This window comes from Kamptonema animale CS-326, from assembly GCF_028330895.1.
GTDB lineage: Bacteria > Cyanobacteriota > Cyanobacteriia > Cyanobacteriales > Microcoleaceae > Kamptonema > Kamptonema formosum.
The window spans coordinates 1-57,671 of sequence record NZ_JAQMUA010000275.1; the positions used below are offsets into that span (position 1 = coordinate 1).

At 42.8% G+C, this 57,671-nt stretch carries 48 protein-coding genes and 2 riboswitches; of the genes, 24 read left to right on the top strand and 24 right to left on the bottom strand.

From position 1 onward, the window contains the following. Positions 1 to 94 precede the first annotated feature (94 nt). Positions 95 to 460 (bottom strand): Mo-dependent nitrogenase C-terminal domain-containing protein, encoded by a 366-nt coding sequence (locus tag PN499_RS15825; RefSeq protein WP_272032990.1) that lies wholly within the window; start codon positions 458 to 460, stop codon positions 95 to 97. A gap of 407 nt (positions 461 to 867) precedes the next feature. Between PN499_RS15825 and PN499_RS15830 the strand changes: the two genes are divergently transcribed. The 6 genes from PN499_RS15830 (at position 868) to rpsU (ending at position 4,691) form a co-directional block, all read left to right on the top strand. Next, the gene (locus PN499_RS15830; RefSeq protein ID WP_272032991.1) at positions 868 to 2,553 is read left to right on the top strand and encodes a tetratricopeptide repeat protein; all 1,686 of its coding nucleotides are present in this window, start codon (positions 868 to 870) and stop codon (positions 2,551 to 2,553) included. Further along, entirely contained in the window at positions 2,540 to 2,698 is a 159-nt protein-coding gene (locus PN499_RS15835; protein WP_272032992.1) for a hypothetical protein, read from the top strand. The genes PN499_RS15830 and PN499_RS15835 overlap by 14 nt, the downstream gene beginning before the upstream one ends. A 14-nt stretch (positions 2,699 to 2,712) precedes the next feature. Continuing rightward, positions 2,713 to 2,943 (top strand): hypothetical protein, encoded by a 231-nt coding sequence (locus tag PN499_RS15840; protein ID WP_272032993.1) that lies wholly within the window; start codon positions 2,713 to 2,715, stop codon positions 2,941 to 2,943. A 41-nt stretch (positions 2,944 to 2,984) separates the two neighbouring features. Then, a complete protein-coding gene (locus tag PN499_RS15845; RefSeq protein ID WP_272032994.1) occupies positions 2,985 to 3,830 on the top strand; it encodes a hypothetical protein in 846 nt (281 codons plus the stop codon). A gap of 221 nt (positions 3,831 to 4,051) precedes the next feature. Further along, positions 4,052 to 4,357, top strand: coding sequence for an RNA recognition motif domain-containing protein (locus PN499_RS15850; RefSeq protein ID WP_007353850.1), 306 nt, complete (start codon positions 4,052 to 4,054; stop codon positions 4,355 to 4,357). 145 nt (positions 4,358 to 4,502) lie between these two features. After that, positions 4,503 to 4,691, top strand: a complete 189-nt coding sequence (rpsU, locus tag PN499_RS15855; protein WP_007353851.1) for a 30S ribosomal protein S21 — start codon at positions 4,503 to 4,505, stop codon at positions 4,689 to 4,691. 115 nt (positions 4,692 to 4,806) lie between these two features. Here rpsU and PN499_RS15860 read toward each other — a convergent pair whose 3' ends face one another. The 8 genes from PN499_RS15860 to PN499_RS15895 form a co-directional block, all read right to left on the bottom strand. Further along, positions 4,807 to 6,186 (bottom strand): AtzE family amidohydrolase, encoded by a 1,380-nt coding sequence (locus tag PN499_RS15860; RefSeq protein WP_272032996.1) that lies wholly within the window; start codon positions 6,184 to 6,186, stop codon positions 4,807 to 4,809. A gap of 27 nt (positions 6,187 to 6,213) precedes the next feature. Then, the gene (locus tag PN499_RS15865) at positions 6,214 to 6,390 is read right to left on the bottom strand and encodes a DUF4089 domain-containing protein (RefSeq protein WP_007353853.1); all 177 of its coding nucleotides are present in this window, start codon (positions 6,388 to 6,390) and stop codon (positions 6,214 to 6,216) included. Positions 6,391 to 6,736: 346 nt separating this feature from the next. Beyond that, complete coding sequence (locus PN499_RS15870) at positions 6,737 to 8,215, bottom strand: cobyrinate a,c-diamide synthase (protein ID WP_272032998.1); 1,479 nt, start codon at positions 8,213 to 8,215, stop codon at positions 6,737 to 6,739. Between the two features lie 41 nt (positions 8,216 to 8,256). Beyond that, complete coding sequence (locus PN499_RS15875) at positions 8,257 to 9,069, bottom strand: MOSC domain-containing protein (protein ID WP_272033000.1); 813 nt, start codon at positions 9,067 to 9,069, stop codon at positions 8,257 to 8,259. 45 nt (positions 9,070 to 9,114) lie between these two features. Further along, positions 9,115 to 10,059 (bottom strand): FTR1 family iron permease, encoded by a 945-nt coding sequence (locus tag PN499_RS15880; RefSeq protein ID WP_272033001.1) that lies wholly within the window; start codon positions 10,057 to 10,059, stop codon positions 9,115 to 9,117. Positions 10,060 to 10,193: 134 nt separating this feature from the next. After that, positions 10,194 to 10,628 (bottom strand): ferritin-like domain-containing protein, encoded by a 435-nt coding sequence (locus PN499_RS15885; RefSeq protein ID WP_272033002.1) that lies wholly within the window; start codon positions 10,626 to 10,628, stop codon positions 10,194 to 10,196. Positions 10,629 to 11,006: 378 nt separating this feature from the next. Then, positions 11,007 to 11,309, bottom strand: coding sequence for a UPF0175 family protein (locus PN499_RS15890; RefSeq protein ID WP_272033004.1), 303 nt, complete (start codon positions 11,307 to 11,309; stop codon positions 11,007 to 11,009). A gap of 75 nt (positions 11,310 to 11,384) precedes the next feature. After that, entirely contained in the window at positions 11,385 to 11,615 is a 231-nt protein-coding gene (locus tag PN499_RS15895) for a hypothetical protein (protein WP_272033005.1), read from the bottom strand. Positions 11,616 to 11,767: 152 nt separating this feature from the next. Between PN499_RS15895 and PN499_RS15900 the strand changes: the two genes are divergently transcribed. Next, entirely contained in the window at positions 11,768 to 12,775 is a 1,008-nt protein-coding gene (locus PN499_RS15900) for a 2-hydroxyacid dehydrogenase (protein ID WP_272033006.1), read from the top strand. A 337-nt stretch (positions 12,776 to 13,112) separates the two neighbouring features. Then, a complete protein-coding gene (locus tag PN499_RS15905; protein WP_272033007.1) occupies positions 13,113 to 13,544 on the top strand; it encodes a CAAD domain-containing protein in 432 nt (143 codons plus the stop codon). A 134-nt stretch (positions 13,545 to 13,678) separates the two neighbouring features. On the opposite strand, the gene aroA is transcribed toward PN499_RS15905, so the two are convergent. Further along, positions 13,679 to 15,037, bottom strand: coding sequence for a 3-phosphoshikimate 1-carboxyvinyltransferase (gene aroA, locus PN499_RS15910; RefSeq protein WP_272033008.1), 1,359 nt, complete (start codon positions 15,035 to 15,037; stop codon positions 13,679 to 13,681). A 223-nt stretch (positions 15,038 to 15,260) separates the two neighbouring features. Here aroA and PN499_RS15915 point away from each other — a divergent pair, with 223 nt between their 5' ends. Beyond that, the gene (locus PN499_RS15915; RefSeq protein ID WP_007353867.1) at positions 15,261 to 15,755 is read left to right on the top strand and encodes a hypothetical protein; all 495 of its coding nucleotides are present in this window, start codon (positions 15,261 to 15,263) and stop codon (positions 15,753 to 15,755) included. 367 nt (positions 15,756 to 16,122) lie between these two features. On the opposite strand, the gene PN499_RS15920 is transcribed toward PN499_RS15915, so the two are convergent. Next, positions 16,123 to 16,596: a hypothetical protein gene (locus tag PN499_RS15920; protein WP_272033009.1), complete on the bottom strand. Its 474-nt coding sequence runs from the start codon at positions 16,594 to 16,596 to the stop codon at positions 16,123 to 16,125. A 67-nt stretch (positions 16,597 to 16,663) separates the two neighbouring features. Between PN499_RS15920 and PN499_RS15925 the strand changes: the two genes are divergently transcribed. Then, on the top strand, positions 16,664 to 17,419 hold the full coding sequence (locus tag PN499_RS15925) for a hypothetical protein (protein ID WP_272033011.1): 756 nt from the start codon (positions 16,664 to 16,666) through the stop codon (positions 17,417 to 17,419). Between the two features lie 161 nt (positions 17,420 to 17,580). On the opposite strand, the gene PN499_RS15930 is transcribed toward PN499_RS15925, so the two are convergent. The 3 genes from PN499_RS15930 to PN499_RS15940 all read right to left on the bottom strand — a co-directional run bounded on the left by PN499_RS15930 (position 17,581) and on the right by PN499_RS15940 (position 21,600). Then, the gene (locus PN499_RS15930) at positions 17,581 to 18,510 is read right to left on the bottom strand and encodes a polysaccharide deacetylase family protein (RefSeq protein ID WP_272033012.1); all 930 of its coding nucleotides are present in this window, start codon (positions 18,508 to 18,510) and stop codon (positions 17,581 to 17,583) included. A gap of 229 nt (positions 18,511 to 18,739) precedes the next feature. Next, positions 18,740 to 20,311: a bifunctional pantoate--beta-alanine ligase/(d)CMP kinase gene (locus PN499_RS15935; protein WP_272033013.1), complete on the bottom strand. Its 1,572-nt coding sequence runs from the start codon at positions 20,309 to 20,311 to the stop codon at positions 18,740 to 18,742. 215 nt (positions 20,312 to 20,526) lie between these two features. After that, the gene (locus PN499_RS15940) at positions 20,527 to 21,600 is read right to left on the bottom strand and encodes a septal ring lytic transglycosylase RlpA family protein (protein WP_272033014.1); all 1,074 of its coding nucleotides are present in this window, start codon (positions 21,598 to 21,600) and stop codon (positions 20,527 to 20,529) included. Positions 21,601 to 22,216: 616 nt separating this feature from the next. On the opposite strand from PN499_RS15940, the gene purM reads away from it, so the two are divergent. Further along, positions 22,217 to 23,242, top strand: a complete 1,026-nt coding sequence (gene purM / locus PN499_RS15945; protein WP_272033015.1) for a phosphoribosylformylglycinamidine cyclo-ligase — start codon at positions 22,217 to 22,219, stop codon at positions 23,240 to 23,242. Between the two features lie 167 nt (positions 23,243 to 23,409). Here the strand turns inward: purM and PN499_RS15950 are convergent, their stop codons facing one another. Next, complete coding sequence (locus PN499_RS15950; RefSeq protein ID WP_272033016.1) at positions 23,410 to 24,627, bottom strand: sensor histidine kinase; 1,218 nt, start codon at positions 24,625 to 24,627, stop codon at positions 23,410 to 23,412. Positions 24,628 to 24,844: 217 nt separating this feature from the next. After that, positions 24,845 to 25,070: riboswitch (cyclic di-AMP (ydaO/yuaA leader) on the top strand. A gap of 102 nt (positions 25,071 to 25,172) precedes the next feature. Here PN499_RS15950 and ntrB point away from each other — a divergent pair. The 4 genes from ntrB (at position 25,173) to PN499_RS15970 (ending at position 29,840) form a co-directional block, all read left to right on the top strand. Further along, positions 25,173 to 26,012, top strand: coding sequence for a nitrate ABC transporter permease (gene ntrB / locus PN499_RS15955; RefSeq protein ID WP_272033017.1), 840 nt, complete (start codon positions 25,173 to 25,175; stop codon positions 26,010 to 26,012). A 213-nt stretch (positions 26,013 to 26,225) separates the two neighbouring features. Further along, complete coding sequence (locus PN499_RS15960; RefSeq protein ID WP_272033018.1) at positions 26,226 to 27,641, top strand: ABC transporter substrate-binding protein; 1,416 nt, start codon at positions 26,226 to 26,228, stop codon at positions 27,639 to 27,641. Between the two features lie 91 nt (positions 27,642 to 27,732). Beyond that, positions 27,733 to 28,572: an ABC transporter ATP-binding protein gene (locus PN499_RS15965; RefSeq protein WP_272033019.1), complete on the top strand. Its 840-nt coding sequence runs from the start codon at positions 27,733 to 27,735 to the stop codon at positions 28,570 to 28,572. Positions 28,573 to 28,729: 157 nt separating this feature from the next. Further along, positions 28,730 to 28,927: riboswitch (cyclic di-AMP (ydaO/yuaA leader) on the top strand. Positions 28,928 to 29,075: 148 nt separating this feature from the next. Further along, positions 29,076 to 29,840: a universal stress protein gene (locus PN499_RS15970; RefSeq protein WP_272033020.1), complete on the top strand. Its 765-nt coding sequence runs from the start codon at positions 29,076 to 29,078 to the stop codon at positions 29,838 to 29,840. 109 nt (positions 29,841 to 29,949) lie between these two features. Here PN499_RS15970 and PN499_RS15975 read toward each other — a convergent pair whose 3' ends face one another. Next, a complete protein-coding gene (locus PN499_RS15975) occupies positions 29,950 to 30,168 on the bottom strand; it encodes a hypothetical protein (protein WP_272033022.1) in 219 nt (72 codons plus the stop codon). A gap of 484 nt (positions 30,169 to 30,652) precedes the next feature. Between PN499_RS15975 and PN499_RS15980 the strand changes: the two genes are divergently transcribed. After that, on the top strand, positions 30,653 to 31,141 hold the full coding sequence (locus PN499_RS15980) for a hypothetical protein (RefSeq protein ID WP_272033023.1): 489 nt from the start codon (positions 30,653 to 30,655) through the stop codon (positions 31,139 to 31,141). A gap of 246 nt (positions 31,142 to 31,387) precedes the next feature. Continuing rightward, positions 31,388 to 31,708, top strand: coding sequence for a translation initiation factor (locus PN499_RS15985; RefSeq protein WP_272033025.1), 321 nt, complete (start codon positions 31,388 to 31,390; stop codon positions 31,706 to 31,708). A 415-nt stretch (positions 31,709 to 32,123) separates the two neighbouring features. On the opposite strand, the gene PN499_RS15990 is transcribed toward PN499_RS15985, so the two are convergent. Together PN499_RS15990 and PN499_RS15995 are read right to left on the bottom strand one after the other, a co-directional pair. Beyond that, positions 32,124 to 33,332 (bottom strand): AI-2E family transporter, encoded by a 1,209-nt coding sequence (locus PN499_RS15990; RefSeq protein ID WP_272033026.1) that lies wholly within the window; start codon positions 33,330 to 33,332, stop codon positions 32,124 to 32,126. Next, positions 33,290 to 33,466: a hypothetical protein gene (locus tag PN499_RS15995; RefSeq protein WP_272033027.1), complete on the bottom strand. Its 177-nt coding sequence runs from the start codon at positions 33,464 to 33,466 to the stop codon at positions 33,290 to 33,292. The genes PN499_RS15990 and PN499_RS15995 overlap by 43 nt, the downstream gene beginning before the upstream one ends. A gap of 170 nt (positions 33,467 to 33,636) precedes the next feature. Between PN499_RS15995 and PN499_RS16000 the strand changes: the two genes are divergently transcribed. Next, positions 33,637 to 33,933, top strand: coding sequence for a DUF3288 family protein (locus tag PN499_RS16000; RefSeq protein ID WP_007356996.1), 297 nt, complete (start codon positions 33,637 to 33,639; stop codon positions 33,931 to 33,933). A 56-nt stretch (positions 33,934 to 33,989) separates the two neighbouring features. Here PN499_RS16000 and PN499_RS16005 read toward each other — a convergent pair whose 3' ends face one another. The 6 genes from PN499_RS16005 to PN499_RS16030 all read right to left on the bottom strand — a co-directional run bounded on the left by PN499_RS16005 (position 33,990) and on the right by PN499_RS16030 (position 47,355). Continuing rightward, positions 33,990 to 40,565, bottom strand: coding sequence for an O-linked N-acetylglucosamine transferase family protein (locus PN499_RS16005; RefSeq protein ID WP_272033028.1), 6,576 nt, complete (start codon positions 40,563 to 40,565; stop codon positions 33,990 to 33,992). 30 nt (positions 40,566 to 40,595) lie between these two features. Further along, complete coding sequence (locus tag PN499_RS16010; protein ID WP_272033030.1) at positions 40,596 to 41,468, bottom strand: GDP-mannose 4,6-dehydratase; 873 nt, start codon at positions 41,466 to 41,468, stop codon at positions 40,596 to 40,598. Continuing rightward, positions 41,465 to 44,962, bottom strand: coding sequence for a methyltransferase domain-containing protein (locus PN499_RS16015; protein WP_272033031.1), 3,498 nt, complete (start codon positions 44,960 to 44,962; stop codon positions 41,465 to 41,467). Before PN499_RS16015 ends, PN499_RS16010 begins: the two co-directional genes overlap by 4 nt. 36 nt (positions 44,963 to 44,998) lie before the next feature. After that, on the bottom strand, positions 44,999 to 46,258 hold the full coding sequence (locus PN499_RS16020; protein ID WP_272033032.1) for a class I SAM-dependent methyltransferase: 1,260 nt from the start codon (positions 46,256 to 46,258) through the stop codon (positions 44,999 to 45,001). Between the two features lie 107 nt (positions 46,259 to 46,365). Then, positions 46,366 to 46,830, bottom strand: a complete 465-nt coding sequence (locus PN499_RS16025) for a hypothetical protein (RefSeq protein ID WP_272033033.1) — start codon at positions 46,828 to 46,830, stop codon at positions 46,366 to 46,368. A 372-nt stretch (positions 46,831 to 47,202) separates the two neighbouring features. Continuing rightward, entirely contained in the window at positions 47,203 to 47,355 is a 153-nt protein-coding gene (locus PN499_RS16030; RefSeq protein ID WP_272033035.1) for a hypothetical protein, read from the bottom strand. 286 nt (positions 47,356 to 47,641) lie between these two features. On the opposite strand from PN499_RS16030, the gene ftsH3 reads away from it, so the two are divergent. From ftsH3 to clpB, 6 genes are all read left to right on the top strand, one after another. After that, positions 47,642 to 49,480 carry an ATP-dependent zinc metalloprotease FtsH3 gene (gene ftsH3, locus PN499_RS16035; RefSeq protein WP_007356988.1) on the top strand — a complete coding sequence of 613 codons (1,839 nt, stop codon included), beginning with the start codon at positions 47,642 to 47,644 and terminating at the stop codon, positions 49,478 to 49,480. 333 nt (positions 49,481 to 49,813) lie between these two features. Next, positions 49,814 to 50,386, top strand: coding sequence for a thermonuclease family protein (locus PN499_RS16040; RefSeq protein ID WP_272033036.1), 573 nt, complete (start codon positions 49,814 to 49,816; stop codon positions 50,384 to 50,386). Positions 50,387 to 50,485: 99 nt separating this feature from the next. Then, the gene (locus PN499_RS16045) at positions 50,486 to 51,007 is read left to right on the top strand and encodes a hypothetical protein (RefSeq protein ID WP_007356986.1); all 522 of its coding nucleotides are present in this window, start codon (positions 50,486 to 50,488) and stop codon (positions 51,005 to 51,007) included. A gap of 69 nt (positions 51,008 to 51,076) precedes the next feature. After that, positions 51,077 to 52,861 carry an O-linked N-acetylglucosamine transferase family protein gene (locus PN499_RS16050; RefSeq protein WP_272033037.1) on the top strand — a complete coding sequence of 595 codons (1,785 nt, stop codon included), beginning with the start codon at positions 51,077 to 51,079 and terminating at the stop codon, positions 52,859 to 52,861. A 211-nt stretch (positions 52,862 to 53,072) separates the two neighbouring features. Beyond that, on the top strand, positions 53,073 to 54,896 hold the full coding sequence (locus tag PN499_RS16055) for a sensor histidine kinase (RefSeq protein WP_334311692.1): 1,824 nt from the start codon (positions 53,073 to 53,075) through the stop codon (positions 54,894 to 54,896). Positions 54,897 to 55,009: 113 nt separating this feature from the next. Continuing rightward, positions 55,010 to 57,622, top strand: coding sequence for an ATP-dependent chaperone ClpB (gene clpB / locus PN499_RS16060; protein WP_272033038.1), 2,613 nt, complete (start codon positions 55,010 to 55,012; stop codon positions 57,620 to 57,622). The last annotated feature ends 49 nt before the right edge of the window (positions 57,623 to 57,671 follow it).

Below are 57,671 nucleotides of genomic sequence, written 5' to 3' on the forward strand. Positions count from 1 at the left end.
CTTATAGCTATAGATAGTTGCGGCGAGCGCCCACCTTACAGTTAACAATTAACAGTTAACAATTAACAGTTAACAGTTAACAGTTAACAGGTATTTAGCAATAGCGCGTCACATCTTCGCCGCAACCATCCGCCAAGTAGCACAAAGCTCGAAAACGCAGAGCAACCAATTCATTGTAAAGCGGGTTGAGCTTGCATAAGGGGGGGATGTGAAACAGTGTACGACCGAAAAGCTTGACAGTGCGCTCAAATGGACACTGCGCTGGAATTAGCTTGCACAGTCTGTGAGCCAATTTGGGGCTTTTAACTTCTATGCTGTCAAGCCATTGACGCAGGGGGCGCAGAGGATCGCAGGGTTGCGGTTGGGCAGTTGTGGGGAGATTAACAGCGCTTTCCTCTTTAGGAATCCATACCGGTATTGCTACAATTCGGTCAGATATGGTATATTCGGACACATTCATACTTCTCTTTTTCCTTTCTTGCAACGAGGTGCAAAGCACTCTGTGTTGAGTATCTACAGGGTGTCGCTTAGCGATACCGGATTTGTAGTGTCTCGATTGAATTGACTTGTCTTGGAATGGGTACTTGAGTTTTAAGCTCAGGTATGGTTTTTTGTCGTACTTTATTGTGCACCTCTAAGATTCTGACGCAGATTACCCTAAATGTTCCATAGTGAAACTACGGAATTTTAGAAGAAAGACATAAAGTTTCTAAATAGATGAGAGTTCTTAGGGCTGTAGTTTGCTGTAGAATTGGGCTGGAGCCAATAATTAAATTAAAAATTAAAAATTAAAAATTAAAGAATAAAGAATAAAAATTAAAGAATAAAAATTAAAAATTAAAAAAGTTGTAAATTCTGGGTTGTAATATGACATCGCCAACTTCTCCCACTGATAGCCCATCTAGTCCTAAATCTCCTCCTATGTCGCTGTCTGGAGCTTTGAGCATTTTTACAGCGTTCCCAGAGTACAGCCAAGGTAATCGGCTCTATGGTTTGGGAAGGTATGAAGCGGCGGTGCATCATTACGAGAAAGCGGTTGAAGTTAAACCGGACTGGTGTCAGGCTTGGTTGCAGCTAGCTACGGTGCTGAGGAAATTACACCGGTATGATGTTGTTGTTGTTTGCTGCGATCGCGCCATTGGTATTAAACCAGAGAGCTATAAGGCTTGGGTGTTGCGAGGGAGCGCTTTGTTGAGCTTGCACCAATATCAAGAAGCTCTGGTTTCTTTCGAGCAAGCAACTCAAATTCAACCGCAAAATTATGAAGCGTGGCACTACCGGGGACGAGCTCTAGAGGAATTGCATCAGTACCAAACAGCGGCTGCTTGCTATAGAAAAGCGATCGAAATCAAGCCAAATTTACCTGCAATCTGGTATCGCCAAGGCTGTACGCTGCTGCACGGCGATCGCTATGCTGAGGCTGTGGCTGCTTTTGAGCGGGTAGTTAAACTCCAGCCGGGTAACGCTGAAGCTTGGTTTTACAGAGGTCTGGCGTTAATGAAAGCGCTGCGGTACGCTGAGTCTGTGAGTTCTTACGATAGAGCGGTGCAACTGCAACCAGAAAATTATCAAGCTTGGTTTAATCGCGGCATTGCTTTGGAGAAATTGCACCGATACGCAGAAGCGGTGAATTCTTACGATCGCGTGATTCAATTGCAGCCGGGAGACAGCGAAGCCTGGTTTTATAAAGGTATGGCGCTTAAGCACTTGCGACCGGATGCGGCGATCGCGACTTTAAATCAGGCGATTAAAATTAATCCCAATTTTCCCGAATTGTGGATCGGTTTCGGTCAAGTTCTATCGGAGGCGGGACACTGGGAAGGAGCGATCGCTTCCTTTGATAAGGCAACTCAACTCAATCCGAATTTCCCGGAAGCTTGGCTGGGAAGAGGTTTAGCTTTAGCAGGAATGGAACATTACAGAGAAGCGATTATTGCTTATAGTAATGCCCTGCAACTGAAAGGCGATTTCTTAGAAGCTTGGAACTACAGGGGTGAGGCTTTGGAAAAGTTGCACCGCTACGAAGAAGCGATCGCCTGTTTTGATAAAGTGATTGCCATGACTTCAGAGTTGGATATTTCTTCTAAGGTAGGGTTTCAGCGGGGTGCGGCCTTAGAAAAGTTAGAACGTTATGCAGAAGCGATCGCTGCTTATGACCAGGTACTTCTCCTTCAGCCAGATAATTTTGAAGCTTGGTTGAAGCGGGGAAATGCCTTAGCCTTAATGCAACGTTATGAAGATGCTTTGATTGCTTACAACCAAGGAATTGCAATCTGGCCGGATAACTATCAAGTCTGGTTGCAGCGCGGTAAGAATTTGGCAAAATTGGAAAGATGTCAAGAGGCGATCGCTGCTTTTGATAAAGTAATTCAACTCAAACCGGACAACTGCGAAGCTTGGTTAAAACGGGGTGATGTTCTGCAAAAATTGCAGCGGTTTCAAGATGCGATTAGTTCTTATGGTGTGGCTTTAGAAATTCAGCCTGATTATTATGAAGCGCTAGTAAGTAGAGAGGAATTAAGGGTTAAGGGTGTAATTAGTGGGAAGTTTTGAGTCTTCTGAAAAGTCTTTATTTCGTTTACTTAAGAGATGGCGATTGCGATCGGTGGAATCAGTAAAAATCTCCGATGCTGGGATTGCCAGTCTGCGATCGCTTTCTATTTCTATAGGCCAAGCTTGGGTCGATCGCTTTGGCTAAGGATTTAGCAAAAAATGTCAGCATTTCGCGTAGAGTTTCCATATTTTGGTCGCTCCAATGCTCAGTTAGCTCTAGATTTGCTAGGGATAGCGTTGATGGATTATATCATTTTTTATCAAATTATTGGAGAAAATCTTAATGTTTTCCGACTAATTAATGACGATCGTAATTTGGAAACTATTTTCAGCAAAAATTGTGCTAAACGAGAGCTATCGTTTTTGATTATAAGTGGGAAAGCTCGCTAAACTGGAGATAAGAATACTTCCGTTATCTCTTGATTGATAAAATGGCACTACCTGGTATTTCGACTGGTTCGCCACTGCCAAATCCGATTTTAGTACAGGATGCCTTGTCTGCGATCGCGGAGTTTGAGAAGTCAAAAGTCCCTGGGGTTTGGCCGGGATTAAACCAGCGGCAAATTATTGCTGAAATGCGATCGCGCCTTAGCAATCCTTTCAATGTTAACCAAGGCGCTCAACCTTTTTGCGGCCCAGCAGCAATTGTCTTTGAGTTGATTCGCAGAAACCCTGTCTACTACGTCCAAATTTGCCGTAACCTTTTCCAACTCGGCGGTTTTCATACTCAGTCCAAGAGATGGATTTCACCCTCACCTCGTTTGCGGGAAAGTACGGGCCAATTGCAAATGCCTCAAGCTGATTGGATGATGTTATCTACTCTGCGAGAATCGGAAAACTTGATTTTTGCAGTGGAACCCGACTCTCCCCAAATTATTCGCAACATTAGCGGGATGACAAAATCTTGGGAAATGATGGGTTGGGTGCGAGAAATTCTGGGGTATCGGGATGTTAAATACCACAACGCCTATCTAATGTGGGATGTTAGTGCTTTACGGCGGGCGGCTGAGGCCATTAATGCTGGTGGGGTGGCTTTTGCTTTGATTACTGCTGAGGGAATGCTTACCAATCAGCCACCGGTGTTGGCTTATCCGAGTCACTGGGTGGCGATCTTAGGGGATATGATCGTTCAAGAAGCGAATTTTAGCCAGGGCGATCGCGGCCATATCGGTTTCGATATCTACACTTGGGCTAAAAAAATGCGTGTCGATCTCGCCCAAAAACCCTTTGAGACTTATTTTTGGGGTACGGTAGTGGGAAGTACAATTAAAAATTAAAAATTAAAAATTAAAATTTGGGAGAAAAAAATTTACTTGTGAGAAAAAAGCTTAATATTAATTAATGGAATTTAATGATTTAGACCTAGTTCATTTCAATTTTTTTGTGTTATAGTCGTAGTCTAAGGATTGAGTTCGGTTGCGTAGTGTGTTTGTATTTATGTACAGGCGTCTCTCCGAATCTAAATCTCTACAACCTCTGATTCTGGAGAAGTTCATCAATGTCTATTTACGTAGGTAATCTTTCCTACCAAGTCACGTCAGAAGACCTGACCGAGGTATTTGCCGAGTACGGTACCGTAAGTCGCGTGCAGTTGCCCGTAGACCGGGAAACTGGACGGATGCGTGGTTTCGGATTCGTGGAAATGGCCAGCGAAGCGGAAGAAGCGGCTGCGATCGCAGCTCTTGATGGCGCTGAGTGGATGGGTCGCGACTTGAAGGTGAACAAGGCTAAGCCTCGCGAAGACCGCCGTTCCTCTGGCGGTGGTGGCTGGGGTAACAATAATCGCTCTTCTCGCCGCTTCTAAGATTGGGGACTGAGATTTTCAGTCTATCTAAGTTAGTTAAAGAGGACAGATGTGGGGTCTGTCCTCTTTCACGCGCGATCGCAACTGTTTAATGAAGCCAATTTAGCGTAAATTAATAATTGAGTCAGTGTATTGAGGATATAGAATGACACAAGTTGTAATAGGCGAAAATGAAGGGATTGAGTCAGCCCTCCGTCGATTTAAGCGGCAAGTTTCCAAAGCGGGCATTTTTCCAGACATGAGAAAACACCGTCACTTTGAGACTCCCCTGGAAAAGCGCAAGCGTAAAGCGATCGCCAGACGGCCTAAGAGACGTTTTCAGCGTTCCAACTAATTCTAGAACTCGCTGGATGGCAAAAAAGCATAGAGGCTAAAAGCCATAAAAGCCATAGAATTCTGTTCCCAGGTAGAACCTGGGAACCAGATAGTTATTAATTTGAGAAGCTGGTTTAATTTTTACTGCTGACTATTCCTTGAGATTCTAAGATCGCAGCGACTCGCAGGATAAGAGCTTCATTGTAAGGCGCGGCAATAATCTGGACTCCTAATGGCAAAGCATTAGGCCGCTGGATGGGTACTGAGGCGATCGGCAAACCAATAAATGAGAGGGGTTGAGTAAATATACCCAAATTGGGGCGAATTACCACTTCTTCACCTGCTATTGTCATCTTTTCAAGGCCGATGGGTGGAGCGCAAATGGGGGTTGCTGGCGCTAAAATGATGTCAACATTTTGGAAGATTTCACTGACGCGATCGCGATACCATTGTCTGAAACGCTGTGCTTGAATGTACCAAGTGGCAGGGATGAGTGCGCCTGCGAGGAAGCGATCGCGAGTGGCGGGATCGAAGTCTTGGGGGCGCGATCGCAAATTCGCTAAATGCAAATTTGCCCCTTCACAGGCCGTAATCACAAATGCCGCAGCCCTAGCCCGGTGAGCTTCTGGTATAGTCACAGTAGCCGTACAATTTAAAGCACGGGCAACGGTTTCAACGGCTGCTAAGGCCTCTGGTTCTGCACCTTGGGCAAAATAGCCATCAGCAACAGCAATTCTTAAGCCTTCAATTCCCTGGCTTAATTGGGGCAAGCATAATTCTGGGGGGCGGTTGGTACAAACGGGATCTGCCGGATCGCTGCCTTGTAATATATCATAAACCGCAGCAATATCTCTAACCGATCGCGCAAAAGGCCCGACATGATCTAAACTTCCCACAAAGGGGTACGCACCGGCCCTTGACAAACGGCCATAAGTAGGCTTCAACCCAAAGATACCACAGAGAGCAGAGGGTACGCGGATGGAACCGTTGGTATCTGAACCCAGACTGAGGGGTACTAAACCGCCAGCGACGGCGGCGGCGGAACCACCACTGGAACCGCCAGCGACGCGGGTGGTATCGTGGGGGTTGCGGGTGGGGCCATAGTGGCTGTTTTCGGTGACGAAGCCGTAGGCGTACTCGTCCATATTTTGAGCGCCTACCAGTATCGCGCCTGCTTGTTTGAGTCTGGTAACAAGGGTTGCGTCGCTGGTGGCTGGAGGGTTTTCCTGGTTAATTTTAGCGCCGGCGAGGGTGGTGACTCCGGCGATATCGAACAGGTTTTTAACGGCGAAGGGTACGCCTGCTAAGGGGCCAGGGTTTTGATGGAGTGCGATCGCTTTATCGATTTTATCGGCATCAGCTAAGGCTGTATCAGCGGTGACAGTAGTAAAACAGTTGAGGGTTTTATCCTTAGCGGCAATGCGTTCTAAAGTGGCTGTTACGACTGCTTTAGCTGTGATTTTACCAGTTTTAATGGCTTCTGCTGTAGCGACGGCATCATCTGGGTTTGACATAATCTGGGCTCATTTGCGGTTAAAAAATCAAGGCTCAAACACTGGTGCAGATTCTATTTCCTCTGGCAAGCTAAATTCTGTAACAATTTGTGCGATCGCGGTTATTCTTTCAAAATTAGCGATCGTACCGGGACGGTGTTCGGGGTTTAATGGTAGTTGGATTAGTTCGGCTGTGCGATCGACGTATTCTTCTATATTATTCATAGTTTAGTTATCCTCTTTCAAGTTTTTGTTACTTAATTTTTTGTATTCCTGGGATTGCCTAATTTCATCCAATTCATCTAATATGGATAGAGATTCATCTGGCTTGTCTGGGCAAAATTCTAAATTAACTTCAATAACATTCACTTTACCATAACAACACTAGCAGTTTTTTTCCACTTAGTCAATGAAGTTAGGACTTACACTCAGGGCTCCAGAAACCGGGTTTTTGAGAGCATCTGTGGATAAGGGCGAAGTATTTTCGTCAAAAAACCCGGTTTCTTTGGTTCCGTGTGTAAGTTCTGTGAAGTATAAAACCAGTACGACTTCAAACGATTTTTATCCTAGTTTACACAATATTGAAATTAGCACAATGAGATAAAAAACGCTTTGGAATATCTATATTTCCTCCCCAATGTAGGTGAAGATAAGAAGCGTGGACGTTATAAATTTGCCATCCTTCAGCCACCGCTGCACTTTCTCCAAACTTACCGTAACGCCACATTTGATAAAGAGGCGTACTAGGTTCTATAGTTAAAGACGATCTATGGAACTCATGGCCGCAAACTTTCATCACTTTAGATAACAGCGGACTTTCTTGTAACGTAACCGCTTCGTGATATCCCAATGTTAATCTTTTACCCATTACTGCTGATGTTGGCAAAATGCCAGCCATTGGCCAAGAATTACCGTCAAAATCTACAATAGAATTGCACAAATACATTAATCCGCCGCACTCGGCATAAGTTGGCATTCCAGCAACAATAACAGCTTTAATTGACTCGCGGATTTTGAAATTATTGCTCAATTCTTGGGCAAAAACTTCGGGAAATCCGCCGCCAAAATATAACCCTTGAATGTTGTCAGGAAGTTGACTATCTGCAAGTGGACTCCAGAACACTAATTCAGCACCAAGTTCTTGTAATAAATCTAAATTGTCCTGATAATAGAAGCTAAAAGCGCGATCGCGGGCCACAGCAATTCGCACTAATTTTTTTTGCTTTTCCCCCTTGACAAATTGTGGCAAAGCAGTTAGATTAGATGTAGGTAAATTATCATTGTCTAAACTTTGCTCAAGCTGCTTACCCTCTAAATTTATTCGTGCAGCTAATAGGGGCAAAAGTTGCTCCCAATCAAAGCAAACCGCAGCCAAATCAGCCATTTTTTCAATCAAAGAATTAAAATTGCTCAATTCCGCAGTCGGGACTAAACCCAAATGCCGATCGGGGATAGTAATATTGTCCTGACGGCGTAAAACGCCTAAAACTGGTAAATTTAGCGGTTCTAGAGCATCTTTGAGTAGTTCTAAATGGCGATCGCTACCAACTCGATTTAATACAACGCCAGCGAACTTCAGTTTTGGATCGAAACTGCGATATCCGTGCGCGATCGCAGCCACAGAACTAGACAAGCTGCTACAATCTATAACTAATAATACTGGCAAATCTAGCAGTCGTGCAACGTGAGCTGTTGAACCAATAGAAATCAGATCCTCTCGTTCTTGTTCTTCCTTCTTCCTTCTTCCTTCTTCCTTCTTCCTTCGAGGAACCCCATCAAATAATCCCATCACTCCTTCAACTAAGGCAAATTCTGCGTCTTGACTGTGACGGGTAAAGCATTGTCGCACGTAAGATTCAGAAGTAATTACTGGGTCTAAATTGCGACAAGGACGGCCTGTAATCGACGAGTGAAACATGGGATCGATATAATCCGGGCCAACCTTAAAAGATTGAACTTTTAAACTACGACGGACTAAAAATGCTAAAATGGCGATCGCGATCGTTGTCTTCCCTGTACCGCTGCGTTCTCCCGCAATTACTAATGCCATTTTTATTTATTTAATAATAGTTAACGGTTAACAGTTAACAGTTAACCGTTAACACTTAACATATCACCAATAGCAACATTGCCACTGCTAATAATTTTTGCTAAAACTCCAGTTTGTGCGTGACCAAACTGCTGTTGTAACAAAGATAAAAGAGGTAAATCGCGATTTCCCGTATCAGGATCGACTTCAATATTAGGACAACGACCAATTTTAGCACTTACTAAAACTCGCGCAGATCCTAATTGAAATTGCTTACCCATCCAGTTAAATTCTTCCCAAGCTGGAACCCCATCGATAACAATATTAGGGCGAAAGCGACGAACATCAACAAAATTTCCTGCAATTTCGCTTAAATTATCTAGAGTTGCTTGACTTAATATGGAAATATGCACGGGTTCGCGATCTGGGTAGCGGGTTTCACCGCTGCTATCGCCTACTAAAAGTAAAGGCGATCGTGTTGGATGACGCGCTTCTTTAGTTGGTTCAAGCGTGCTAATATATTCAGTGAAAAAGCTGCCAATACGATCGCGCCCATTTGTTTTTTTTGTTTCTGCTTCCAACACTGTAACGCCTTCCCGTTTTACTGTCAAAATCCCTGTTTCGGGCTGATAGTGACATTTTAATGCTGCTAAAAGAGGCCAGTCATTTTGAACAGCAAAATGTTTCTTACTCATCCAAGGAATATTTTCTAGTACAGGCATTTCACCTGCCTTAAGACTATCTGTAAACATCAAAGCAAAAGCTCGATCGCCCTTAATACCATGTCCCTCAGTCAACAATATGCGATCGCACTCATAGGGTGTTAACCCCTTAATAGGATGAGAAAATAATTGTTTGACGGTTATGGATGTCATTTGTCTACTTGCAGCTAGAGTGATTAGATTTGTCTTACAAATGAGCTAACTTTGGGCTTTAGGTAACTGCGTCTTATTGGCTGATGCTACAGCTAAGTTTTGCAAATAAAAACCACCGACACCGAGCAAAAATAAGACATAACTCACTGCTTGTACGAGATAGAGTTTATCTTTATATCCAAACAGAGTTTTCAATAGGATACCAGGAAATTGAGTATCAGGCAAGATATTAGTTGCATTCCAAACCATCGGGCCTAAAATACAGGAGTGTGTTTGAGCCATCCGATCTGAATAGAAACATAGTGTTTGAGAATTATGCTCAATCTCGGCATAAGCATTAACAGCTTTGTCTAAATGTCCTACCATTGATACTACCAAACCTGCTACAATCAAGAGTAAGAAAATTCCCATAACTTGGAAAAACTGGCGGAGATTAATTTTAACTCCTAATTTAAACAAGAGTACGCCTATAACTACAGCCATCACTAAACCTGCTAAAGCGCCAAAAGCTGGAACTAAGCCTTGTTGAAATTTAGCAGTTATAAACAAAACAGTTTCAAAACCTTCGCGGAGGACGGCAATAAAAATTAAAGTAAATACTCCCCAACCAGCATTACTATCTTGTTTTAAAGCTGTTGTTACTGCGCCTTCGACTTCAGCTTTCAGAAATCGTGCTTGTTGAGTCATCCAAATTAGCATCCAACTCAGCATCGCGATCGCAATTACACCAAAGCTAGCTTCTAGCAGTTGTTTCATCACAGGAGTGTAAGGTCGATCGGAGTTAGAGACTGCTTGTAATAATGAACTGAATAATACACCTACTAAACCGCTGGCAGCAATTCCCACTCCCACACCGCTATATACCCAAGAATTCAGATAACTTTGCTGAGCTTTTTGCAAGCAAGCAAGTACAATTCCTACTACTAAGGCTGCTTCAACACCTTCACGTAGGGTAATTAAAAATGTTGGTAAGGCTGCACTAAAATCCATTTTTTTTTAGTAGTTCGTTGTTGGTTGTTGGTCATTAGTGGCTAGTTGTTGGTTATTATTGGTCGTTACTTGTAGTTGTATTGTATTTTAATAACCACTAACCACTAACACGGTTAACAGTTAACTGTTAACTGTTAACTAAAATCCCGCAACATCTTTTTAAGTTCAACCTGATGCAGTTCTTCTTGACCAATTAGAGTCCGGGTAAATTCTTCCAAATAAACGCTGGCATCTTGTACAACTTCGAGCAAATCTTTGTAAATACTCAGCGCTTTTTTCTCGTGGTTTAGACTCTCCTCTAAAAGGTCTCTAATCGAGTGCTTATAGGTTTCTTCAATGGGAGCAATTTTCTGGCTAGGATGCCCCTCTAAGCCGGTAAGAATTTCTCCTACCTGTTGAGCGTGGAGCAAAGATTCAGTTGCTTGTCCCTGAAAAAACTGTACAATGGGAATGCGGTTGGGCCCTGTTACCATCAGTGCATAGTGAGTATAGCGAACGACACCAGCTAGTTCACACTCCATAATGGAAATTAGCAGTTCAATGGTTTTCTTTTGGTCAAGTTCTCTCATTTGTTGTACTTGGTATTAGAACGTAACGAAAGTGAAAAATTGGAGAGCGGGAGTTTCGATTGAAGAGCAATCGTTATTTTGTCCCTGTTTTCCCTCCTAACTATATCAACTATTAAGTCATTAATAATTATTTAGTAATTTTTTACTGATTGTTTTAATAATAGCCCCGCTTTGTCACTGATTGGTGATAATTTTGAACATATTTCTCAATTATCTTAATCGGGAATGTGACTAGATCGGTAGCGATCGCACTGTTAGCCGAACTCTACATTAAGCTTTTAGTCAGTATGACCCATGACACACTAATCCCAGTGCTAGAGGTTGCGAATTCGTGTTTTGAACTCATCGGAAAAGAGAAGCTGGATTTGGGGTGTCTCGTCAGTCATCAATGCCGTCCCACAGTTCGGAAATAGGATGTAATTTGCCTTCTTTAATTTGTTGGAGGGAGGTACGGAGGCTGGCTAGGACAAGTTCGGCGGACTCGTCATCGGGATCTGCGAGTGGGGTGACAATATGGCGGTAGATTAATAACTGGTAGAAGTCGTCCACAGACATTACAGCGAGTTGAGCGGCTCGATCTAGATGGAGGTTGTGCTGCTGATAAAGTAAGATCGCGAGTTCTCTCCGCACATCGGCTTCAGTCAGGGGCAAGTTATCGGGAAGGTCGATCGTAATTTGCATGATTTATGGTACTTTTTAATTTCAATTGTCTCTTAAGTGCGCTCGCAAAACATAACTGACAAATATATATAAATTCTAGATAAAGCGACCTCCTGTTGGAATAAACATCTCAATAGCTGTGCGCCGCACTTCAGAAATATCAACTTTTTTCGCATCTTTAGTCCGTGACAAAACCTTGACTACTGGATAGTTTAGTTCTGGCAATGTACCCAGCCAAATCCGTGCTTTGCGGTATCTACTCAGATTAAGAACAATTAATTTACCTGTTGACTCCCCAAGCGTTACGCCAGTTGTGATTAAACTCATCGGGAAAAGCCTCTATTACTTCTGGACGATCAATTCGGTTTTTATCCCTCGATTTAATGCTACAATCAAACAGCCTTACCCTTAAAAAAAAAGATAAGGGAAAAGAACCCTTTTTAAGGGGATTGGAGACTCTTTATCCACAGCCAACCGCAATGAAGGTCGCCGTATTCAGCACGAAATCCTACGATCGCCAGTTTCTCTCCGCCGCCAACGAGAAACATGGACACGAGTTAGTATTTCTAGAACCGCGCATAAACTTGGAAACTAGCGTCTTAGCTGCTGGATTTCCCGTCATCTGCATTTTTGTCAACGATTTTCTCGATGCGACAATCTTAGCAGCGATCGCCAGCCAAGGAACTCGCTTAATCGCCCTCCGCTCTGCCGGATTCAATCATGTAGACTTGAGCGCAGCGCAGGAACTAGGACTTACCGTCGTGCGAGTACCCGCTTATTCTCCTTACGCCGTTGCTGAACACGCAGTTGGCATGATGTTGGCACTCAACCGTAAAATTCACCGCGCCTACAACCGCGTTCGCGAAGGCAACTTCGCCCTTGATGGCCTTTTGGGTTTTGACCTACACGGACGAACGGCCGGCATCGTCGGTACTGGTAAAATTGGCGCACTGACAGCCAAAATTCTCAGCGGATTTGGCATGAAACTGCTAGGATATGACGTTTTCCAAAGCCCTGAATGCCTAAATTTAGGTATGGAATACGTTTCCTTATCCGAACTCTTTGCTCGTTCTGACATTATCAGCCTTCACTGTCCCCTGACCCACGAAACTTACCACCTGATCGACGATGAAGCTCTTGCTCAGATGAAAGATGGGGTAATGGTAATCAATACCAGTCGCGGCGCTTTAATTGACGCTGAAGCCGCGACAAAAGCACTAAAATCCGGTAAAATCGGCTATCTCGGCTTAGATGTTTACGAGCAAGAGAGCGATCTGTTCTTTGAAAATTTGTCTGAATACGTGATTCAGGACGATGTGTTTCAACGCCTGCTCACGTTCCCCAACGTGCTAATCACGGGTCATCAAGCTTTCTTCACCGAGGAAGCTTTGCGGAATATTGCCGAGACCACTCTGGCCAATATCACGGACTTTGAGCAAGATCGCCCTTGTGCTAATGAAGTCAGCGTTGAGCGGTTGCGGAAATAAATCAAAGCTGCAACTACATTCGCTACAATATCATCGATCGACTTGGCTGCAATCGAGCAGCCAAGATCGTCACAAAGGTAGAGACACAGCTAGGGATTAATCCCCGCCTTGGCTTGTAGGAGAGCGCTCTCTCTCCCAAGACAGATTAATGTTTTAATCTGGTTAAAACCCGATTGAAAACCTCTGTTTATAATCTCCCTTTCCTTAAACCAGGTATGTTAAGTTAGATAATTAACAACAGTTTGGCAGTGTTGTTGCTCTCATGCTAATTTTCAGAAAATTAGATTGCTAGCAATTCTTATTTTTTCAATCCACGTCGCAAGTGAGGAAGTATAAAATGACTCAAGCCAACCCTTCTGATGAAACTGAACTGAAAACTGCAACGGCTCAAGTAGAGATTAACCTCGAAAAACCCGGTGCTATAGCTGCACTGCCTCCCGCAAAGGACTCAACAGCTCAGTTGCAGCAGATCAAAGACCAAGTTCTATCTGTTTTGTCTGAACTGCCGGCTTATGTATCCAATTTTTTTCAAGAATACCAAAAAGCGCTTATTACTATTGGTTTGATTGCGGCAGGCGGCATCACGATTAAAGTAACTCTAGCAGTGTTGGATTCGCTTAACGATATTCCTCTACTATCGACAACCTTTGAGTTAGTTGGTATGGGATATACTGGTTGGTTTGTTTACCGCTACTTGCTCCGCGCTTCTAACCGTCAAGAATTGTCTGCGGAAATTGAATCTTTCAAAGAACAAGTTCTCGGCAAGTAATTAATTTTGAGTTTTGAGTTGGGAGTTTTAAATTTTGAATTAAAGACAATTGCCAACTCACTCGCCGTAATTGCGGTTTTTAGCCATGAGTTTTGCATAATTTATAACTCAAAACTCAAAACTCCCAAGGCGGCTCAAAACTCAAAACTGTCTGTAAGTTGTTTGAGAGTAGCAGTGAAGTCTGGGTAAGAGATAGAGGCGGCTTCGGCGCGGTGGATGGCGGTAGTACCTGAAGCATTGAGGGCCGCGATCGCGAGACTCATGGCAATCCGATGATCGGTGTGACTGTCAAGGTCTGTACCCGTCAAAGCTGTCCCCCCAGCAATCTCTAAACCATCGGGTAATTCTGTAATCTGAGCTCCCATGCGGTTGAGCTGGCTTGCCATCACAGCTAAGCGATCGCTCTCTTTGACCCGCAACTCCGCTGCATCCCGAATTGTTGTAGTCCCTTCGGCAAATATCGCCGCTACTGCTAAAATCGGGATTTCGTCAATCAAGCGAGGGATTAAGTCACCTGAAATGGTACAACCCCTAAGTTTTCCACTATTGCGGACAACAATATCGGCGACGGGTTCTCCAGCTACTAACCGCTGATTTTGTAGCTCAATGTCAGCTCCCATCATCGCCAAAGCTTCTAAAATGCCAGTACGAGTAGGATTAACCCCAACATTCTCAATAGTTAGCTCAGAATCGGGGACAATAGCTCCCGCTACCAGCCAAAAGGCTGCGGAACTGATGTCACCAGGGACAATTACGGCTTGACCTTGCAGTTTCGCCGGGCCCGTAACTGTCACGCTGCAAGTATCGGGATCGACACTAACTTTAGCTCCAAAAGCTTGTAGCATCCTTTCGCTATGATCCCGCGACAGAGCCGGTTCTGTCACCGTTGTTTCTCCCTCTGCCATTAAACCAGCCAACAAAATGCAGGATTTGACTTGAGCTGAAGCAATGGGAGAATGGTAGTGAATGGGTTTTAGCCGCTGTCCGAGTACGGCTAGGGGAGCCAGAGAGTTGCTTTCTCTACCCCAAATTTGAGCCCCCATTTGTTGCAGAGGTTTAACAACGCGGGACATAGGACGCGATCGTATGGAATTATCCCCCGTTACCGTAAAAAATCGTCCGGGGTGAGAAGCTAAAATTCCCATCATTAGCCGCATTGTAGTACCGGAGTTACCAGTGTCTAAGATATCCTTCGGTTCCCGTAACTCGCCGAGTCCAAAGCCTTTAACCCGCACTAATTCGGCATTCAGTTTAGAAATTTCCGCTCCCATCGAGGCGAAACATTTAGCAGTGCTGCGGGGGTCTTCCCCTAAGAGCAGTCCCTCGATAGTAGTTTCTCCAGAAGCGATCGCTCCTAACATTAAAGCTCGATGAGAAATAGATTTATCCCCCGGAATTCGGATGCGGCCTTGTAGCGACAGACCCAATGGGGGTTTTTGAATTATTAAAGTTTCATTTTCAGTGGTTTTCGCAGTGACGATGACTGGTGGCATTGAGATAAACTGGTGTGGGACTGCGTTAGCTATCGTACCGCTTTCCCAGTCATTAAAGTGCGATCGCTACTCAGTTGTGAGTCCTGATTGAAAAATCAAGGCTTAGAACTCAAGACTCAGGCTTCAGAGTTCAGGACTTACAACTCACATCACAACTCAGGACTTAGGACTCAGGACTCAGGACTACTGAATGACTAATTACCCCCAAGAACGCTCAAATTTTATGCTGACCCATCACCGCAAGCCTGTAAGTCTTTCGCTAGTATCTACAGACTTACCACTATGGTCAGTCGTTGAAACCGCTGCCACACTCTATCAAAAAGACCGCGATCGATTCCACTTGCTGTTACACGAACCAGCAATTATTGACAAGGAACCTCAAGGTTTCACCTCAGAGGACATTGCTACTTTACCACCCGTCACAAAACCCCGACTTCTGTGGCTAGAAGTTTCGCCTTTCCGAGTGATTATGACGATGCAAGGAAATGGAAATTACAGTTACCGCCACCTCTGGGAGCGAGAAATGTACGGTCTTAGTCGCTATTGGCTCCAGAGCGACTCATTCATAACTCCCGGACAATTGCGGCTCCGTAATTTCACCCGCAAGTTGATTTTAACAGGACGACCTTTACCAGAACATCTGCGGTTAGAATATGAGCTATGGTCGGAAAAAATTCAATTGGGACACTATGTTTTAAATTTAGAAATTCATCATTGAATTGGTAATTGTTAGTTGTTAGTTGTTAGTTGTTAGTTGTTGGTTGTTGGTTGTTCGTTGTTCGTTGTTAACGTTAGGTATTCGTGGTCATTGCGAGCGTAGCGAAGCAATCGCAATAGGTCGATATCGCTTTGAGGTGCTAATGGCTAAGAATGATATACTCTTTCTCCGATAGATGAGGTATGTAGTTGGGCTTTAGCCCTCCGATCGTGGTTATATAGAATATTATATGGCTAGCGACTCCTATATCTTGCGATTGCTTCACAAAGTCAAGCGCTACGCGCAGGCTACGCCAACACAATGACAATGAACAACTAACAACCAACAATCAACAACTAACAACTAACAACTAACAACCAACAATTACCTATTTACTACAGTAAACCGCAAGTTCACCAGTCAAGTTATCTTGATTTTTAGCAGCTTTATTGGCAGCTTGACCTGCTTTAGTTACATCCTTCTTAGCCTTTTCGATCTGCTCTCGACCCTCTGAGGTAGTCGGGGCATTTTTCCCCCTATCGAGAGCTTTAGCCATGTCGCTAAGTGATTTGCCGAGTTCTCTAAATTCTGCGCTCAATCGAGTCTGAAACCCTTTGAGATTTGTTTCCGTCAATTCTAAAGTGTCTAAGTCTTTTGCCGTTTGATTGAGAGCATTAGCAAGATTTTTGATACTTCCTACATCGCTGTTATCTTTTTTAGAATCAATGAGAGCATTTCCTTTATTAACTACTTGAATGAGTTTGTTACATTGGACAAATTTACTCTCACCGCACCCAGTCAAGAGCGAATAGCAAGCAGCTATTGCTATAATCATGCTAGCCTGTTTGCGAACAACCTTCATAAAGTCTCTCCTGGAAAAAGGTTATAGAAGAAAGAACAAGGATTTAATATAAGTTGAATTAGAAACTATGGTCAAAAACAGCAGCAATATAGAGAATAGCAGAATTTTGGGATATCTCACTGTGATTATCCCTATTTCCTTCGGCGTGGTTGCTACTCTAGAATCCTGGCGTTTCTTGCTGGCGATCGCAGTTATGGGCGGAGTTGGCTGGGCCTGGAGACGCTATCAGCGACAGCAGCAGCACAAACTAGCTCATTTGGATGCGGTTTTTTATCGGTTAATTCAAGAAAATCAAGGGCGAGTTACTGCTTTAGATTTGGCAATGAATGCTAAGTTTTCAGGTACACAGGTTCAGCGGTATTTAGATGAACGAGCTAAAGAATTTGCGGCTGAATTTGAAGTTACTGAGCAAGGGGGAATAATATATTACTTTCAAACTGCCCAATCTTTGAACACAACTGAAGATCATGATTTGGTGGATGATTTACCTCTTACAGTGAATCCGCCATTACCAGATACTCTGAATCGTTCAGATGAGGCTATTATCAAAAATTTGTCTATAACTCCTGTGGAAGTTAGAAGTCAGCAGGAAGAGAAGCGTAAAAGCCCTCAATTATTCCCACTTTCCCCAGGTAAGGAAGTTGAAAAATCCCAAATTTTATTAACTCAGGTAGAACTTGCTAATCGGTTAAATGTCCATCCTACTACTGTTAGTAAGTGGAAGGTTAAGGCTGAGTTTTCTGAATGGAGTTGTCAGAGAGATCCAGAGGCGATTGCTTGGCAATATTGTATGGAAAATAAGCGTTTTTTTCCCAGGAGTTAGAGTAGCAGGAGGCAGGAGGCAGGAGGAAAATGCAATCAGAAAAAGGGTTTGGGCGATCTGGAATGTTAGGACTTACGCAAAACTATCCGTAACGCCGCCATCCTGGCGGTAAGAATACCTCCTAGAAGGCGGCGTTACGTATGACTTTTAAAAGTTGCTTGCTAATCTATAGTAGTATGCGCTATTTCCTGCTTCTTACTCTCCTCATCCTGCATCTGCAATAACTCAGGAACAGTAACAAACTTATAGCCCTGTTTCCTCAATTCAGCAATAATATTCGGCAAAGCCTGCACAGTCTTAGAGCGATTTCCACCACCATCGTGCATGAGTACAATTCCCCCGGAACTTGCCTGACGCAACACATTATCTTTAAGCGACTGCATCGAATTACGCCAATCTAAAGAATCAGCAGACCACATCACCACTGTATACTTTTTTTGCTGAGCATAAGCAGCCAATCCATTAGTGAGAATCCCGCCTGGAGGACGAAACATCGAAACATCAATACCAGTCGCCTCCTCAATCAAAGATGATGTACGGTCAATCTCCTTAGCAGCAGCATCCTGACTGTATTTAACGTATTTATGATTCCAAGTATGATTGCCGATCGCATGACCGGCAACAGCTACTCTCTTCCCAAGTTCTGGAAAAGCCTTTAAATATCTCCCTACCCAGAAAAAAGTAGCTTTAATATCGTTTTTATTGAGAATATCTAAGATTTGAACTGTTGTTTCCGGCCAAGGGCCATCATCAAAAGTCAGTGCGATCGCTTTTTGCTTAGAACCCAGTTTCGCCTGAGTTACAGTAGTTCCTTGAAACTGAGAGGGAATCAAAAAACTAAACTGCTTCTCCTCCAAAAGCGCGATCGCTTTTTGGGCCTCCTCAACTCGTTTCTCTACCGCTGCTGTTACTTTCAAAACCTCTGGACTCGTCGCCGACTTCTGGGGCTGCACTACAGCCCAGAGTGATACCAAATGATTAAGCCGTAAATTCAGCGGCAGCATTACCCCAAGCACAAAACTGCCAGCAGCAGCTACAAAAGCAGCAGTGAAAGTCTTTCGCTGCCGCAGCAAACGATTCAAGTCTGCCACGTTTTTCTCCTTCACACCATTACGCAGTTAATTTTAGAGCTTAAATTGAACAGTAGCAGATCGACAATCCTGGCTCGGATTGCCCTAAAGAAATTAAAAATTAAAAATGCCAAATTAAAAACGATCGAGTTTAATTTTTAATTTTTAGTTTTTAATTTTTAATTAATTACGTTGTTCTACGATACTATTGCAAATAACCGCAAACTGGGAAGAGCATCAGGATAAAAAGTTAACGTTTAGCTACATTTCTCTCTTTGTATAGGCTGACAATGCGATCGGTAACTTGGGCAATGGTCAAACCGTCTGTTTGAATCTCAACAGCATCAACTGCTTTACGTAACGGTGCCACCTCGCGGGTACTGTCTTTTTCGTCGCGTTCTGCAATATCCAGTTCTAACTGTTCTAAACTGATATCGTTCTGACCGCGAGCTTGAAGTTCGATTAGCCGTCTGCGCGATCGCTCCTTAACTGATGCCGTCAAAAAAATCTTTACTTCCGCATCTGGGAACACATTAGTCCCAATGTCTCGACCTTCAGCCACAATACCACCTTTTCTCCCATAGTATTGCTGCTGTTCTACCATAAAACGCCGCACTATAGCCAAAGCCGCCACTGTCGAAACATGACTCGTCACTTCCAAAGTACGAATAGCCTGAGTCACATCTTCACCATTAATATGAAGAGTAAAAGATGAAGGGTGAAAATTAAATTCAATCTTACAAGAACTGACTAACTCCGCGATCGCAGCTTCATCGTCCATCCGCGTCCCAGTTTGCAACACCAGCCACGTCACGGCCCGATACATCGCCCCCGTGTCCAGATACCTCAAACCCAGAACTTGCGCCACCTGCTTCGTAACCGTAGATTTACCAGCCCCCGCCGGGCCATCAATTGCGACAATTGGCCGACGATTGAGCAGCATAATATTATCAATCAAGCGAGTAGAACCAATCCTAGCCGCGATCGCCAATAACCCCGCTTCCTCCACAACCTCCAAAACCCTCAAACTATTAGGTTCAACCAGTTCCACATACTCCACCTCAACTACCGATTCCCTCGCCAATTCCTCATTTACAACCGCCTTCAACACCGCCGCTGTCAGTTCCCCTTCCTCAAACACTGCCTGAGCTCGTTGCAAAGAACGATAAATTGTAGCCGCCTGCGCCCTTTCTTGCGAACTTAAATACTGATTGCGAGAACTCCAAGCCAAACCAGAGGCTTCTCGCGCGATCGCACCAGCTACAATCTTCACAGACAAATTCAAATCCGCTACCAACCTGCGAATAATTGCCACCTGCTGAGCATCTTTAATCCCAAAATAAGCCGTATCTGGCTTAACTAAATTCAAAAGCTTAGTTACAATCGTCGCCACTCCCTGAAAATGTCCCGGCCTAGACTTACCACACAAAACCGAAGTCATAGCCCCAGGCGGAACAACAGTAGTCATTGGAAATTCAGCACTATTTCCACTTCCTACCCCCAACTCCTCAGCAGAGGGAACAAAAATTACATCAACACCAGCCTCTTCGCAGATTAATCGATCTTGCTCCAGGGGTCGAGGATACCGTTGAAAATCTTCCGTCGGCCCAAATTGGAGCGGATTGACAAAAATACTGACAACAACCACCCTATTTTCCTGCCTCGCCCGCTGGATTAAACTCAGGTGTCCCGCGTGCAGAGCTCCCATTGTCGGCACTAAAGCAACTAGCGAGGCCTGTGGCTGGCTTCGCCTGGGTTCCTCCTGCGACATATAGGAATTTAAGTAGCAGCGCAAAGCCGCCGTCGTAGTAAACACGCGCACTAAGACACCCTCCAGAATTGTTAACGGTTCACTGTTAATAGTTAACAGTTAACGGTTAACTGTTAACTGTTAGGCAACGGACGCTCTAAAGGATTTAACGGATGTAACTGATTTTAACGAATTTGACCTTTTTATCACTCAACTGTCAACTGTTAACGGTTAACTGTCAACTGTCAACTGTCAACTGTTAACTGTCAACTGTCAACTGTCAACTGTTAACGGTTAACTGTTCTGGCGTTTTGGGAATCTATCAACTCCAACTGCACGGGAGCAATACCAGAATTGACCATTCCCAGCATTTGAGCGGCGGCGGCAGACAAATCAATTAATCGGTCGCCAACGTAGGGGCCCCGGTCATTAATTCGCACGACTACGGAACGGCCGTTGTCTAGGTTTGTTACCAACACTCGCGTGCCAAAAGGTAAATCGCGATGGGCTGCTGTCAACTCATCTTGATTATAAGTCTCTCCACTGGCGCTAAGATTGCCATGAAAGCCTGGGCCATACCAAGAAGCCCATCCAGTGATCCGCACATGGACTGGGCCCAGAGAAATTACTCTGGGTTCTGGCTTGGGTTTACCGACAACTTCCTGAAGGGGGGGAGCATTGCCTAAAAGTCGGCGCAATCGATTGGTTGCTTGTAAGGCATCTACGCTAAAGTCGCTGGTAGTGTCGGGGAGAATTGTCTCCGCGTTGATTTCTACCAAATTCTCCCCGTTGACTTGAATGATGTAGCGATCGCCTTTTTCCCACTTGACAGCAATAGCATTGGCATCGGCGCTGTCTCGGAAAAGTTGATTGAGTTTTGCGGCCATCGCTGTTGCTCGCCAAACTGGATCGGCTACTTCAGCGGATCTAGGCCCTTGCTCGCGGTTACTCTGAACTTCTGCATTCGCCCCCATTTTTAGGCGATCGCTGCTCGTGGCTGCCCTAGAGTCTGATACAGTTCCGTTTTTACCACCTTTGGTACTCGGTTCTAGAAAGGTGAGGACGGGAATATTGCGTAGATATACTGTAGCGGCTAGACGGCCCGCCAACGAGTGGGTCTGAATCTTTGCGATCGCCTCAGAGTCAAGCTCAGCTTTGGCTTGGTACTGGTACTCTCCTACTTTAACAACCTCCACCCGTTGAGGATTCAACTGAGGAGACGGCTTAGCGGTGTGGACTTGCTGTCCCACCGTATGAGCCATGTTAACTGTCTCTGGTTCTTGGGCCCGACTCGATGATGGTGTCACCAGAGCGGGAATTAGCAGGACAGGAAGGAGTCCGCCAACAAGTTTTTGCTTCATACGTCCATTTTTGTGAAGAGCAATTTTGGAGCGAGTAGCTGGGATCGAACAGGCACAAGGGATTTTCCCTCTAATCCGCATTCATCCCCCAATTGAGCTATCTGCACTTTTAGGCGAGTTTCTCGCAGCCATCTGCAAAAGCCAAAATTTTTCAGCTAAACCCGCTTTTTAGTAACAACTCATACTCATTCCGTGTTCACTTCTTGTTAAGGAACTGCAACAGACTACCACGAAGTTCTGGGATTGGGGATCAAAAGAATACTCAAATTTACAATAACTTCACAAAAACTTTATCGGGCTATTTTGGCGCAGATTCTTTTATATCAATGATTTGAGCGATTTTAGCCGCTAAAAAAAATTCATCAAATCTTTAAATATTTTTTTCCTTATTTATGTAAATAGTCTCTGGAACTGGGGGAGCGGGGGAGATGGGGAGCTGGGGGAGCAATTTAATCAATTAAAAATTAAAAATGCAAAATTAAAAAAATGCAAAATTAAAAATTGTGAGATTTAATTTTTAATTTTTAATTTTTAATTAATCGGAGGGGAAGATGGGGAGAATTTTGCTTTCTTAGCAATAGACTAGGGACTAGAGACTTAACGACAAACGTAGACTATGGATTATCGAGAAGCAGGTGTAGATGTCGAGGCCGGTAGAGCCTTTGTGCAACGTATCAGGAATATGGTGCAGAGTACCCACCGACCTGAAGTTTTAGGCGGGTTTGGCGGGTTTAGTGGATATTTCAGCGTCCCTAGCGGTTTGAGCGAACCCATTTTAGTCTCCGGGACAGATGGTGTTGGTACAAAGTTAAAATTGGCACAAATTCTAGATTGTCACGACACAGTAGGAATTGATTTAGTCGCCATGTGTGCTAATGACGTACTCACATCAGGGGCCGAACCGCTGTTTTTTTTAGATTATTTAGCTACTGGCAAATTGAACTCAGAACAACTTGCTCAGGTAGTTGCTGGTGTTGCTGAAGGATGTAAGCAAGCGGGCTGTGCTTTGCTAGGAGGAGAAACCGCAGAAATGCCAGGTTTTTATCAACCGGGAGAGTATGACTTAGCGGGGTTTTGCGTTGGTATTGCAGAAAAGAGCAAATTGCTGGACGGTTCCCAGGTACGGGTAGGAGATATTGCCATTGGACTATCTAGTAGTGGCGTTCACAGCAATGGCTTTAGTTTAGTTAGAAAAATTGTCAGCAGTGGTGGCTTTGACTGGAGTTTAACACCTCAAGAATTAGGCGGGAAAAGTTTAGGGGAAGTGTTGCTAACTCCAACTAGAATTTATGTTAAACCCGTCCTAGCAGCACTCCGCACTGGTCTGCAAATTACGGGGATGGCTCATATTACTGGGGGAGGTTTACCTGAAAATTTACCTCGATGTTTGGGGGCAAATCAATCGGTAAAAATTGATATTAATAGTTGGCAAACTCTGCCTATTTTTGAATGGATTGCTAAGGCGGGTGAAGTTAAGAAAATGGAGATGCTTAATACTTTTAATATGGGGATTGGATTTGTTTTATTAGTTTCGTTAGCAGACGCAGCGCAGGCAATTAAATGGTTTGAATCTCAGGATATCTCTGTTGCTCAGATTGGGGAAGTGATTGAGGGAAATGGGGAATTAGTAATGGAAATTTAAACTCTGTTTGTAGCAGCATTTTGTAGCACTTTTATCATCATATAATGATGATAATAGCGCTACAAAAACTTTACCCAAAGCAATAGAAAATATTCTACAATTCTTCATTGTTTCAGAGGAAGCTGAGGGCTATATCATTGATTTTATAAAGTGCTAGGCTAGATTTATCAATTGACACTTACAAGTGTATTTGTCTTAATTTCTAATGGTAACATTACAGTAAAAGTGGAACCGATACCTACTTGAGAGACTAACTTTATTTTGCCTTGTAAAAGTGTTACCAGCCGAGAAACTATTGCTAATCCAAGACCCGTGCTGTCGGGAGGGAACTGGTAGCGATTAGGTTCTCCAACTTGGAAGAAGGGTTCAAAAATTCGCTCTTTATGTTCGGGAGCAATGCCTACTCCGGTATCTTTGACCGCGATTGACCAGTGTTCATCTGGCAATAATTCGCAATTTAATTCGATGCTACCAACTTCGGTGTAGCGAATGGCATTGCTGATGAGATTAGTGAGAATTTGCTGAAATCGATGAGGGTCGGTGATAATTTTATCAGGTACACGATCGCTTTTTAATACGAGTTTTAATCCCTTATCGTCAGCTAATGGCTGCATGGTTTCTATGACGGTATTAATTGTAGAGATGACATTGATTGGTATCAGGCGCAATTTGATTTGTCCGGCTTCGGCGCGGGACAGTTCTAAGGCATCATTTACTAACCGGAGTAACTGTCTGCCATTCCGCAACACTCGTTCAATATGTTCAATCTGAGGTCGGGTGTCTCTCACTTCTGTTTCCCGTTTTTCTTTACGTAAAAATAGCTCGGAATAACCGATAATTGAGTTGAGAGGTGTTTTGAGTTCGTGAGCTAAGTGAGCCAGGGTTTCTTGATTAGCATTTGCTAAGCGATTAAGTTCTTGATTTGTCAATGTTAATTGACTTTGAATCTGCTGCAATTCTCGCAATCGCTCGTCAACATAACTTTTAAAACATTGCGCGATTGCTTCGTCCAATACAGCATCAATTAGACGCATTGTTCGCATTACTTCGGGTACAGAGGTGGTTAGCAACTCTGGTTCTAAATGAGTAAATATCACTTGTCGTAATAAACGGTATTCCTGGGCTACTTCTGAGGGATCGTATCCTTGTTCAGCCCGCAACAATCCGTGTTCTAAACTTGCACTTACTATCAGTCCAATTTCACTTTCTTGAGTTTTGGAGAGTACGGTTGCCATTGCAACTAATACGTGAGGAATATGATCTTTTACTGCTGAATGCGGTAAAGTATCGGCACTTTCGATGTGTCTGTCTTGCCGCACGGCTTCAACCCAATTGGTGAGTATGGCTTCAGTTTTGTCAGCTAACAGTTGGCTACAGTCCAGCATGGTTAGGATGGGGGGAGGATTAGGGCAGATATTCCCTTGGGATTATTGTAGTTGACCTGCTGCAAACTGGCAGAGCAAAACTTGAAGGCTCCACTAGCAAAAGACACAGATTTACAATCAGTAAATAGCCTCTCCTCCAAAAAGGTGCTGGCTACCGCTACCCAAACTTACTTCCGAAGACGTATTGACGTAAAAAAGTTTTGATGATAGAGTCATTATGTAAAGTCAGCCTAATCCAGTTTTTCAGAACCACAAATAAAGTGTTACTGGAGCGGAGGAACCAATTTTAGGGGCGAATCTCTAATAATTAAAAATCAAAAATTAAAACTTAAAAATTTAGAAGTGTTTTAATTTTACATTTTGACTTTTTAATTACGATCGGAGAAGGACATCTCTCAGTCCTAGCCCGTCAGCTAACTTCGTAGGCATTGAGAAGAGACTGAAAGAGTCAACTTTCTAATAATAGATAGTTTGGCTTCGTCAGTGTCTCTGGTTGGTATATGTGTACATTGTTGTACCTGCCCCTGACTCTGAGGAGTTCTAATATGTCAATTCAGCTTAATTTGTCTGCGATCGCAATTGCAGGACAAGTGGCTTGGAAACGGGCTAAACTTGTTGTAATTCGAGATGCCGTACTGCTTCCCCTCGCTGGATTTCTCGGAATTATCATTTTGTGGTGGATAGTTGCCCTCTTCAAAAGCGACTTGATGCCAACTCCCTATCAGGCCCTAATTGCTAATTTAGATTACATATTGCATCCCTTCTATCAACGCGGCCCAGGCGATTTAGGCATTGGGTGGCTGTTGCTAGCAAGTTTACGGCGGGTGTTAATCGGATTTTTGTTAGGTGCTATTGTCGCCATTCCCGTTGGGTTTTTGATTGGGATGTCCAAACCAGCAATGATGGCTCTCAACCCACTAATTCAAATCTTCAAACCCGTATCACCTCTAGCTTGGCTACCAATTGCCTTAGCAATTTTTAACCTAGCAGATCCTTCTGCAATTTTTGTCATCTTCATAACTTCTCTGTGGCCGACAATTATTAATACCGCCTTGGGAGTTTCCAGTGTTTCCAAGGATTATCTCGATGTGGCGCGAGTGCTGGAAATGCCTTACTGGAGGCGGATTACTAAGATTATTTTGCCAGCAAGTTTACCCTACATATTTACAGGATTAAGAATTAGTTTAGGGATTGCTTGGTTGGTAATTGTGGCCGTAGAAATGCTAACAGGCGGAATTGGAATAGGCTTTTTTGTGTGGGATGAATGGAGCCGCCTCAATCTAAGTTCAGTATTTTTAGCAGTGCTAGTAATTGGTATCACTGGCTTACTTCTTGACTACGGAGTTGGCAAAGTTGAGGAATTAGTGACGCATCGAAATGGTTAGTTAGTGGTTAGTAGTAATTAAGACTTGGCGGTTAAAACCGCTACTACATAAACAAAGTCCGCCTGCGCGGACTGAAGGATAAAGTGGTATTTAAGCCGGATTTAGTATTAGCGGCTAAAGCTACTATTAGGAGAATGAGAATTAGTTTATGTTCAGCTACTTAACAACCAATAACCAACAACCAACAACTAACAACTAACAACTAACAATTTTATGAATCAATGGAATCGGCGCGAATTTCTGCAAGGAATGGGGGCGACGGCAAGTGGAATAGCCTTATCTGGCTGTGCCATTAGCAGCGATCGCTCGGCCAAAGGACTAACAGAAGAAGCGAGTGCGATCGCCCAAATCGTCAAGCCAGAAACCTTGGAAAAACCTGATATTACCGTCGGCTATGTACCAGTAAACGATTGTGCGCCATTTGCGATCGCCTGGAAAAAAGGCTTCTTCCGCAAATACGGTTTAAACGTCAAACTCAATCGGGAAGCTAGCTGGGCAACATCCCGCGACGGCCTCATATTTGGGCGACTTGATGCCTCCCCCGTCGTATCAGGAGCCGTTACAAATGCCAGAATTGGTGCAGAAGGAGCTCGTCACGCACCCTTGTGCGCCGCAATGACAATTCACTGTCACGGTAATGCTATGACAATGAATAAAGCTATGTGGGATTTTGGCATACGTCCCTGGAACGAATACAACGGCAATTTAGAAGAATTTGGTAAGCAATTTAAAGCTTATTTTGACCAGCAACCGCCAGAGAAAAGAGTCTGGGCAGTCGTACTTAGTTCTTCAATTTACGAATACTTTGTTCGCTACCTATCTGCTGCCGCTGGAGTCGATCCGCTCAAAGAATTTCGGATCATTATTATTCCCCCGCCGCAGATGGTGACTAACGTGCGAATTGGCGCAATGCAAGCTTACATGGTAGCAGAACCTTGGAATACACGGGCAATTAAAGGCAATTTAGATGTGGGTTTTACCTTTGCTCAAGGCAAAGAAATATGGCTCGGCCACCCCGATCGACTACTGGGAGTAATGGAATCTTTTATCAATAACTATCCCAAAACTTATCGTAGTTTAGTAAAAGCCATGATAGAAGCTTGTCGATATTGCAGCGACCCCAAAAATCGGGAGGAAGTTGCTAAACTAATTACAGAGCGATCTTTTACAGGCGCAATACCGAAAAAGGGGCCAATCGATAAGTTTACCAGACCTGGAATTATTGGGGAATATAATTATGGTGGTTTTGATAATAAAGACCGCACGATAAAAGCAGAAGATACTACCATATTCTTCGATATTCCTGCTAATGTTCCCCATCAGCCAGGAGAGCATTCTACATTTATGTGGAGGTCTAGAAGTATCTGGATGATGACTCAAGCGGCTCGTTGGGGGCAAATAAAAGAAATCCCCACAAATGCTGAAGAATTAGCTGAAAAAAGTTGGAGAACCGATCTTTATCGAGAGATCGCCGCAGAAATAGGAATTGATTCGCCAAAGGAGGACTATAAGGTTGAGCCACCAGAAGTATTTATAGATAAAAAAGGGTTTGACCCTAGCGATCCGGTGGGATATCTCAATAGTTTTGAGATTCGTGCCAATCGCCCTCAATCTTTCTTTATGTCTTAATGAAGGAAGAAGGAAGAAGGAAGAGGAGGAGACTGGGGGAGAATTTTTACCCAATTACCAATTACCAATTACCAATTACTAGGAGTCAAAAATGACAAAATCTACCTCACTTTCAACTAATGACTACATAGGAACCATGAGTAACCCAGGATTTCTGGAGATTGAAAATCTGGTTATGAGTTACCACAATCCAAACGGTCGCGAATTTATCGTACTCAATGATGTTAATTTAACCGTTGGGGAAGATGAATTTATCTCTGTAATCGGTCACTCTGGATGCGGTAAATCAACTCTGCTCAAAATTGTGGGCGGATTAGAAAAACAGACTTCCGGCTCGGTGCGGCTACAAGGTAAAGAAATTCGTAAGCCCGGAGCTGATAGAATGATGGTGTTTCAACATTACGGACTGCTACCTTGGCTAACAGTGCGGGAAAATATTAGACTGGCTGTTGATGAAGTTTTGAAAAGTGCTACCCGTGCTGAAAAAATTAGCCTTGTTAACGAACACCTGGCAATGGTAAACTTAACAGCAGCAGCCGATAAATATCCCGAAGAAATTTCGGGGGGAATGAAGCAGCGGGTAGGAATTGCGCGAGCTTTGGCAATTCGCCCGAAGATGTTATTGATGGATGAACCGTTTGGTGCTCTGGATGCGTTGACTCGCGGAAAATTGCAGAAACAGGTACTTGATATCTGGGAACATCACCGACAGGCGGTGATGATGATTACTCACGATGTAGATGAGGCAATTTATATGTCAGATCGAATTGTGATGATGACAAATGGGCCAAACGCAACAATAGGGGAAATTTTGGAGGTTCCATTTTCGCACCCACGCAATCGCCAAGAATTGCGGGAATCTAAGGAATATTACGAACTCCGCAATCATGCTTTAAATTTTCTCGATCGCTACTTTACACAAGACGAGTAAATTAAGGTATAATTATATAGTCTCGCATTGTTTCGATCGGAAGCTGGGTTTTTTCCGCAGGCTCGAATACAACTTACTGCCCAGATTCAAAACCTAGTTCCTAGATCGTCGCTAACTGTAATTATTCAGTGGGTAGCCTAATCGCAATTGAAGCGGCAGTTAAAATCTGTCAGCTTTAGTTTGAGAACGGAGGAACCAATTTTAGGGGCTAATCTCTAAAAATTAAAAATTAAAAAATTAGAAAAATTGCTTTAAATTTTTAATTTTACATTTTTAATTTTTAATTCTGATAAGAGAGAGACACTTTCCAGTCTTAGCCCGTCAGCTAACTCCGTCGGCAATGGAAGGAGTACCCAAGACTTTAGCTTTGACAGCATTTGTCTTTGGAACATCCTTGGGGATGTCGCTGTAAATTTTATAAATAGTGGCTATTCCTACTTGACCCACATTTCATTCGCCATTGTTTCGTTATAACAGGGGTTAAAACTGTGAACCTGAAGTCAATGTTAACGCGCCTTGAAATCGCAATGGGTCGTCATGATTTAATTGAGCAAATGGTTTTACGACCAGAGCCAAAATTTCCGGCTTTTAAAAAAGCTAAATCTGCAAAATCCGTCAATTTTATTGTTGGTTACAACAGCTCTTCCAAAAGTCAAACTGCCCTCGATATTACTTTATGGATCGCCCATCAAACTCGTTTAGCTACTAGCAAAGAAGTCACTGTTCAAGTCGTTTATGTGGTTGATGAAGCTCGAAGTAGTCATCCTAAAAATCTCTGCAACTTTGCTGAGGAAAATAATTCATTAATCCATCAACAGCAGTGGGGTTTAAATGAAGTTACAGCTACTCAATGTGCCGCACCTACATTAACTCTGCCCCTAGCTGAAAATCAGTCAGGACGCTCGCGAACAACATTCCTAGATCCATCTTACTTTCAAGCAATTTTTTGCCAAAATAACCAGTTTGAGCAAGCCGATAAACTGTTGTGGCAAGCACGCTGTCTAGCTGACGAATGGAGGGGTTTATTTAAAGCTCACCTTCGCTTTGGGAGCGTTAGTTCGGAACTAAGACAAGTTGTAGAATCGGAAACTGCGACGCTGCTATTCTTGGGTTGTAATTCTGTTAACCATCCGCTCGTGCGGGAACTAGGTTCTGATTTTCCTTGTTCAGTGCTAGGTATTCCCTCCATGCTTTATTCCCACGAAGATATATACAGTGAAGAAGCTGCAACTCAATTGCTGTTGGAGGCGGCTGTAACTGCACATTAAATTTTAGATTTTGGATTTTGGATTTATTATGTAGTCCAAAATCTAAAATCGAAGTTTTAAAATTAAAATAAATCTCCATTCCACCATCAAAAATTAAAAATAAGTAAATCTACTGAACTGCCGAAAGTTCTTCAACCATTTTAATCCGCCCCCGACACACGGAGCGAAGCAGCCTATTGATGGAGTGCCTTTCATCGTCACCGAGAGATTCATCAAAAACCGCTGCCATGAGTCCGTAGCGATCCGCTAAAGTAATGCGGTTAGTGGCATTAGCTTGGGCAAATAATTCGCTTATAGCCGAGTGAACTAAGTAGATAGGAGCTTGCATGGCTAGTTGGTTTGAACTTTTATACTTACAGTATTCACCATTTCCTTGTTGCCATCTGTGATGAAACTAGGCAAGCCTCAGTGATTCTACTTAGGAAGTCGTGTGACTGAAATCTCTAAAGTTCTGTGAACAGAATCACATAAGGAAGAGGGAGAGGGGGAGAGGGATAGAAATTTCCCCAATTAGCTATTAACTATTTTTTGATGATTGGATTTTACATTAACTGAGCATAGCGATCGCAACTATTAGCTACCTTACTAACTCATATACTCTATGCGATCGCGTGGCAATTTTCAGAGCGGAGATATCTTATTTACTGCTAAACTTTAGCTACATCTGTTTTTTAGAAAAACGTATTAATTATTAAAATCAATCTATTTGTATATGCCATTAGTATGAAATAAAAAATGTATTTATATCTAAATACTGACGTATTTATTTACAGAACCTATCAAGATTAAAAGAAACAAATAAGAGGTGCGTGATGGATAAAATCAATCCATATCGAAGAAAATCGTACTGGATATCTCTGCTGCTAACAGTGCTGCTAACATTTCCCTTAATGACAGCCTGCGGCTCAAAACAAGCTTCAGTACCGCCGCCAGTTGACGACACTCGTGCTGGACAGACAGTCTCGGCTCCCAACCGTTCCCCGGAAGTGAAAAAGGGATTGTCAAATACTCAGAAAGTAGCAATTTTAGCTGGAGCAGCGGCACTTTACTATATCTACAACCAGCATAAAAACAAACAAGAGCAGGGGCCACAAGGACAATACTACCTTTCCAAAAATGGTCGCGTTTACTATCGGGATGCCGAACACCGCGCTCACTGGGTAACACCGCCCCCCGAAGGAATTAAGGTTCCAGAGTCCGAAGCACAGAAATATCGCGAATTCCAGGGTTACAACAATAGTCCCACCGGCAGAGACCTCACTAGCGTTGCAGAAGCCAGAACCGCAGCCCCGGTACAGTAACTGCTAATTCTAGAAGAGTCAGGACTCAGGAACAAAAAGCTGAAACTCTTATCCTCCCTAACCTCCTTAAAAAGAGGGAGAGACAATAAGCTCTTTTTTAATCAGGATTGGGGGAATATCTGGGTAATTGATAAGAGTTTCAGATGCGACTGTGCTACCAGTTAAGCACAAAGATAAAAACGGCGTGGAATCGGCAAATGTTTTTAATACAGCCGTTTCCTCAGCTATAAAAAAAGGAGATCGATCATGTTCGACGGTTTATTACGACAGTTGAAAGATGCAATTCTGGGGCCTAGCGGCGGGCAAATAGATCCTAATGGCAACTATGACGATCGCAACGTCCGCCCCGCCAGTGAAGATCCCTACGGCGATCCCGGCGATTATCCACAATTCGGCAACGTCCGCCCCGCCAGCGAAGACCCCTACGGCGATCCCGGCGATTATCCACAATTTGGCAACGTCCGCCCCGCCAGCGAAGACCCCTACGGCGATCCCGCTGATTCTCCACAGTTCGGCAACGTCCGCCCCGCCAGCGAAGACCCCTACGGCGATCCTGCGGATCAGTAGTGGTGTGGAGCAAGTAAAACAGTTCTACTAAAGAAACATCTCCGAAAATCCATAAAGCATTGACGTGAGGTGGTTGTGGCTGTTTGACTCTGAGTTTCAAACAGCCATAAACAAAACTCAGGACTTACGCAGCCAACCAAAGAAACCGGGTTTCGACTTTCGCTCAACCAGCAGTTTTTTGACGAAAATACTTCGTTGTTACTCACGGATACTATCAAAAACCCGGTTTCTGGAGTCCTGAGCGTAAGTCCTAAAAATAAGCGATCGGACTTTGAAAATTAAGCACTAAAACTAGCTTATTTAATCAACTTTATCATTCATTTTTTTGATTGTTTGATTTTACATTAACTGATTAACCGATCGGAGTAATTGCTTGGCAATTTTCAGTTCAGAGATACCTTTTAGCTATTAACTATTAGAGAAGTCCATCTCCTTTTAAGGGTGGAAGTTTCAATTGTGTTTCTCGATCGGGGTTAACACGGATCGCTTCTGAAGATTCATTAGTTGAGGGAGTATGGGTTGTTTCATCGGTAACTTTTTCCGAGCGTACCGCAGCTAGCGCCTCCTTAATAACTACTGCTGCTGGCACGGCGATCACAACTCCCAAAAAACCTCCAACTCGCGCTCCTGTCAAGATAGAAACAAATACCCAAAAGGGATTTAAACCGGTCACGGAACCTAGCACCCTGGGAGCAATTAAATTTTCTACAATTTGCTGCACAATTAATTCAACGGCTAGCACTTGCAGCCCTAATCCAATGTTTTGCAGCGCCACAAGTATAGTTACCAATCCAATTCCCACTGAACCGCCAAAAGGTACTAAGGCCATCAAACCAATTGTTAAGCCAAATAGCAGACCAAAAGGAACTTTTAGTAAAACAAAAGCTGAAGTTAGCCCAATGGCCATACAAGTTGCAATTATGAGCTGCCCTGTAAAGTAGTTTTGGAAACTCAGCCTTAGCGTCTCGGAAAATGGCTTTTGAAATCGAGGTGGTAACCACTCAATTAAGCTTTCCCAGATATCACTGCTGTGCAGGAGTAAATAAAAGGTTAAAACTACTGTTAGCAGTAAATCCAGCAATCTGACAACTGTTAAAACAGTCAGGTTTAAGGTGATATTTAAAGCTCGCCCTGCGACGAGTTGTAGTTCGCCTTTAAGTCGGGTGTTAATTTGAGCAATGAAGCCGTCGAGATTAATGGGTAAGCCGAGAGCATTGATTCGATCGTCAAATATCAGGAGCTGGCGCTGTCCAGAATCGATCCATTCTGGTAAGCGAGCGACGAGCTGCTGCGCTTGAGTGAAGGCGAGGGGAAATAGTGTCAGTGCTAGGGCCAGCAGGATCAACAGTGCTGTTAAAAAGACTAGAATTGCAGCTTGCTCTCGTTGGACTCCATGTTGCTCGAACAATCGGACGGGATAGTTGAGCAGGAAGGACAACAGGGAGGCGACTAAGAGGATGACGAAGAGCGATTGAAAATAACCAAAAATTTGAGAGAATGCCCAAGCGTTGAGTACGGTGAGTGGTGCTGCTAAGGCGATCGCTAGTAGGCGAGTCATGGGAGTAAGCGATTCCCACCAGCTCAGCAGGCGACTTTTGGGTGCTTTTGGCCAAGAATTAACCATGAAATCCTGTCAAAATTTTGAGACTCATATTGGTTATTATCGTCAGCTTTGGGTAGACCTGTGCCTTCAATAGGTATGATTTTTATGCGATCGCCGTGAATCTTGTAGGGTAGACGCTGGTGCGATCGCCACATTTTTCGCTCAAAGCGTATAAATGGCAGCGCATAGGTGTCAACTTCAGCAGTTTACCCCGAATTTCACCCCGAAATTTCTTAAGAGCGATCGCCAGTTGGGAACTACCAGGGCCCAGGCTTGCGCTCCTTAGCTCAAATGTTCACGGATCTTTAGCACGGATAGAATCAACATGAAATCAGCACAGACAAATCAGGAACAGCAGCATCCTCAATATAAGAGCGATCGCGTCATTGTCACTAATCTATTAGCAGGGGAAGCAACTGACTACAATCTAGCTGAATTAGGGCGGCTAAAAATTCGCTATCGCGGCTTTCCCGGCGCTAGGGATATCCAGAGAGATTTAGATAAAGTAATGCAGAACTGGGGTTATCCCGATGAGGAAGCCCTTTACGAAAAAACCCGCCAGATTCATGCTGCTGGTCAGGTTTATAAGCGCCAAAAAACAGAGGAGGAAGATTGGATTTAAGAGCGCGATCGTCACAGTTCGGGTTAACTCTCTTACAAACACCAACCTGATTTGTATTACTTAACTGCCATCTTTATCCCAGCCTTAGCGAATTTCTCATAATCCTCTAATAACCACCGAGGCAAACAATTATTTGCATCCTGAACTTGCAATTGCCCTGGACGACAATACAACATTGCGGCTAAGAGATGATTGATCGCTTTTTGTTCTGTCATTCCTTTGCTTAATTCAGTAACTAATGAGTTCAAAAAAGCCCTTTCAGCTTCTAGCAGTGGTTGATTAGCAATACCGCTGCCCAGTAAAGCTTTATAACCCTTACCTAAATCACTTTTGTAGACAGTTTGCAATTTATCTACTGGAACTTTCAGCCACAAATCTGCTAACTGCTTGCGAACTTGTCGCAAGTCTGCTATTACCGATTCACTCGTTGAATCTATTTCATAAAGCTTTACAGAGCTAAATAATTGACTGAGAAACTGCGGCAGCAAATTTTGCGGTTGCGTGACTGGTTCGGAAAGAGTATCATCTATTTCAGCGGTGGCAAATACACTTTCAAACACTTTTGCATAGTCATTAATTAACCACTTAGGCAAACGGGTTTGAGCATCAGGGACACGCATCTTACCCGGAGGCAAGTAGAGCATCGCACCCAGCAGAGAATTAATAGCTTGAGGATGCACTAACCCTTTGCCAATTTCCGTCAATTCCTGTAAAAATACCTGTTCAGTTTCAAGTATTGACTCATTTTGAAAACCGGAGTAAAGGATTGCTTGATAACCCTTGCCAACATCACTAATGTAGATAGTTTCCAGTTGCTCAGTTGGCACGCTGAGCCAAAAATCAGCTATTTGCTTTCTGAGCTGGCGGATTTCCATTACCACAGATTCATCAGTCGGATCGATGCGGTATAGATTCACGCAGCCTAACAGTTGATTTAAAAATTGGGGCGAACTAATATAATGAGCTAGTAACTGAGAGGATGGTGGTTGGTTAACCGAGTCAAAATTCAGTGCTACTTCACTCTCAAAAACCTGCTCGTAATCTTCTATTAACCAGCGAGGTAGACGAGCCTGAGCATTCGGTATCCGCATCGTTCCCGGAATAAAGTAAAGCATTGCAGCCAGCAGAGAATTAATAGCTTTAGGATGCACGAGTCCTTTACTAATCTGAGTCAATTGTTGCAAAAATATCTGTTCTTCTTCAGTCAGGGGTTGATTTTGAAAACCACAGCTAAGCAGTATTTTATAGCCCTTACCAACATCGCTTTGATAGATAGTTTCCAGTTGCTCAGGAGTGACGCTCAACCAATAATCAGCCAACTGTTTACGGATTTGGCGTAAAGATGCGATCGCTGATTCTGCTGAGGAATTTGTGCGGTAGAGATTTACATAATCCTCAAGTTTATTGTTAAATTCAGCGCTGGGTGCTAATACTGAACTGCCAAGAGGTGACTGGCTATTTTGCCATTTTTGAAAGAGTTCTTGGAATAATTTACCAATAGAAAGCGAGTAGGCATGACTATCTAAAAATTTAGGATTGCTTTGCATCTTTTGCTGAATCTTTTGCCGATGAAGCTGTCGCAATTTAGGGTTGCTACCTAGAGCAACTGCTAATCGAATGTAAGATTGTTGGCTATCAGCAATTAATTCTGGTATTTCAAGTTCCCGCAGCATTGCTGACCCTTGCCGGAAGCGCAAAGCATTTCCTTCCATCACTACCGTTGGCAACCCTACTTGTAGAGGGTCAATCAAAGAAGTTGCGCCAGCGTAGGGATAGGAATCAAGATAAACATCTGCTAACCCCAAAAATTCTTTAACATCCCCGCGACTCGGTAACTGTTTTACAATTAATAGACGCTTGCTATCAACGCCGTATTTAGCTAATACAGCATACAAATTATTTACAAAAGGCGTGGCCGGATAAGAACGAGTCCAAGCTGGGCCAAAGGGATATAAAATCAGCATAGAATTGGGAACTGCGGCCAAAATCTTTGCCCAAATTTCTCGCAATTCTGGCAGAATTTTGTAGAAGTTAGCTCCTGATATAAATACATTTGTTTGCTCAGAAATACCGAGGCTATTTCTTGTTGGTTGCAGAGTTGATGTTTCCGACTGAGTAGCATAATTAAAGCAAAATCCGCTGCCATTTAGAATAGCTAATTGCTCTCGATATTGTTCTTGATAACTGCTATCGGGGATTGTCCACTTACCTGCAATATAGTAGTCTAAGTGGCGTATTCCCGTAGTTGTCGGCGAACAGAAAGAGGTCGTCTGTACCCGTGCTAAACGGTGAAGTGCCAGCGAAGTAGTGGGTTTATTAATAGCTGTTAGGTTAGTGCCAATAAACAGGATATCTAAGTCATCATCGCGGATAGTTTGCACCTGCAAGGCAAAATCTTTAGGAAGTGGAACGAGTTTATCAACGCGACTTTGACAATATTGTTCTAATTGATGACCGCTGACATTGAGAGCATATAGAAAAATTTCAAATTGGCTGCGGTCTAAATGTTCAAAGACAGGAAGAGTTGCGAAGGTTTCTGTCTGGGGAGCAAAATGATCGTTGAGCACTCCTAAGCGAATTTTTGAGCGCGTTGCTGGTCGCGCTGGGAAAACATAATCAACCTGAAAACCGCGATTTTTAAGAGCTAACTCCATAATATCCGCCCGCTTTGTGTAAATATCCCGCAAGTTCGCAGTCGTAAAGTACAGGGGAATAAAGTTAGCAACTTGACTGAAAAATAAAGCAATATTTTGCCAGATTTGAGAATCTTTGTTGTTAAAGATGTTGGTATGAACGTAACCTAGCCATCCTTGCAGATAGCGATAGTAATTGTCTGCTTCTCCTATTTCTTGGAAAAGGTTGGGACAGACAAACATAAATTTTAGATAGTCATTAACAAACCAATTGGGAATAGCGGCGCGTTCGTATTTGATCGGTAGTCTATCTGCACGGCGGTAAAGCATTGCAGCAAGGAGATGATTGATAGTTTTATGTTCCTCAAATCCTTTGGCAATTTGTACAGCTAGTTGATTGACAAAAGTTTGTTCTTCATCAGTTAGTGTTTCATCTTTAATGCCGCTGTTCAGCAGTGCTTGATGGACTTGACCTGTCTCTCCTGCATAGGCATTTGCAAGTTGTTCGAGTGTAGATGAATTGAGCCATCGATCGGCAATTTCTTTTCTCAACTGGCGGATATTTGCTAATGCTGATGAATCTGACTGGTTACTTTGATATTTTTCAACAATGCTGATTAGGGAAGTCATAGAAGGTGGTGTAGTAATAGATGTTTTAGAGGAAAGCTTAGTAGCAGCTATTAAAGCTGAGCTAACTTTTCCTGCCATTTCTGACCAGGAAAACTTTTTAGCTTGTTCCAAACCAGCAGCAATTAAATTTTGACGAATCTGAAAATTTTGCACTTCAATAAGTGCTTTTTTTAGCTCTTTAATTCGATCGCCGTTCACATATAAAGCTGCTTGACCTGCAACTTCAGGAATTGAGCTATTTTGAGCGGCGATTACTGGACAGCCACAAGCTATCGCTTCCAACAATGGCAACCCAAAGCCTTCATATTTTGATGTTTGGACTAATGCTAAAGCCCCCGAATAAGCACTTCGTAATTCATCATCACTTAGTCTTAAAAGATGAATCTTAATATCGGAACTATATGTTTTTAACTCTGTTTCTAATACCGAGTTTCCGCCTACACAAATAATTTCAAATTCATGTTTATTTTCCAATTGAGAGCAGGCTTGGAAGAACAAAACAGCATTTTTATAGCCGTTAAATCCAACACGATCGCCCACCCACAGAAAATAAGGTCTTGAAATATTATATTTTACCTTAAATTGATTAATTTCTACGAATGTTGATGGTGAGAATTTCCTATCTATTCCGCAATGAGCTACTGTTATTGATTCTGGAGAAATATCAGGAAAGTATTTTACTAAATCGCGAGCTGTGCTTTCGGAAATGGCAATATAGGCAGAAGCATGGCGGATACCTTGATGTTTTTCGCTCCACATCGGGTTAGCTAAATTGGCTCCCATGACTTCTGGAATCATATCATAAGCCATGAACACAGAGGGTGTCGATCGCGGTGTAGTGTAATAAGTAGAAATGAAAAGATCGGCTTGTTCTTCATCGCAGATTTTCTGCAACATTTCGCGGTCAGCTTCAGTATTATTGTAGTCATAAGCTGATATTTGCCGATACTTAATGCCAGGAATTTGGGGGAGAGTTCCATTGCGATCGAGTAAGAGAATATGTTGAGCAAAATCCTGAGTTGCCCATTCTGTAATTAAGGAAAGCCAAACACGGGTAATTCCAGAATTGTGAATCTGAAACATTACGCCGTCAATTACGATCTTGGGTGACAAACTTGGAATGTTATTTTGTTGTTCTTGCTCCACTTCCTTCGGCTGAAAACCAGCCGGAATCAACTTAGTTACTTTGGCAGAATTACTGCATTTTAATCCTTCTCTAATCTGTGCAATCGCTGAATTTATATCGCCTCTCGCAATCATTGAATGTGCCATTTTCATAGCTTCGATTGCATAGTGTTCTTTTGCCTGATTTGATAATTCCTCCGCCATGTTTTGGGGAAGGTAAGCATGGGAAATTTTAATAGCTTTGTGAGCCTCTGCAATATTCTCTCCCGATTGAAACAATCTAGATGTCCATGATGAAGAATTCATCCGCGTACAGGCAAAAACTTGAGGCTCATACCACATTGGATAATTCACCGCAATTCGCTTCCACATTTCCCAATCAGCAGCAGCGCCAGCCTGGGGGCAAAATCCCCCCAACTCCTCATATACACTTCGTTTGACTACCATAGAAGCCGCTGCAATCCAAGAATAAACAGCAATTTTTTTGATCCAATCAGTTAAAATACCAGGCGTTTCTCTTTCCAGAGGTGATAACCATAAAGGTGCATTTTCTTCATTAATATGGAGACAGCGACAGAAAGCAGCACCAATTGTTAATTGTTGCTCTATAGCTCCCTGAAGGCTGCTATAAAATCCAGGCTTAACCAAATCGTCATCGTGCAGAATGTGAACCCATTGACCGCGAGCTCGCTGAAGACAGATGTTAAAAATTGCAGTTTGACCAACATTAAGTTCGGAATGACGATAAAATTCGATCCGATTGCCAGCTACTTTTCTGATAATTGCTTCGATCTCATCTTGAATAGACTGATTCGGATTATCGTTAACAACTTCAATCTGCATTTCTTCGGTACTTAAAGCTTGTTCGATCACGCTTTTTAGCGTTTGTTCAAGATAATTTTCCTTCAAGTTATAGGTCGGAATCATCACTGACCAAAAAGGTCGGCGATTGCTGGCTGAAAGAGGTATAATTGTAGGAAATTCAATATCAGGTAATTTCACGATCGTTTTTTTATGTGAGTAAGCTACTTTGTTTGATTCTGAGTGAACTGAGACAAAATCTTGTAATAAGTTAGTATAACCTTCATCAGCCGTTCGCATAGTTTGATGCAGACCTATTTTGGGAAGCAACTCAGTCTGTACAAAGGTTTTTAGCTCAGGATGCCAACCGTATCGTTCTGTAGTATACAAAATAGATTGCGCCGCTTTCAGATACTGACCATTTCGCAGGAGAGCCTGATGAACCAAAGTGAAATAAAAGTTAAAATTTATGGGGATTTGCTGGTGAAATCGGCGACGAGCCTCGGAAAATCCTTCTACAAGAGCAGTATAAGCGCATTCAACTGCGTGTTCTACTAAGCAATCAGTCATTTCTAAAACTTGCTCTGAAGACTGTTCCCAATATTCAAGATCGTGGGCAATAGAAGCATAAACTGATGTGGATACCAGCAACAACTGAATCATCGGTAACGGTTTAGCCCAATCGGTTAATACTGTTTGGGTTACGCCGCTAGAACACCCAATTAAAAGGCTACAATATTTTGTTAATTCCGCATTTTCTCGTAGTGTCAACACGCTACCATCAATAATTCGTTCATCTGTTACTATAACTTTCATGCTCGATGAAAGAATAATGCTGCAATCTGGTAAACGAGAGAGGAGCGATTGAGCGACAGATAAAGCATATTCTGGCTTAACAAAAGATTGGCTACTACTGCCAGTGAACTCAAATAAAATAACATGACTGCGTTTCAGTAAATTGTGCTGTTCAGCAAAATTACGGACTCTTTCAATCTCATTATTTCGCAGGCGTAAGATATTTTGAATCGGCACAGTAATTGGTTTTGGATAGCCGCGAAAAAGAGATGCTTTAGTAGTTCCATCATAATTTTGATAGTTATTTGGGCTAACCTGCGTCAAAAATATTTCATCAAAGTCACCTCGATTAAGACGAGATTGTACTTCTTTTTCTAACCCATACCAAGCTGTTACTATTTCTTGCCAATTATTAGCGGGTATTTCCCAGATTTCATCGACAAACGGATTTTCTTCAATTACGCTACGGCACATTGATGAAATTGCCCAAGTTAAATGGCAATTTGGATAATCATGTTTTATTTGCCGAGCTAATGTAGTTGCATGAAGGCAATCGCCATTTGCTCCAAGTTGTCCTAGCAAAATCCGCTTACTAGAAGAATTACTAGAAGAATAAGAATAAATCGCTGGCTGAGATAAATTTTTCATCCTTCAAATACCTAAAGATAAAGCGCGATCTCATCTGGCTTCGATCATCATAGCTGCAAGTTGCTGCAAGTCTATATTTGGTCGCCAGTGGAGGCTGTGCATGAGTGCGGGATTAGATACTAATCGCTTATATTCAGTCTGAAAATTCTCAGTCTGTTCTACATAGCGCTTCCAATCCAAACCAAGGATAGAAAAGCAGACTTCTATCCAATCTTTGATTGTATGAATTTTGCCGGAACCAATGACAGCTTCAAAAACATTTTCCTGTTCTACCAGTGTCATAATTCCCTGTGCTACATCACCTGCAAAAGTCCATTCTTTTTCTACAGAGATATCACCCATTTGCAGTTTTTCATCAGCTCCCTCGACAATGCGCTTAGCGGCAAGAACAACTTTTTGGCTGACATGAGTTGGCTTTCTCAGAGGACTTTCGTGATGAAATAAATAGCCTACATAGGCTTTGATACCTAGACTTCTATAATATCGAGCAGCATAGACTGATTGAATGCGCGCGATCGCATAAGTGCTACTTGCTTCAAAAGGAGTATCCTCAGAAATAGGATTCCCATCATTATAGAATTGAACGCCGCTCCCTGTAATGAAAACTTTCGAGTTAGGACTGTATTTGTACACTGCTTCTAAAATATTCAGCGTACCAGTGGAAATTGCGGCATGATTTTCAAACAGCGCGTCGTGCCGCGTTGTTGATTTAGCAGCTAAATGAAATACATAAGTTGGCTTGTATTCTTTGATCAACTGCTCAACTTGTTCGTAATTGGATACATCTGCGTGTATCCAATCTCCAGAACGTGATAAACCGATAGGTTTAATTCCTTTAGCTTTGCACAATTCATTGAGATAAAATCCGTCTTGTCCGTTGGCACCAAAAATAAGAGCGTTCACAGTTTATTTTTCTGAAAAACAAAGGTTGCAAATGTGTAGCGACATCCTTCATAGATAAAATCTGGGTTCGGACAATCCCACTGGGGAACGTCAGGAAGCCTACAATTTTTCAGTAAAGGGAGAATTCGATGCCGCAAGTCTTTCTGAGTGTAAAGGCGGAAGTCCACTACTGGAATGCGATCGCCTACTTTATACTGATCGTTATAATCACAAGTTAAAATGGCAGTACCTCCAGGTGCCAGAAGTTCAGCGATTTGCGTCATAAATAGTTCATCATCTTGAACGTGCTCCACGACAGATGTTGAAAAGATAATATCATAGCTGCCCTTGATTGTAGACGGCTTATGGAAATAAACATTGAGATCGCAATTGATCGCAGGATCGATTTCTTCTAAGTGATAGCCGAGTTGCTTTAAGGCAGCAGCAGCACTATCTTCATGACTACCAACGCATAAAATTTTAGGTTTTACTAATTGGGAGGCAAATTTGTGAGCGGTGTCTAAGATAAAGGCTTGCTGAATATTAGCTTCCGGTATTTTCCGCGCCATCATCTCAGGAACCAAGGCAAATAATTGATTAATGACAGGTTCGTACTGGGTGCGTGCGGCATTGTCCAAGATGCGATTTAATGATGTTACATTAGGAAGACCAACCGTAAAAGATAGTTGAGGTAAATTGCTCCGATCGCTTTGCTCTTGACCTAGCACTCGATCGAGAATTTGCTCATAATCTAAAATAAAATTGGCTTCGCTCCACTCATTATAAAAGGGTACAAGCGGCGCGATGCCATTATCAATAATTTGCTTCAAACTCGAATCTTCGATACAAATTGAAGGATTGGCCGAAAAGAGATGACGGTACATTCCGCATTTATTAATCGCCAGAGGTCGCTGCACTGCTAAAGCGTGTTCCAGTACACTTGAAATCCCTCGGTCTTTATGGGAGTCATAGAAGAAAGCATTGAGTGTATTACTTGCCAGAAAATGGAGGAGTTGCTGTTTGCTTAGAAACTCATGGTTAATCGCAAGTTGTATGCCGGGTTTAGAAATAAGTTTGCGACAGTTTTCCGCTGTTGCTTTAGCAAATTGTCCTTGCTGTTCGACAATATTATTAAAAGGCAAATGCAGCACTATTTTTGCTCGATCAAATTCTTCCTGTACAAGCGTAACCAAACGTTCAAAACCTTTGTCACTAAATCCAAAGCCAAAGCTTCCTACAGTGACGATATCGGGAATATCTTGGCTGTTAATGTAAGGGGAAATCAGGCGTTTTGTCTTGAAAACAATCGGATTATTTTCTGCCAGAGTTGGATCTGGACATAAATGATAATCAAACATTTCTCGCGTAGCTTTATCTGCTTCCTCCTGAGTGACTTCGTGCATAATTCCTAGCTGTGGAATTTTGTACTGTCTAGTCACCTCTTTTCTCAGCCAAGGCATTGTTGCCAGATAGTAATTATAAATAATCGCAGCCGGATTTGTTTGAGATACTGCATTCTTTAGTTCTGCGTAATTAGAACACTCCACATAAGCAAAGGAATAGCGCGAAGATTTTTGTAGCGCTTCTGTAATATTGACACCATACTGGTAAATACCGCATTGTTTTTGCTTATGAGAAACAATGAGTATAGTCGGTTTAGGGGATTCTGCAACTTGTCTCTGAACGGTTTTCCGTTCAGTTTTAGGCAGCATCCCAAAATCTTCTAAAACTTCTTCAAACTTGGTCGCAAAATTTTGTGGATGCCAGTCTGTTTGCATTTGCTTAACTTGCGGCTCTGATGAAGCGATCGCATCTTTTAAACTCTGGAATGGGTACGGCTTAATATAGTGATGAATATGCCGAAATGTTTCATTAGTTGAAATTGCTAAGGGTCTTCCACTTGATATAGCTTGATCGGTAGTTGCGGAAATTCCCGCTTGATTCCTGTTGTAAAGAAAACAATTCAGTGTGTTTTGACTGCACCATTCAATGAGTTGGTCTTTAGTCATAAACTCATTGGTGATAACTACTTCAACTCCTTTCTTCGCTACTTTCTTACACAACTCGCTCAGGTAATCGGCATAAGGTTTTTTATGCAATGTCCAATGTCTATCTTCGCTATAAGTCGATGCCGGAATATTTATTTTAACAATTGCTTTTTCAAATTCTTTATTAACAGCATCTACAACCAATTCAAATCCTTTACCTATCGTGGCAAATCCAAAAGTACCAATTACAGGGGTTGATGATTCTCGGTACGGGTTGACTGGAGTATAAACTTCTAAGGGACGGGGGAAAGCATATACTCTTTTATCTTCCACATTCATCGTCGGATCGAGCGCTAAATAGGCATCAAAATCATCAGCAGGACAGAAACCGAAGGGGTTATTCGTAAGTGTTTCCAGCACCAATGTTACTTTTAATCCCGGCAATAAGCTGACTCTTTTTGTATTGAGCCAACTCATTGTTACATGATGATAGTTAAAAATGTAAAATTCATAATTATTCGGAATCTCAGCCGCATTTTCGCTAATTTCTAAATAATCAAGGTCGTATTTTCCCGAAAGTAATAAACATTGATAAGCCATTTTGCCAGACTCGTAGATGCTGCAATTGGCTTTCTCAGTATTGAGAAATAAACCTCGCGATTTTTTTGTCCCCTCTACCACTGTTGCTGGTTGAGGCAAGGCTGATACAAGTGCTGTCTGTTCAGGTGCGACTAAACTAGAAATAAATGCCTTAACTTCCGCATAATTCTTAGCATAAACTACCGCATTTTCCAAATTTTCCCACAGCTTAACTGGTAAGTCCCTCCCAACAATACAGCGTGGCTTATATCGGTTACTCTCCGTTTGAGATGCTGCATTTACAGCACTTCCTTTCATCAATAAACCAATACATCTATCCGAAAGATGGGATAATTCTTTAAGGTTCATTCCGCTGCAATCAAAAATATTAGGAGCAGCAAATTTAGGTTGAGCTGAACAGTAAAAGTTGAGTTGAGGAAAATCAGAAGCTATTTGCTTCAGGTGTTCGTTTAAATGGAAGTAATTTTGACTAGAAAAAGCTTCTCCATTTTCCACCAAAATGCTATTTTTTCTAACTTCGATTACCTCCTCTGGTTGCCCGAAAAAGGTAATCATGGGGCTGTGAATCGGTAGCGGTAGCAGATATTTATGATTTAAATTCTGCTGATACATCTGGCGATTAAAGGTATGAACCTTATTTGGGTAAGTCATACCATAGAGTTTTAAAATATCCTCAAAAACTCCAAAGCACATATTAACAAATATGGCATCATTGGGGCAGTTTGATGTTCGTTCTGTGTTTTTGTATTCCCGACCTTGGTACACAGATATCGGTAGTTCTAAATCCTGCCAAAGATAGGTAGATGGTTCAGCGCATTCCAGAGTGATTTTAGCTCCGGCAAAACTAAGCCTGATGGTATGAATTAGCGATCTTGTTAAGATTACATCACCGCTATGAAAACTATTGTGCAGGAAGAAATGAGTCATGATTTTATCTGATTGTGCGCTGTTTTGTGTCTGGAGCTAGTATTTGATAATTTCGACGTTAGGCAAAGGAAAAATCAAGCCAACACCACTTTTTAAAGTTTCTTCTTCGCGTTTGAGAAATTCTTCCTTGAAATGCCAAGGTAAGACTAAATAATAATCCGGCTTCATGGCTCTTGAATCTGCTTCACTGACAATTGGAATATCTGTACCCAGAGTATAAGCACCGTATTTATCAGGGTTTCTTTCCGCCGCTACGTCCACAATTCGATTGTCAATTCCACACCATTGTAAAATGGTATTGCCTTTAGTTGATGCACCATAAATATGAATACTTTTTCCTTCCTTTCTCAGCATCTTTAGCAATGAAATTAGCTCCTCTTTATGCACATTAATCCGATCTTGAAAATTCTTGTACGGTTTATCAGTATCAAGCTCCATGTCAAACTCACTCTGACGCAAAAGCTTGATCCGTGTCACAGCTTCTTGTCTTTTGAAGGAAAAATTGTCAATATGTGTTGCATAACAGCGAATACTACCACCATTGATGTCATTAAGAAGAGCATCTACTATTTTTAAGTCAGCTTGTTTGAGAATATATTCCAACACCGCTAAACTATAATATTCCAAATGCTCGTGACAAATTGTGTCATAGGAATTCATCTTGAGCATCGATGGCATATAGGACATTTCAAATACCCACAAACCATCAGGAGCCAGGGCTTTTTTGATTTCTTTACAGAAATTTACCGGGTCTTCCAAGTCATAAAACATGGCGATTGACGTAATAATGTCAAATTTTTCGCCTTGTAAAACCTTACTCAGTTCTTCTGAAGGAAAAATGTCTTGAATTGCAGTAATATCTCCGGTAATCTCTTGTGCTACGTCAGAGGGATCGACTCCAAATTTGATAAAGTCTTGAGGATAAGATTTAAGTAAAGTCCCGTCATTACAGCCAATATCCAAAACACGGGCATTACTTTTATTGATGAGCGCTGTTGCTTCTTCAGTAATTCCCTGCAAGTGGTTTCGCATAGTCTGGTTCGTACCGGAACGATACCAGTAAGCAGAATATAAAACTTCCGGTGGAACAGTATGTTCCATCTGCAATAAACCGCAGGCTTTCTCATCTTTCGTGGGATCGCAACGCACCAGAGAAAGACTAATTTTTCTCAGGGGGGGTTCTTCTTTACCGGGTTTAACAAAGGAACCTTGTAAATGCTGTTCGCCTAAATTAATGACTGGAGTGAGTGCAGAAGAACCGCAGACTCGACAAGTTTTACGATGACCTAAGTGCATGGCTTTACCTTTAGAAAAATTATTGTTTAGATTTATCGCACCCTTGCCGTAGCGCCGCTAACAAGCGCGTTAAACTCACCGCCAAGATGGCGGCGTTACGGATGGTTTTACGTAAGTCCTGATTGTTGATGATAGCTGAGTTTTTCTACCAGTGATTGTAAATTTTTGTCTATTCCATCTATGCACTTATTCCGTTCTAAGTTCAATATGGCAAGTTGTTTGACAACTTTATCTTTTTCTGATGCCTCCACTTTTTCAAACTCATATACCTTTTCTTGTTCGTGCCACAAGTTACAGTTAACATGGGCAAGCTGTGAGAAGATTTCACCGATAGTACCCAGTACATCAGGCACATAATTGCCTTCTTTTTTATAAACTTTATTTGAGGCAAAAGTCAGGCGTTCGCTGGGAATTTCTCCAGAGACAGCGCTGCTAATAAATTCGTTAATTTCTTCCTGAAGCTGCTTTTCTTGAACAGCAAGGCTTTTGAGTCTAGTTTCGTCTTCGGAATGCCACTGTTTCAATTTAATAATTGTCAGCTTGTCGCAGAGAGAGCCAAGTGTTTCCGCCATAGTAAAATGTGATTGGTGTGAAAGAATGTAACTCAGGATGCTTAGGGATAACTAGAAGGCGAAGGCTAAGAAAAAAGATTATTGCTAGGAAGCTTTAGAGAAATCGGCATTTTAGATTTAACTATGTTGAAGTATTTATTTTGTCGGGTATAAAGCAAGTTATTGTACATCCACCCAGATTGAAAACTGCTATATCATAGTTGATGCCGCTAAGGTACTAAATAGAGTGCTGAATATCAGACGAATACCGATTTCAAGTGTTCCCAGAATAGTCTATACTATTTTATACAACCTTTCTCGGCGAACACAGGATTGTTTGACAATGGAACTGGCTAAAATCCTCTCGGAAATAGCATTGACAAATTCAACGCTCTACCCTATCTCCAACCATAGGTAAAAGTGTAAAGCAGTTGATTCAGGCAAAACTAATAATGTTGCTCCTGTATCTACTTTGGCCTCTAGTTCCACTATCTCGCTGTTACTCACAGGATTTCTAATTTTTAAGGTAGTGTAGATAGTTCCCATTGCAGCTTAGTTCTTGGTTTCTACTAGCTTAACTGAAAATCACCCCCCGCCCACCCCAAAGCCTGTGGCTGCAACTCCTAACTCTTGACAAAAATCATTTGATCTTGTAAAGATAACAGCTTACTTGCGGGCTGATGAGTAATTCGGTTTCCCCTCTGTGACTGCGCGATCGCCACTACCGATCTCTCCCTGTAGCGACAACAAGTTACAATTACGTTAAGATTGATTAACATAATTAAAAATTCCCAAGTCTGTGTGACTTAAAAAAATAGGAGGAAAAGCCCCGGTGAATAAACGGTGGAGAAACGCAGGCCTGTACGCGCTGCTAGCTATTGTCGTCATTGCCTTAGCAACTGCATTTTTTGACAAACAGCCCCCCAGCCGACAACTGTGGAAGTACAGCGAATTCATTGAGCAAGTCCAGAGCAAGAGAGTAGACAAAGTAAGTATAAATGCTGACCGGACTAGAGCCCTAGTCACTTCCCAGGATGGCACTAAGGTACTCGTCAACTTGCCTAATGACCCTGAGCTGATCAATATCCTCACCACTAACGGCGTGGACATTTCAGTTTTACCCACGAACGACGAAGGCTTCTGGCTCAAAGCCATGAGCAGCCTATTCTTCCCCATCCTACTGTTAGTAGGATTGTTCTTCCTGTTGCGGCGAGCCCAAAACGGCCCTGGTTCTCAAGCGATGAACTTTGGTAAATCTAAAGCCAGAGTGCAAATGGAACCGCAAACCCAGGTGACTTTCGGGGATGTTGCAGGCATTGAACAAGCCAAGTTAGAACTGTCGGAAGTTGTGGACTTCCTGAAAAATGCCGATCGCTTCACCGCAGTTGGCGCAAAAATTCCCAAAGGCGTGCTCTTAGTCGGCCCTCCCGGAACTGGCAAAACCTTACTAGCTAAGGCCGTCGCCGGTGAAGCTGGCGTTCCTTTCTTCTCGATTTCCGGTTCTGAATTTGTGGAAATGTTCGTGGGTGTCGGCGCGTCTCGCGTCCGCGACTTATTTGAACAAGCCAAATCTAACGCACCTTGCATCGTATTTATCGATGAAATTGATGCCGTTGGTCGCCAGCGTGGTGCTGGTTTAGGCGGCGGAAACGATGAGCGCGAACAAACCCTCAACCAGTTATTAACTGAGATGGATGGCTTTGAGGGCAATACTGGCATCATTATTATTGCTGCTACCAACCGCCCTGACGTGCTCGATTCAGCGCTGCTGCGTCCGGGTCGTTTTGACCGCCAAGTGGTGGTCGATCGCCCTGACTACGCGGGCCGTTTGGAAATTCTCAACGTCCACGCTCGCGGCAAAACTTTGTCTAAGGATGTGGATTTGGAGAAAATTGCTCGCCGGACTCCTGGGTTCACGGGTGCAGATTTGTCCAATTTGCTGAATGAAGCCGCTATTTTGGCTGCTCGTCGCAATTTGACGGAAATCTCGATGGATGAAGTTAATGATGCGATCGATCGGGTGCTGGCTGGCCCTGAGAAGAAAGACCGCGTAATGAGCGAAAAGCGCAAAACGCTGGTAGCTTATCACGAAGCTGGTCACGCTTTGGTTGGTGCTTTGATGCCTGATTATGACCCAGTGCAGAAGATTAGCATTATCCCTCGCGGTCGCGCTGGCGGTTTGACTTGGTTCACGCCAAGCGAAGATCGGATGGATTCTGGTCTTTATTCCCGCTCTTATTTGCAAAATCAGATGGCGGTAGCTTTAGGTGGTCGGATTGCTGAGGAGATTGTCTTCGGTGAGGAAGAAGTGACTACTGGCGCGTCGAATGATTTGCAACAGGTGGCGCGTGTGGCTCGACAAATGGTGACTCGGTTCGGGATGAGCGATCGCCTCGGCCCAGTTGCGCTCGGTCGCCAGCAAGGGAATATGTTCATGGGCCGGGATATCATGGCGGAGCGCGATTTCTCGGAAGAGACAGCCGCCACGATCGATGATGAAGTCCGCACTTTGGTAGATCAAGCTTACCGCCGCGCTAAAGAGGTGTTGGTTGGTAATCGTCATGTCCTTGATAAATTAGCAGATATCTTGGTGGACAAGGAAACTGTGGACGCTGACGAGTTGCAAGAGTTGCTGGCTAATAATGATGTCAAGATGGCTGCGATCGCATAATCAATTTTAGATGCGCGATCGCATCTAGAATCTTAAATTAGGGTAATTCCGGGTTCCGGGATTACCCTAATTTTTTAGTAGGGAAGGGGCTAGGGGCTAGGGACTAGGGAAAGAGAGGGGGAGATGGGGAGGATGGGGAAGATGGGGGAGATGGGTAATTAGCCATTAGCCATTAGCCATTAGCCATTAGCTATTAGCCATTAGCCATTAGCCATTAGCCATTCTCTTCTAGGCGAGCTCTTAACCACCTAGAAGGCGGCGTTACAGAGTAATATTGAACAAGTGCTAGATGCCATCACCACAGATTAACAAGCAGGAAAATTTACCATAAAAATGAGCAAAATTAAAATTGGAAATCGCCCAGCAATCGCAGGCTTAAGTATACTTGCTCTAATTCTCCTATTAATTGGCTGCAAACAAACTGTAGACCAAAACAATTATCCCGTAAAGCGCGTCAGTGATGGGGATACTATTACCGTAATTGGTGCTAAAGATAAAGATATAACAATACGCTTTGCCTGCGTAGATGCACCTGAAATTCCCCATTCCCAAAGGGAAAGACAGAGTACAAAAGCCATCGATAAAAATCAATTTATGTGGGGATTAAAAGCACAGCAAAGAATGCAACAGTTAGTTAAAAAGGGAGGCGATCGCGTTGTTTTAACTGTAACCGATACTGACCGCTACGGTCGCAAAGTAAGCGAAGTTCGCTTACCTGATGGCACCTTTACTCAGGAAGTTTTACTGCGCGAAGGATTAGCAATGGTCTACCGTCCCTACCTGAAAAACTGTCCCAGTGCAGATATTGTTCAAAAAGCCGAAGCCGAAGCCAAGAAAAGCCGACGCGGCCTTTGGGGAGATGCCAAGTTTGTTCCAGCCTGGGAGTTTCGACGCAACAGCAAATAATTAAACTACTAGAAGCTAAAAAAGTTTCTCTGCATAGAGCAATAGCAGTCAAAAGATGTGGTACGCTCCTGGTAACTCGATGCAATAAAGGTAACATCAATGAAGATCAAACATCTAGTTCTTTCGGGAATCGCTCTTCTACTCGGTGCAACAGTAGTAGGAACTGCCGTTGCTCAACAACTAACCAAAGAGCAAAATACTGTTATCTGCCGACTAAAAAATGAAGTGGCTCAGCAGAAAGGAAAGGGCAATAAGCTGGTCTTTTTGCCACTCTTAGGGAAAGTTCGACAGCAAGTTGAAACCCCTTTTAGAGCAACTCTCTATCCTGATATTCAGTATACTTTTGTCGGCACTTGCGATGAAAATTGCAAGGGCTTAAACTTGGCTCTTAAAGATATGAGCGGCCAGGTAATCGCTACCAGTGAAACTGTAGATAGCCTCCCGGTTATCACTTTTACTCCCCCATCTGAAAGCGAATATCAAATCGGGGCAAAACCGGGGGAATGTACTACTACTAAAGGCTGTAACTTTGGGATGGGAATTTTTGCTCCTAGCAGTGCTAATGTACCTAATGCTTCTAAGATTCCGGCGGAATTGGCACAATTTCAAATGTGTCAATAAAACTCGGAATTACTGACCCCCCTTAATTGGGGGGTTGAAAAAGTAATCGCTAGTTTTAAAACGAGAAAGATGAATTATTCCGAATTGATAAATAATCCCCAAATTAATCCTAGAGAGCTGCTGGAACTCTATCGCCATCAAGAATATGACCAGCTTTCAGAAATATTCCTGCGAGTTCTGGAACATTTTCATAATAAAACTTACTATAGTTTAGATCTTAGTTTGCGCTATTTTATCAATGTTTTTGTCAAAAACTTTTTGTACTTATTTACTCAACCGGAATATATTCTCAGCGATCGCCACGTCAATCTATTTATTAAACATAATCTCACGATTTCTAATTTGGTAGCCATTTCTAGCTTTAAAACAACAGATGCCTACTTACAAATTTTAAACGATCAACCCCGCAATTTTGCTAAGTTATTAAGCTTGTACTCAGCTAGAAATACAGTCAAATTTGACAAGCAAGCCTTGTTTAATGCCAATCCTCAATTAGCTTGTCTTTGGTATTCTTGCTTTTGTGAGAGTTACCGCTCTGCGGTGATTAACAAGGAAGCTTACCAAAATCTTAGGGAACACATCACATATACAGATGACAAATTAACTGATTTTTATAATATAGATGATATCTACTTTGGAGCCAGTTATATAGATGGCGATCGCGACCGCGAAATCAAAAATAGAATCAACCAATCTATTAAAAATAGCCCGTTTGCCACCACTGCAAAGATTAACAATAATCCCAAGCCTAAAAAAATAGCTATAATCACTTCTCTGTGGTTTTCTCAGCATTCAGTCTATCGCATTCTCTCTGAGTTTATTGAGTCTTTAAAGGATGACTATGAATTAACTTTAGTCCATCTGGGCGAGATTAGAAATAATCTCGATATTGGATTTTTCAAAGAAATTAGATATGTTTATGCTAAAGACGGTTACTTAAATATAGATGCTATCCGAGAAAATGATTTTGCCGCAGTTTTTTATCCCGATATCGGTATGACTGTAGAAAGCATTTTTTTATCTAATTTAAGGATTGCTCCCCTTCAGATTTGCGGGCTGGGTCATTCTGTGAGCACCTTCGGCTCGGAAATAGATTATTATATCAGCGGAGCGGATGTAGAAATTCCCCAAGGTGCAGAAGCAAACTATTCAGAGAGATTAGTGCTATTACCAGGATTTGGAGCTATCCACAATCAACCTCACTATCAAATTAAAAATATCAAGAAAAGTCGCCCAGAATTTATCGTTAATTGTCCTTGGTACGCCCAGAAAGTAAATTATAACTTAGTCTGTTATTTAAAAGAAATAGTAGCAAAGTCTCATAAAAAGATTGTTTTTAGATTTTTTTCGGGGGGTGCATTGACCAGAAAAAATGATTTCCTCCCCTTCGCTACAGATTTAGAATCTATCTTAGGTAAAGATTGTGTGGAACTGATTCCAGCTAAACCCTACGGCGAATATATGGCCCTCATGGAAAAGGGAGATATTTGTATTGAAGCCTGTCATTTTGGCGGTTGTAATACTGTTGCTGACAGCTTATACTTGAGACAACCTACTGTCACCTTCGAGGGAGACAAATGGTACAACCGCATTGGTTCTCAAATGCTCCGAACTGTTGGTTTATCAGAGTTAATTGCTCAAACTTCAGAAGAGTATATTTACTTAATATTAAAGCTGATACATGATGACGACTATCGTTTGCAAATACAAGAAAAACTCGATCGAGTAGATTTAAACAGTACAATTTTGAGCTCAGAAAGCAAGATTTATTTCAAAAAAGCTATGGATTTTTTAACCGCTAACTGGGAACAGCTAAAGAATGAAACCTCAAACAAGCCAATTCACATCGACTAATCAGCTATGCAAAAAATATTAGAGATCCTAGAGAGAATCTTAAGTTAAAGAGGGTAGAATTGCAAGCAGTCAAGCAGAGCCGGAAGTGGAACTTTGCAAAGACCCCATAGCTATGTAGAACAGAGGTTAAATTATAGATTATCTTTACCGTTACGCTGCCATCATTTACAATATATATAGCAACCGCTAAGGCGTTTAAGACACTCGCTTATTGCCGAAGCCCGCTGATTATATTCCCTTCTTCCTTTCTTTCCCTAGCCCTGAGCATCCTAGCCCTGAGCATCCTAGCTATATATTACCTTTCTGGTTGATGAGTACCTTGCCGATGCCTTTAACCTCAAACTCGCAAAACTCACCCCAAAACCCTGCTCAAAATGGGTTAAACCGTCTGTTCAACCGCTTAGGTCTCAGGCAAAAAATTGGCTGCGGGTATGCCCTAGTCATTGGTATTGCCATTCTCGGTACTTTGACGGGAAGGGGTATTGAAGGATATTACAAACAGCAAGTTAGGGAACAATTAGCTACAGACAGAGAAAAAGCGGAAATTCTAACCAATCTCAGCAATAAGCTCTGGGAGGTAAGAATTTATAAAAAAGAGCTGCCTACCTTACTGGCAACGCCTCAACTTTTTGTGCAGGAAAGCTCTGAATTTCTGTCTAGCACTGCTGAGATGACTCAACTACTCGATCGAGTCCACTCTTTACCAGATCCTTCAGATCCACAGATTCAAAAAGATTACAATCAGTTTAAGGATTTGACAGAGGCTTATGTACAGACAGTTAAAGCTTATTCGCAGCAGGTAGAAAAGTTATTAGTAAAGATAAAATCATCTAATTTAAAACCCAAAGAACTGCAAAGCGCTAAGCAGAGTTTGGATAGTTTTGCTAGCAACGAAGCTACTTTAAAACTGGATGACTTCTCGCAACAGTCAGCTAACCTTGCGAAGAACTTTCGTGTTAAGGCAGATCGGGCATTGAAATCTTATGAGCGAGCAGAGACGCTGGGAACGATAATTCTTATTAGTAGTTTAACATTATCTGCCGCGATCGCAGCGATGTTAGCAATCTATACTAGCAAAGCGATTGCTCGTCCCTTGGAAGCTACCACAAAAATTGCTCAGCAAGTGAGTGAAGAATCAAATTTTGACTTGCAAGTACCGATCACTACTGCCGATGAAGTTGGGCAGTTAGCAATAGCGCTAAACGAATTAATTCTGCGGGTAGGGGAGTATACAGAAGAATTACAAGAAGCAAAAATTGCTGCCGAAGCAGCGAACCGCTCTAAAAGTGCATTTTTGGCTAACATGAGTCACGAACTTCGCACGCCTTTAAATGCGATTATTAACTACAGTGAAATGCTGCAAGAAGATGCCCAAGATGAGGGTTATGAAGATTTTCTCCCGGATTTGGAAAGAATTCAAACTGCGGGCAAGCATTTGCTGGACATGATCAGTGATATTCTCGATATTTCTAAGATAGAAGCAGGTCATGTCACTCTTTATTTAGAAAATTTTGATATTGCTAATATGATTGAAGAAGTTGTGAGTACGGCTCAACCGCTAGTAGAGAAAAAAGGTAATACTTTGGCAATGCAAATTAACGGTGATGTTGGCACTATGTATGCTGACCAGCCGAAGGTGCGGCAAATACTCCTTAATTTGCTCAGTAACGCGGCTAAATTTACAGAAAAAGGTGTGATTACTCTTAGCATCGAAAGAATTAAAAATGATAAATTTAAGAGTAAAAATAAGAAATATAAACAGGAATATCCCCCAGCTTTAAATTCTAACTCTCAAGTCTTAATTTTTCGCGTGAGCGATACTGGAATTGGCATGACTGAGGAGCAGTTGCAACATATTTTTAAACCTTTCACTCAAGCAGACGCATCGACTACGCGCAAGTACGGCGGGACTGGTTTGGGGCTGACAATTAGCCAGCGTTTGTGCCAAATTTTAGGCGGCGAGATCGCAGTAGAAAGTGAAGTGGAACGCGGTTCGACTTTTACGGTTCGCCTCCCGGAACGGGTAAGTATGTGAGGATGACGGATATACGCCAATAGTCAGGGGTGAACACCGATCTAGGCGATCGCTAGTGGCTGTCTAAAATAATTTTAAAATTATAAAGTAATATCAAGGCGAGGTAGCGAAAAATGCAGCCGAGTAACCCCAATCAATTTACAGAAAAAGCCTGGGAAGCGATCGCCCGCACCCCAGATATTGTTAAGCAAAGCCAACAACAGCAGCTCGAAAGCGAACACTTAATGAAAGCTTTGCTAGAACAAGACGGATTAGCTCACAGCCTCTTTACTAAAGCTGGTATTAACGTGCGCCAGCTACAAGATCGGACTGAAGAATTCATTAACCGCCAACCTAAAATATCGGGAAGTGGAGCTTCTGTCTATCTCGGCCGCAGCTTGGACACTTTACTAGACCGAGCTGAAGCTCATCGAAAAGAGTATGAAGATGAATTCATTTCGATTGAGCATTTGGTGCTAGCTTATCCTCAAGATGACCGCTTTGGCAAAAGTTTATTTCAAGAATTTAAACTAGATGAAGCCAAGCTAAAAGAAATAATTGCCCAAGTCCGGGGGAACCAAAAAGTGACCGATCAAAATCCAGAAGTTAAATATGAATCCTTGGAAAAATATGGCAGAGACTTAACTGAATTTGCGCGGGAAGGCAAACTCGATCCGGTGATTGGTAGAGATGACGAGATTCGTCGCACGATTCAGATTTTGAGCCGCCGCACGAAAAATAATCCCGTTTTGATTGGCGAACCAGGGGTAGGTAAAACTGCGATCGCAGAAGGTCTTGCTCAGCGAATTATTGCCGGAGATGTGCCTCAATCTCTTAAAGATCGGCGATTAATTGCCTTAGATATGGGGGCTTTAATTGCTGGTGCCAAATTCAGAGGAGAATTTGAAGAACGCCTAAAAGCTGTACTCAAAGAAGTCACCGACTCCAAGGGTTTAATTATTCTATTTATTGATGAAATTCATACCGTTGTCGGTGCGGGTGCAACTCAAGGGGCGATGGATGCTGGCAACTTGCTGAAACCGATGTTAGCGAGGGGTGAATTGCGCTGTATCGGTGCAACTACGCTCGATGAATACCGCAAGTATATTGAAAAAGATGCTGCTTTAGAGCGTCGCTTCCAACAGGTTTATGTAGATCAACCTACAGTGGAAGATACTATCTCGATTCTGCGGGGTTTGAAGGAGCGTTATGAAGTACATCATGGCGTGAAAATTTCCGACAGTGCTTTAGTCGCAGCGGCCACTTTATCTACTCGATATATTAGCGATCGCTTTCTGCCAGATAAAGCCATTGACTTAGTGGATGAAGCCGCCGCTAAATTGAAAATGGAGATTACTTCTAAGCCGGAAGAACTAGACGAAATCGATCGTAAGATTTTGCAGCTAGAAATGGAGAGGCTGTCATTGCAAAAAGAAAGTGCTCCCGCTTCGATCGAACGCTTAGAAAGGTTAGAAAAAGACCTGGCTAATTTTAAAGAACAACAAAGTGCGCTGAATGGACAATGGCAAGCTGAAAAAGGCGTTCTGGGCAACATTCAGAAGATCAAAGAACAGATTGATAAGGTAAATATTGAAATTCAGCAAGCAGAACGAGAATATAATCTTAACCGTGCTGCCGAGTTGAAATATGGCACTTTAACTGAGTTGCAAAAACAATTAGAAGAGGCAGAAACTAAACTGACAGCGACTCAAACTACGGGTCAAACTTTGCTGCGGGAAGAAGTTACGGAATCTGACATTGCGGAGATTATTTCTAAGTGGACGGGAATTCCGATCAGCAAGTTGGTAGAGTCGGAAATGCAGAAACTTTTGCACTTGGAAGATGAACTGCACAAGCGGGTAATCGGACAAGATGAAGCGGTGACTGCTGTTGCAGATGCAATTCAGCGATCGCGTGCCGGTTTAGCCGATCCGAATCGCCCTGTAGCTAGTTTTATTTTCCTCGGCCCGACGGGTGTTGGTAAGACAGAGTTAGCAAAAGCTTTGGCCGCTTATCTGTTCGATACCGAAGATGCAATGGTGCGAATTGATATGTCTGAGTACATGGAGAAACACGCGGTTTCTCGGTTGATTGGTGCGCCTCCGGGCTATGTTGGCTATGATGAAGGTGGACAATTAACTGAGGCAATCCGCCGCCGTCCTTACGCGGTGATTCTATTCGATGAAATCGAAAAAGCTCACCCGGATGTGTTTAATATCATGCTGCAAATTCTGGATGATGGCCGCGTTACTGACGCGCAAGGTCACACGGTAGACTTTAAGAATGCTGTGATTATTATGACATCCAATGTCGGCTCTCAATACATTTTAGATGTGGCCGGAGATGATGAAGAAATGCGTAGTCGGGTGATGGAGGCGATGCGCGGTACTTTCCGCCCAGAGTTTCTCAACCGGATTGATGAGACGATCATTTTTCAGGGATTGAGTAAGCAGGAATTGCGGCAGATTGTGAAGTTGCAAATTGGTCGTTTAGATAAACGGTTAGCCGATCGCAAGATGTCGATCAAATTGTCTGATTCTGCTCTCGATTTCTTGGCAGAAGTAGGTTACGATCCTGTTTACGGTGCGCGTCCTTTAAAACGAGCAATTCAGCGCGAGTTGGAAACGCAAATTGCTAAGAGCATTTTGCGGGGAGATTTCAGCGATGGCGACACGATTTTTGTCGATATCGAGAATGAAAGGTTGGCGTTTAAGCGGTTGGCGGCCGATCTGTTGGCAACTAAGTAATTTGATGGCGATCGCTCTTTTTTCGGGAGGGCGATCGCTTGAGGATGCC

Bases quoted from the DNA above. Each gene is read 5' to 3' on its own strand.
- PN499_RS15975 (WP_272033022.1), bottom strand. From the start codon at position 30,168: ATGCAAGCTCCTATCTACTTAGTTCACTCGGCTATAAGCGAATTATTT.
- PN499_RS15845 (WP_272032994.1), top strand. From the start codon at position 2,985: ATGGCACTACCTGGTATTTCGACTGGTTCGCCACTGCCAAATCCGATT.
- PN499_RS15950 (WP_272033016.1), bottom strand. From the start codon at position 24,627: ATGCTGGACTGTAGCCAACTGTTAGCTGACAAAACTGAAGCCATACTC.
- PN499_RS15895 (WP_272033005.1), bottom strand. From the start codon at position 11,615: ATGAGTTTAATCACAACTGGCGTAACGCTTGGGGAGTCAACAGGTAAA.
- PN499_RS15965 (WP_272033019.1), top strand. From the start codon at position 27,733: ATGACAAAATCTACCTCACTTTCAACTAATGACTACATAGGAACCATG.
- PN499_RS15980 (WP_272033023.1), top strand. From the start codon at position 30,653: ATGGATAAAATCAATCCATATCGAAGAAAATCGTACTGGATATCTCTG.
- PN499_RS15865 (WP_007353853.1), bottom strand. From the start codon at position 6,390: ATGAATAATATAGAAGAATACGTCGATCGCACAGCCGAACTAATCCAA.
- PN499_RS15860 (WP_272032996.1), bottom strand. From the start codon at position 6,186: ATGTCAAACCCAGATGATGCCGTCGCTACAGCAGAAGCCATTAAAACT.
- PN499_RS16045 (WP_007356986.1), top strand. From the start codon at position 50,486: ATGAAGATCAAACATCTAGTTCTTTCGGGAATCGCTCTTCTACTCGGT.
- PN499_RS16005 (WP_272033028.1), bottom strand. From the start codon at position 40,565: ATGAAAAATTTATCTCAGCCAGCGATTTATTCTTATTCTTCTAGTAAT.
- PN499_RS16020 (WP_272033032.1), bottom strand. From the start codon at position 46,258: ATGCACTTAGGTCATCGTAAAACTTGTCGAGTCTGCGGTTCTTCTGCA.
- PN499_RS16050 (WP_272033037.1), top strand. From the start codon at position 51,077: ATGAATTATTCCGAATTGATAAATAATCCCCAAATTAATCCTAGAGAG.
- PN499_RS15850 (WP_007353850.1), top strand. From the start codon at position 4,052: ATGTCTATTTACGTAGGTAATCTTTCCTACCAAGTCACGTCAGAAGAC.
- rpsU (WP_007353851.1), top strand. From the start codon at position 4,503: ATGACACAAGTTGTAATAGGCGAAAATGAAGGGATTGAGTCAGCCCTC.
- PN499_RS16030 (WP_272033035.1), bottom strand. From the start codon at position 47,355: ATGGGAACTATCTACACTACCTTAAAAATTAGAAATCCTGTGAGTAAC.
- PN499_RS15995 (WP_272033027.1), bottom strand. From the start codon at position 33,466: ATGTGGCGATCGCACCAGCGTCTACCCTACAAGATTCACGGCGATCGC.
- ntrB (WP_272033017.1), top strand. From the start codon at position 25,173: ATGTCAATTCAGCTTAATTTGTCTGCGATCGCAATTGCAGGACAAGTG.
- PN499_RS15900 (WP_272033006.1), top strand. From the start codon at position 11,768: ATGAAGGTCGCCGTATTCAGCACGAAATCCTACGATCGCCAGTTTCTC.
- PN499_RS16025 (WP_272033033.1), bottom strand. From the start codon at position 46,830: ATGGCGGAAACACTTGGCTCTCTCTGCGACAAGCTGACAATTATTAAA.
- PN499_RS15990 (WP_272033026.1), bottom strand. From the start codon at position 33,332: ATGGTTAATTCTTGGCCAAAAGCACCCAAAAGTCGCCTGCTGAGCTGG.
- PN499_RS15915 (WP_007353867.1), top strand. From the start codon at position 15,261: ATGCTGACCCATCACCGCAAGCCTGTAAGTCTTTCGCTAGTATCTACA.
- PN499_RS15825 (WP_272032990.1), bottom strand. From the start codon at position 460: ATGAATGTGTCCGAATATACCATATCTGACCGAATTGTAGCAATACCG.
- PN499_RS15940 (WP_272033014.1), bottom strand. From the start codon at position 21,600: ATGAAGCAAAAACTTGTTGGCGGACTCCTTCCTGTCCTGCTAATTCCC.
- PN499_RS15830 (WP_272032991.1), top strand. From the start codon at position 868: ATGACATCGCCAACTTCTCCCACTGATAGCCCATCTAGTCCTAAATCT.
- PN499_RS15985 (WP_272033025.1), top strand. From the start codon at position 31,388: ATGTTCGACGGTTTATTACGACAGTTGAAAGATGCAATTCTGGGGCCT.
- PN499_RS15885 (WP_272033002.1), bottom strand. From the start codon at position 10,628: ATGAGAGAACTTGACCAAAAGAAAACCATTGAACTGCTAATTTCCATT.
- PN499_RS15875 (WP_272033000.1), bottom strand. From the start codon at position 9,069: ATGACATCCATAACCGTCAAACAATTATTTTCTCATCCTATTAAGGGG.
- PN499_RS15925 (WP_272033011.1), top strand. From the start codon at position 16,664: ATGGTCAAAAACAGCAGCAATATAGAGAATAGCAGAATTTTGGGATAT.
- PN499_RS15905 (WP_272033007.1), top strand. From the start codon at position 13,113: ATGACTCAAGCCAACCCTTCTGATGAAACTGAACTGAAAACTGCAACG.
- PN499_RS16015 (WP_272033031.1), bottom strand. From the start codon at position 44,962: ATGACTCATTTCTTCCTGCACAATAGTTTTCATAGCGGTGATGTAATC.
- aroA (WP_272033008.1), bottom strand. From the start codon at position 15,037: ATGCCACCAGTCATCGTCACTGCGAAAACCACTGAAAATGAAACTTTA.
- PN499_RS15970 (WP_272033020.1), top strand. From the start codon at position 29,076: ATGTTAACGCGCCTTGAAATCGCAATGGGTCGTCATGATTTAATTGAG.
- PN499_RS15840 (WP_272032993.1), top strand. From the start codon at position 2,713: ATGTCAGCATTTCGCGTAGAGTTTCCATATTTTGGTCGCTCCAATGCT.
- PN499_RS15890 (WP_272033004.1), bottom strand. From the start codon at position 11,309: ATGCAAATTACGATCGACCTTCCCGATAACTTGCCCCTGACTGAAGCC.
- PN499_RS16000 (WP_007356996.1), top strand. From the start codon at position 33,637: ATGAAATCAGCACAGACAAATCAGGAACAGCAGCATCCTCAATATAAG.
- PN499_RS15960 (WP_272033018.1), top strand. From the start codon at position 26,226: ATGAATCAATGGAATCGGCGCGAATTTCTGCAAGGAATGGGGGCGACG.
- PN499_RS15920 (WP_272033009.1), bottom strand. From the start codon at position 16,596: ATGAAGGTTGTTCGCAAACAGGCTAGCATGATTATAGCAATAGCTGCT.
- PN499_RS15880 (WP_272033001.1), bottom strand. From the start codon at position 10,059: ATGGATTTTAGTGCAGCCTTACCAACATTTTTAATTACCCTACGTGAA.
- purM (WP_272033015.1), top strand. From the start codon at position 22,217: ATGGATTATCGAGAAGCAGGTGTAGATGTCGAGGCCGGTAGAGCCTTT.
- PN499_RS16040 (WP_272033036.1), top strand. From the start codon at position 49,814: ATGAGCAAAATTAAAATTGGAAATCGCCCAGCAATCGCAGGCTTAAGT.
- PN499_RS15870 (WP_272032998.1), bottom strand. From the start codon at position 8,215: ATGGCATTAGTAATTGCGGGAGAACGCAGCGGTACAGGGAAGACAACG.
- clpB (WP_272033038.1), top strand. From the start codon at position 55,010: ATGCAGCCGAGTAACCCCAATCAATTTACAGAAAAAGCCTGGGAAGCG.